Source organism: Rhizobium sp. NZLR11, assembly GCF_019685115.1.
In the GTDB taxonomy this organism is placed as follows: domain Bacteria; phylum Pseudomonadota; class Alphaproteobacteria; order Rhizobiales; family Rhizobiaceae; genus Rhizobium.
Map to the genome: position 1 here is coordinate 1 of NZ_JABDWD010000029.1, position 55,373 is coordinate 55,373.

At 62.1% G+C, this 55,373-nt stretch carries 53 protein-coding genes, 2 pseudogenes and 1 riboswitch (1 of these 56 running past the window's edge); of the genes and pseudogenes, 30 read left to right on the forward strand and 25 right to left on the reverse strand.

The window, feature by feature from the left end; translation table 11 throughout:
* Positions 1-1,006, reverse strand: a 1,006-nt coding sequence (locus HJB83_RS34405; RefSeq protein WP_259671446.1) for a hypothetical protein, incomplete at its 3' end; no start/stop codon positions are given.
* 191 nt (positions 1,007-1,197) lie between these two features.
* On the opposite strand from HJB83_RS34405, the gene HJB83_RS30750 reads away from it, so the two are divergent.
* A complete protein-coding gene (locus tag HJB83_RS30750; RefSeq protein WP_207581014.1) occupies positions 1,198-1,773 on the forward strand; it encodes a transglutaminase-like cysteine peptidase in 576 nt (191 codons plus the stop codon).
* Positions 1,774-2,103: 330 nt separating this feature from the next.
* A complete protein-coding gene (locus HJB83_RS30755) occupies positions 2,104-2,502 on the forward strand; it encodes an ester cyclase (RefSeq protein WP_207581013.1) in 399 nt (132 codons plus the stop codon).
* A gap of 11 nt (positions 2,503-2,513) precedes the next feature.
* On the opposite strand, the pseudogene HJB83_RS34630 reads toward HJB83_RS30755, so the two are convergent.
* Positions 2,514-2,878, reverse strand: a pseudogene (locus tag HJB83_RS34630) (hypothetical protein).
* A gap of 332 nt (positions 2,879-3,210) precedes the next feature.
* Here HJB83_RS34630 and HJB83_RS30760 point away from each other — a divergent pair.
* Positions 3,211-3,612, forward strand: coding sequence for a hypothetical protein (locus HJB83_RS30760; RefSeq protein WP_207581012.1), 402 nt, complete (start codon positions 3,211-3,213; stop codon positions 3,610-3,612).
* A gap of 148 nt (positions 3,613-3,760) precedes the next feature.
* Here the strand turns inward: HJB83_RS30760 and HJB83_RS30765 are convergent, their stop codons facing one another.
* Together HJB83_RS30765 and HJB83_RS30770 are read right to left on the reverse strand one after the other, a co-directional pair.
* The gene (locus HJB83_RS30765; protein WP_207581011.1) at positions 3,761-4,291 is read right to left on the reverse strand and encodes a gamma carbonic anhydrase family protein; all 531 of its coding nucleotides are present in this window, start codon (positions 4,289-4,291) and stop codon (positions 3,761-3,763) included.
* Positions 4,292-4,301: 10 nt separating this feature from the next.
* Complete coding sequence (locus HJB83_RS30770; protein WP_207581010.1) at positions 4,302-4,997, reverse strand: fumarylacetoacetate hydrolase family protein; 696 nt, start codon at positions 4,995-4,997, stop codon at positions 4,302-4,304.
* 284 nt (positions 4,998-5,281) lie between these two features.
* Between HJB83_RS30770 and HJB83_RS30775 the strand changes: the two genes are divergently transcribed.
* Positions 5,282-6,034, forward strand: coding sequence for a nucleotidyltransferase domain-containing protein (locus HJB83_RS30775; RefSeq protein WP_207581009.1), 753 nt, complete (start codon positions 5,282-5,284; stop codon positions 6,032-6,034).
* Between the two features lie 177 nt (positions 6,035-6,211).
* Positions 6,212-7,024, forward strand: a complete 813-nt coding sequence (locus tag HJB83_RS30780; protein ID WP_207584341.1) for a class I SAM-dependent methyltransferase — start codon at positions 6,212-6,214, stop codon at positions 7,022-7,024.
* 130 nt (positions 7,025-7,154) lie between these two features.
* On the opposite strand, the gene HJB83_RS30785 is transcribed toward HJB83_RS30780, so the two are convergent.
* Positions 7,155-8,135: an SDR family oxidoreductase gene (locus tag HJB83_RS30785; RefSeq protein WP_221133161.1), complete on the reverse strand. Its 981-nt coding sequence runs from the start codon at positions 8,133-8,135 to the stop codon at positions 7,155-7,157.
* Between the two features lie 310 nt (positions 8,136-8,445).
* Between HJB83_RS30785 and HJB83_RS30790 the strand changes: the two genes are divergently transcribed.
* Positions 8,446-8,982 carry a GNAT family N-acetyltransferase gene (locus HJB83_RS30790; protein ID WP_207581007.1) on the forward strand — a complete coding sequence of 179 codons (537 nt, stop codon included), beginning with the start codon at positions 8,446-8,448 and terminating at the stop codon, positions 8,980-8,982.
* Between the two features lie 67 nt (positions 8,983-9,049).
* Here HJB83_RS30790 and HJB83_RS30795 read toward each other — a convergent pair whose 3' ends face one another.
* Positions 9,050-10,021 (reverse strand): quinone oxidoreductase, encoded by a 972-nt coding sequence (locus HJB83_RS30795; RefSeq protein ID WP_221116727.1) that lies wholly within the window; start codon positions 10,019-10,021, stop codon positions 9,050-9,052.
* A gap of 68 nt (positions 10,022-10,089) precedes the next feature.
* On the opposite strand from HJB83_RS30795, the gene HJB83_RS30800 reads away from it, so the two are divergent.
* Positions 10,090-10,956 (forward strand): LysR family transcriptional regulator, encoded by an 867-nt coding sequence (locus HJB83_RS30800; RefSeq protein ID WP_221133160.1) that lies wholly within the window; start codon positions 10,090-10,092, stop codon positions 10,954-10,956.
* Positions 10,957-11,064: 108 nt separating this feature from the next.
* On the opposite strand, the gene HJB83_RS30805 is transcribed toward HJB83_RS30800, so the two are convergent.
* Complete coding sequence (locus tag HJB83_RS30805) at positions 11,065-13,047, reverse strand: CHASE2 domain-containing protein (protein ID WP_221133159.1); 1,983 nt, start codon at positions 13,045-13,047, stop codon at positions 11,065-11,067.
* The gene (locus tag HJB83_RS30810) at positions 13,047-16,805 is read right to left on the reverse strand and encodes a FecR domain-containing protein (protein WP_207584340.1); all 3,759 of its coding nucleotides are present in this window, start codon (positions 16,803-16,805) and stop codon (positions 13,047-13,049) included. The genes HJB83_RS30805 and HJB83_RS30810 overlap by 1 nt, the downstream gene beginning before the upstream one ends.
* A gap of 128 nt (positions 16,806-16,933) precedes the next feature.
* On the opposite strand from HJB83_RS30810, the gene HJB83_RS30815 reads away from it, so the two are divergent.
* Positions 16,934-17,473: a Pycsar system effector family protein gene (locus HJB83_RS30815; protein ID WP_207581003.1), complete on the forward strand. Its 540-nt coding sequence runs from the start codon at positions 16,934-16,936 to the stop codon at positions 17,471-17,473.
* Between the two features lie 97 nt (positions 17,474-17,570).
* On the opposite strand, the gene HJB83_RS30820 is transcribed toward HJB83_RS30815, so the two are convergent.
* Together HJB83_RS30820 and HJB83_RS30825 are read right to left on the reverse strand one after the other, a co-directional pair.
* Positions 17,571-18,059: a RidA family protein gene (locus HJB83_RS30820; RefSeq protein ID WP_207581002.1), complete on the reverse strand. Its 489-nt coding sequence runs from the start codon at positions 18,057-18,059 to the stop codon at positions 17,571-17,573.
* Entirely contained in the window at positions 18,053-18,778 is a 726-nt protein-coding gene (locus HJB83_RS30825) for an SDR family NAD(P)-dependent oxidoreductase (RefSeq protein ID WP_207581001.1), read from the reverse strand. Before HJB83_RS30825 ends, HJB83_RS30820 begins: the two co-directional genes overlap by 7 nt.
* 186 nt (positions 18,779-18,964) lie before the next feature.
* Between HJB83_RS30825 and HJB83_RS30830 the strand changes: the two genes are divergently transcribed.
* On the forward strand, positions 18,965-19,867 hold the full coding sequence (locus HJB83_RS30830; protein ID WP_221116730.1) for a LysR family transcriptional regulator: 903 nt from the start codon (positions 18,965-18,967) through the stop codon (positions 19,865-19,867).
* A 101-nt stretch (positions 19,868-19,968) separates the two neighbouring features.
* Positions 19,969-20,745, forward strand: a complete 777-nt coding sequence (locus tag HJB83_RS30835; protein ID WP_207580999.1) for a DUF1194 domain-containing protein — start codon at positions 19,969-19,971, stop codon at positions 20,743-20,745.
* A gap of 157 nt (positions 20,746-20,902) precedes the next feature.
* Here HJB83_RS30835 and HJB83_RS30840 read toward each other — a convergent pair whose 3' ends face one another.
* On the reverse strand, positions 20,903-21,592 hold the full coding sequence (locus HJB83_RS30840) for a VOC family protein (protein ID WP_221133158.1): 690 nt from the start codon (positions 21,590-21,592) through the stop codon (positions 20,903-20,905).
* A gap of 160 nt (positions 21,593-21,752) precedes the next feature.
* Positions 21,753-22,187: a 6,7-dimethyl-8-ribityllumazine synthase gene (locus HJB83_RS30845; RefSeq protein WP_007630468.1), complete on the reverse strand. Its 435-nt coding sequence runs from the start codon at positions 22,185-22,187 to the stop codon at positions 21,753-21,755.
* A gap of 76 nt (positions 22,188-22,263) precedes the next feature.
* Positions 22,264-22,406, reverse strand: a riboswitch (FMN riboswitch).
* A gap of 415 nt (positions 22,407-22,821) precedes the next feature.
* On the opposite strand from HJB83_RS30845, the gene HJB83_RS30850 reads away from it, so the two are divergent.
* Positions 22,822-23,268, forward strand: coding sequence for an SRPBCC domain-containing protein (locus HJB83_RS30850; RefSeq protein ID WP_207580997.1), 447 nt, complete (start codon positions 22,822-22,824; stop codon positions 23,266-23,268).
* A gap of 184 nt (positions 23,269-23,452) precedes the next feature.
* Positions 23,453-23,761 carry a GCG_CRPN prefix-to-repeats domain-containing protein gene (locus HJB83_RS30855; protein WP_221133157.1) on the forward strand — a complete coding sequence of 103 codons (309 nt, stop codon included), beginning with the start codon at positions 23,453-23,455 and terminating at the stop codon, positions 23,759-23,761.
* A gap of 82 nt (positions 23,762-23,843) precedes the next feature.
* On the opposite strand, the gene HJB83_RS30860 is transcribed toward HJB83_RS30855, so the two are convergent.
* The gene (locus HJB83_RS30860; RefSeq protein ID WP_207580995.1) at positions 23,844-24,068 is read right to left on the reverse strand and encodes a hypothetical protein; all 225 of its coding nucleotides are present in this window, start codon (positions 24,066-24,068) and stop codon (positions 23,844-23,846) included.
* 194 nt (positions 24,069-24,262) lie between these two features.
* Here HJB83_RS30860 and HJB83_RS30865 point away from each other — a divergent pair, with 194 nt between their 5' ends.
* The 3 genes from HJB83_RS30865 to HJB83_RS30875 all read left to right on the forward strand — a co-directional run bounded on the left by HJB83_RS30865 (position 24,263) and on the right by HJB83_RS30875 (position 27,361).
* Positions 24,263-25,381, forward strand: a complete 1,119-nt coding sequence (locus HJB83_RS30865) for an adenylate/guanylate cyclase domain-containing protein (protein WP_207580994.1) — start codon at positions 24,263-24,265, stop codon at positions 25,379-25,381.
* Positions 25,382-25,454: 73 nt separating this feature from the next.
* Positions 25,455-26,099, forward strand: coding sequence for a helix-turn-helix transcriptional regulator (locus HJB83_RS30870; protein ID WP_207580993.1), 645 nt, complete (start codon positions 25,455-25,457; stop codon positions 26,097-26,099).
* Complete coding sequence (locus HJB83_RS30875) at positions 26,096-27,361, forward strand: MFS transporter (RefSeq protein ID WP_207580992.1); 1,266 nt, start codon at positions 26,096-26,098, stop codon at positions 27,359-27,361. The genes HJB83_RS30870 and HJB83_RS30875 overlap by 4 nt, the downstream gene beginning before the upstream one ends.
* Here HJB83_RS30875 and HJB83_RS30880 read toward each other — a convergent pair.
* Together HJB83_RS30880 and HJB83_RS30885 are read right to left on the reverse strand one after the other, a co-directional pair.
* Positions 27,350-28,267, reverse strand: a complete 918-nt coding sequence (locus HJB83_RS30880; RefSeq protein WP_207580991.1) for a LysR family transcriptional regulator — start codon at positions 28,265-28,267, stop codon at positions 27,350-27,352. The two genes, HJB83_RS30875 and HJB83_RS30880, sit on opposite strands and share 12 nt — an antisense overlap.
* Positions 28,268-28,473: 206 nt before the next feature.
* Positions 28,474-29,397 (reverse strand): phytanoyl-CoA dioxygenase family protein, encoded by a 924-nt coding sequence (locus HJB83_RS30885; RefSeq protein WP_207580990.1) that lies wholly within the window; start codon positions 29,395-29,397, stop codon positions 28,474-28,476.
* Positions 29,398-29,494: 97 nt separating this feature from the next.
* Here HJB83_RS30885 and HJB83_RS30890 point away from each other — a divergent pair, with 97 nt between their 5' ends.
* Entirely contained in the window at positions 29,495-30,319 is an 825-nt protein-coding gene (locus tag HJB83_RS30890) for an AraC family transcriptional regulator (RefSeq protein WP_221133156.1), read from the forward strand.
* A gap of 25 nt (positions 30,320-30,344) precedes the next feature.
* Here HJB83_RS30890 and HJB83_RS30895 read toward each other — a convergent pair whose 3' ends face one another.
* A complete protein-coding gene (locus HJB83_RS30895) occupies positions 30,345-31,367 on the reverse strand; it encodes an LLM class flavin-dependent oxidoreductase (RefSeq protein ID WP_207584339.1) in 1,023 nt (340 codons plus the stop codon).
* 444 nt (positions 31,368-31,811) lie between these two features.
* On the opposite strand from HJB83_RS30895, the gene HJB83_RS30900 reads away from it, so the two are divergent.
* Positions 31,812-32,453: a metallophosphoesterase family protein gene (locus tag HJB83_RS30900; RefSeq protein ID WP_221133155.1), complete on the forward strand. Its 642-nt coding sequence runs from the start codon at positions 31,812-31,814 to the stop codon at positions 32,451-32,453.
* 147 nt (positions 32,454-32,600) lie between these two features.
* Here the strand turns inward: HJB83_RS30900 and HJB83_RS30905 are convergent, their stop codons facing one another.
* Entirely contained in the window at positions 32,601-32,987 is a 387-nt protein-coding gene (locus tag HJB83_RS30905; protein ID WP_221116737.1) for a hypothetical protein, read from the reverse strand.
* A 5-nt stretch (positions 32,988-32,992) separates the two neighbouring features.
* Positions 32,993-33,802, reverse strand: coding sequence for a thioredoxin family protein (locus HJB83_RS30910; protein ID WP_207580986.1), 810 nt, complete (start codon positions 33,800-33,802; stop codon positions 32,993-32,995).
* A 119-nt stretch (positions 33,803-33,921) separates the two neighbouring features.
* Here HJB83_RS30910 and HJB83_RS30915 point away from each other — a divergent pair, with 119 nt between their 5' ends.
* From HJB83_RS30915 to HJB83_RS30925, 3 genes are all read left to right on the forward strand, one after another.
* Positions 33,922-35,142 (forward strand): helix-turn-helix domain-containing protein, encoded by a 1,221-nt coding sequence (locus tag HJB83_RS30915; protein WP_207580985.1) that lies wholly within the window; start codon positions 33,922-33,924, stop codon positions 35,140-35,142.
* A 94-nt stretch (positions 35,143-35,236) separates the two neighbouring features.
* Positions 35,237-35,869: a PQQ-binding-like beta-propeller repeat protein gene (locus HJB83_RS30920; RefSeq protein WP_207580984.1), complete on the forward strand. Its 633-nt coding sequence runs from the start codon at positions 35,237-35,239 to the stop codon at positions 35,867-35,869.
* Between the two features lie 310 nt (positions 35,870-36,179).
* On the forward strand, positions 36,180-37,094 hold the full coding sequence (locus HJB83_RS30925; RefSeq protein WP_207584338.1) for a phosphotriesterase: 915 nt from the start codon (positions 36,180-36,182) through the stop codon (positions 37,092-37,094).
* A gap of 200 nt (positions 37,095-37,294) precedes the next feature.
* On the opposite strand, the gene HJB83_RS30930 is transcribed toward HJB83_RS30925, so the two are convergent.
* Complete coding sequence (locus HJB83_RS30930) at positions 37,295-37,828, reverse strand: GNAT family N-acetyltransferase (protein ID WP_207580983.1); 534 nt, start codon at positions 37,826-37,828, stop codon at positions 37,295-37,297.
* Positions 37,829-37,912: 84 nt separating this feature from the next.
* Between HJB83_RS30930 and HJB83_RS30935 the strand changes: the two genes are divergently transcribed.
* Entirely contained in the window at positions 37,913-39,655 is a 1,743-nt protein-coding gene (locus tag HJB83_RS30935) for an ATP-binding protein (RefSeq protein ID WP_221133154.1), read from the forward strand.
* Between the two features lie 10 nt (positions 39,656-39,665).
* Complete coding sequence (locus tag HJB83_RS30940; RefSeq protein ID WP_164011395.1) at positions 39,666-40,067, forward strand: PleD family two-component system response regulator; 402 nt, start codon at positions 39,666-39,668, stop codon at positions 40,065-40,067.
* 294 nt (positions 40,068-40,361) lie between these two features.
* Here the strand turns inward: HJB83_RS30940 and HJB83_RS30945 are convergent, their stop codons facing one another.
* On the reverse strand, positions 40,362-41,744 hold the full coding sequence (locus HJB83_RS30945; protein ID WP_207580981.1) for a PLP-dependent aminotransferase family protein: 1,383 nt from the start codon (positions 41,742-41,744) through the stop codon (positions 40,362-40,364).
* A gap of 122 nt (positions 41,745-41,866) precedes the next feature.
* On the opposite strand from HJB83_RS30945, the gene HJB83_RS30950 reads away from it, so the two are divergent.
* The gene (locus HJB83_RS30950) at positions 41,867-42,730 is read left to right on the forward strand and encodes a DMT family transporter (protein ID WP_207584337.1); all 864 of its coding nucleotides are present in this window, start codon (positions 41,867-41,869) and stop codon (positions 42,728-42,730) included.
* A 24-nt stretch (positions 42,731-42,754) separates the two neighbouring features.
* Here the strand turns inward: HJB83_RS30950 and HJB83_RS30955 are convergent, their stop codons facing one another.
* The gene (locus tag HJB83_RS30955; protein ID WP_207580980.1) at positions 42,755-43,369 is read right to left on the reverse strand and encodes a 3'-5' exonuclease; all 615 of its coding nucleotides are present in this window, start codon (positions 43,367-43,369) and stop codon (positions 42,755-42,757) included.
* 227 nt (positions 43,370-43,596) lie between these two features.
* Here HJB83_RS30955 and HJB83_RS30960 point away from each other — a divergent pair, with 227 nt between their 5' ends.
* Positions 43,597-44,064, forward strand: coding sequence for a DUF4168 domain-containing protein (locus HJB83_RS30960; RefSeq protein WP_207580979.1), 468 nt, complete (start codon positions 43,597-43,599; stop codon positions 44,062-44,064).
* Positions 44,065-44,146: 82 nt separating this feature from the next.
* Here HJB83_RS30960 and HJB83_RS30965 read toward each other — a convergent pair whose 3' ends face one another.
* A complete protein-coding gene (locus HJB83_RS30965; RefSeq protein ID WP_207580978.1) occupies positions 44,147-44,533 on the reverse strand; it encodes a cupin domain-containing protein in 387 nt (128 codons plus the stop codon).
* A gap of 383 nt (positions 44,534-44,916) precedes the next feature.
* Entirely contained in the window at positions 44,917-46,128 is a 1,212-nt protein-coding gene (locus HJB83_RS30970; protein ID WP_207580977.1) for an ROK family protein, read from the reverse strand.
* Between the two features lie 195 nt (positions 46,129-46,323).
* On the opposite strand from HJB83_RS30970, the gene HJB83_RS30975 reads away from it, so the two are divergent.
* The 5 genes from HJB83_RS30975 (at position 46,324) to HJB83_RS30995 (ending at position 52,812) form a co-directional block, all read left to right on the forward strand.
* Positions 46,324-47,598, forward strand: coding sequence for an ABC transporter substrate-binding protein (locus tag HJB83_RS30975; protein WP_207580976.1), 1,275 nt, complete (start codon positions 46,324-46,326; stop codon positions 47,596-47,598).
* 148 nt (positions 47,599-47,746) lie between these two features.
* The gene (locus HJB83_RS30980) at positions 47,747-48,631 is read left to right on the forward strand and encodes a carbohydrate ABC transporter permease (protein WP_207580975.1); all 885 of its coding nucleotides are present in this window, start codon (positions 47,747-47,749) and stop codon (positions 48,629-48,631) included.
* Positions 48,631-49,482: a carbohydrate ABC transporter permease gene (locus HJB83_RS30985; protein WP_207580974.1), complete on the forward strand. Its 852-nt coding sequence runs from the start codon at positions 48,631-48,633 to the stop codon at positions 49,480-49,482. The genes HJB83_RS30980 and HJB83_RS30985 overlap by 1 nt, the downstream gene beginning before the upstream one ends.
* A 38-nt stretch (positions 49,483-49,520) precedes the next feature.
* Entirely contained in the window at positions 49,521-50,666 is a 1,146-nt protein-coding gene (locus HJB83_RS30990) for an ABC transporter ATP-binding protein (RefSeq protein WP_221116742.1), read from the forward strand.
* A gap of 13 nt (positions 50,667-50,679) precedes the next feature.
* Entirely contained in the window at positions 50,680-52,812 is a 2,133-nt protein-coding gene (locus HJB83_RS30995; RefSeq protein WP_221133153.1) for a beta-galactosidase, read from the forward strand.
* 406 nt (positions 52,813-53,218) lie between these two features.
* Here the strand turns inward: HJB83_RS30995 and HJB83_RS31000 are convergent, their stop codons facing one another.
* Positions 53,219-53,704 carry a hypothetical protein gene (locus tag HJB83_RS31000; RefSeq protein ID WP_221116794.1) on the reverse strand — a complete coding sequence of 162 codons (486 nt, stop codon included), beginning with the start codon at positions 53,702-53,704 and terminating at the stop codon, positions 53,219-53,221.
* Between the two features lie 144 nt (positions 53,705-53,848).
* Here HJB83_RS31000 and HJB83_RS31005 point away from each other — a divergent pair.
* Positions 53,849-54,099, forward strand: a pseudogene (locus HJB83_RS31005) (ATP-binding protein); the annotation flags it as partial.
* A 105-nt stretch (positions 54,100-54,204) separates the two neighbouring features.
* Here HJB83_RS31005 and ilvD read toward each other — a convergent pair.
* Positions 54,205-55,373: the 3' portion of a dihydroxy-acid dehydratase gene (gene ilvD, locus HJB83_RS31010; RefSeq protein ID WP_221133152.1), read on the reverse strand. The gene runs 505 nt beyond the window's last position; only the last 1,169 of its 1,674 coding nucleotides appear in the window; the start codon falls outside the window, past its right edge; the stop codon is at positions 54,205-54,207.

A 55,373-nucleotide genomic window follows, 5' to 3' on the forward strand; every position in this document is an offset into this window, starting at 1 on the left:
CGCCATTGTCGCCCTTGTCGGAGCCGCCATTGTCGCTCTTGCCGGAGCCGCCATTGTCGCCCTTGCCGGAGCCGCCGTTGTCGCTCTTGCCGGAGCCGCCATTGTCGCCCTTGCCGGAGCCGCCATTGTCGCTCTTGCCGGAGCCGCCATTGTCGCTCTTGCCGGAGCCGCCATTGTCGCTCTTGCCGGAGCCGCCATTGTCGCTCTTGCCGGAGCCGCCATTGTCGCCCTTGCCGGAGCCGCCATTGTCGCTCTTGCCGGAGCCGCCATTGTCGCTCTTGCCGGAGCCGCCGTTGTCGCTCTTGCCGGAGCCGCCATTGTCGCCCTTGCCGGAGCCGCCATTGTCGCTCTTGCCGGAGCCGCCATTGTCGCCCTTGCCGGCGCCGCCATTGTCGCTCTTGCCGGAGCCGCCATCGTCGCTCTTGCCGGAGCCGCCATTGTCACTCTTGCCGGAGCCGCCGTTGTCGCTCTTGCCCGAACCGTCTTTGTCGCCCTTGCCGTGACCGTGATCCTTGCCCTTGTCGCCGTCGTGATGATCGCGGTCCTTGTCGCCGTGATGATCGCGGTCCTTGTCGCCGTGATGATCGCGGTCCTTGTCGCCGTGGTGATCGCGGTCCTTGTCGCCGTGGTGATCGCGGTCCTTGTCGCCGTGATGATCGTGGTCTTTGCCGCCGTGGTGATCGTGGTCCTTGCCATCGCCGGTGTCATCTCCGCCGCCGGTATCGTTTCCGCCACCGTCAGCAACCTGGTTGCCGCTGTTTTCGGCAGTCGACCCGGTGCTCGATGTTTTCTTGCCGCTGCCGGTGCCCTGGCTGCTGGGGTCGCTATCTCTCGGGCTGAACTTGCTGCCGGCCGGAATTGATTTGGTCGGCATGCACAGCCTGTATTCGAGTGTGCCGCGAACTGCGCTGTTGCAGTTAACCACTGCCGGGGCTGCGGTTGCCAAGCTGCTGCTTGCCAGAAGCGAAGCTAAGGCAATGCCCAATTTCGATGCTCTGCTGATCATTTCAACCGTCTCCCAAGGTTAACCGAATGTTAATGGAGAGAGTTCGTATACTAACGATCAACTAACGTGAAGAATAAACAATAGTTAATCTGTGTCAGTTATATAATAAGGTTAAATTCGTAAGTATAAAATTTTAATAAATTTTTATACCGACTCTGTTATCGTGACGATACAAATAAGGGGAATCCGCTATGGCGCGTCTCTTTTCTCTTGCTGCTATCTCATTCATTCTCCTGGCTTTTCAGGCTGTTGCCGGGTCATCGCTACCTGTGACGAGAAGCATCGGCGCACCTGTGGGATTCGGCGCAGCCTGCGCCAAGTACAAATGGCTGTGCGGCAGGATGGCGGCGCAACAGCTGAACGACGCGGCAGGCATGGCGCTTCTTCAAAAGGTCAATCGTGCTGTAAATGGACGCATCATTCCCGCAGAAGATCGCCCCTCATCCGGATCCAAGGATGTTTGGTCTCTACCGGTCGCCGGCCGTGGCGACTGTGAGGACTACGCCCTCCAGAAGATGAAGGACCTGATCGAGGCTGGGTTTCCCTCGAACCGGTTGGCGCTTTCCGTGGTCATCGGACCGCATGATCAAAACCATGTCGTTCTCATTGCCCGGACGGACGGCGGCGATTTTGTGCTGGATAATCTGACCAGCGCCGTGAAGCCCTGGCGCATAACCGGCTATACGTTTCTGGCCACGCAGGATTTCCAATCGCGAACGGGCTGGCGCGTGACGCTTGCTGGTCCTCGCGCCGGTGAGTTCTCCTGAACCAGACGCGTCGTCATTCAATCGCATCGCCAAGGTGCCTGACACCGGCAGCCCCGGCTCGGCCGCGAATGGTCCCGTCTCGCAGACTGGGAAGTCTCCTGCAAGAGACCAGGCCTGCCGTTCCTCGGGCGAAGAGGGCGCGGCAATATTGGCTCCTTCAAACTCGCGAGTGAGCCGAAGCGGCAAAACACAAGGGAGCTCAGGTAACTCGATGAGAGCCGTTCAGCGCTGGCGTCAGAGGGCGCCGCGCTTCGAAAGGGCTCGCCGCTGACAAGCACCGGTTCCGGCACTATCTTCACCGCCGAGCTGTTGCCAAGCCTGGAACGAACCATGACGAAAACCAAACTTGTGGATCTCTATCGCGACTACATTGCCTGCCTCAACAGGCAGGACTGGCCGAACCTCGGGCAGTTCGTCGCCCGCGACGCGATTCACAACGAGCGACAGATCGGGTTGTCGGGTTACATCGCCATGCTGGAGCGCGATTTCGATGATATTCCGGACCTTTGTTTCAATGTGCTAATGCTAGTCGTTGACCCGCCTTACCTAGCGTGCCGGCTGAGCTTCGACTGCACGCCCAAGGGAGAATTCCTCGGCATCGATGTGAACGGCAGGCGAGTGACCTTCGCCGAGAACGTCATCTACGAATTTCGCGACGGAAAGATCGTCGAGGTCTGGTCGGTGGTCGACAAGGTGGCCATCGAAGCTCAGCTTCAGGGCGAGCGGTAATTGCGCGGACATCAGACGATGACGACGCGCTCTCCGAACGGGGTGTCGTCGTCGAAATTGCGGGTGCCGATCCGCTCGCTTTCGCCTCGCCTGACAAGACCGGTTGCTCCGCTTGATGCCCAGCTTCTTCCCCTTCTTCCGATGCCGCGTGCGCAAACCGCTTCTGTGAGTTCTCCTCGTCGTGGACGATCAGATTCGCGTGCGGGATGAAATCGCTTTCGGTTTCCTTCTTGAGTGCCATCTGATCGGCGGTGATCTGCGACTGGCGGGCGGCGACCCAGGCATTGTCGGGTTCGGAGCCGATCGATGTGCTGGTGCCGACCTTAGTGGGTTCGGACGGGGCGGTGGCGGAGATGGGGTTGATCGCGTCGACCATGAAATTCTCCTGCTGGTGGCAATTTGGCGAAACAGCGGTCGTTTTCTGGGAGGAAAAAACGGAACGGTCTTCGGACCAGTCAGGGAGACATATCGAGCCCAGGCAGAAAAACACAAGGGGACAGTGACGTCGCCGCCACCTCGAACAATGCCGAAATCGAGTGCAGGTACGGCAAATTCGACGAGGAATTGTGTACCCGACACACGGCCCAACGAATGATTTATGTAAGAATCGGAAACACTTTGTGACTAAGTGTCTCCAAAAGCAGCGTTTTTTGACTTGTCGCGTAAGCAGAGATGAAGGATATTCTGAAAACGTTGAGGGAAGCCTTCATGATCAGAATGATTGAAAACCCTGCCGAACTGGCTGGCGAGGATATCACCGGCAAATATATTCTCCGGAAGCTGAACTATCATTGGTTCGCTTACGGCAAGGCGGCCATTGTGACCGCCTGCAAGGGAACAATCCTGCATCTCGAGCGAGAAGAGACGGTTTATTCCGAGCGTTGGGGCCGTCGCGCCTATACCGGAACCGGCAAGCGTTACCCAGGCGGCATCTGTCCCATTTCGGCAATCGCCTGCGTTTGCGATACGCCCGATGACGTCAATGCCGTCATTCAACTGGATGTCGAAGCGCAGGACGAATTCTATCAGCTGATCGCCAAGGCGGAAGCCAGGGTTCAGGCGCTTGCCTCTTCCTCACGAAACAGCCAGTTTCTCGAAGCTGCCGAATAAGGCGGTTTTTCAACGAAATCAGCCTCGGGCCGTCATTGCGGCAATGGCGGAACTTCTCTGACATCCAGAATGCGGGATGCAGAGGCGTCGCGCAATCAGCCGCTTTCGCCGAAACTCAAGCACGTGTTCCCCGATTCTGCCGGCCCGATCACCCGATCTGCTTGAGATCGCGGGCGAAGCGTTGCCAGTTGGCGATGTAGTTTTCCGCCGAGCGGCGGATGGCTTCGATTGCCGCCTCGTCGAGCACACGCACGACGCGGGCGGGTGCTCCGACGATGAGGGAATTATCGGGGAATTGCTTGCCTTCGGTCACCAGCGCATTGGCGCCAACAAGGCAGTTGTCGCCAATCTTCGCGCCATTCAGAATGGTGGCGCCCATGCCGATCAGCACGTTGTCTCCGAGCGTGCAGCCGTGGAGGATGGCGTGGTGGCCGATGGTGCAGCCTTTGCCTGTTGTCATCGGGAAGCCCATGTCGGTATGGGCCATCACACCTTCCTGGATGTTGGTGCCTTCGCCGATGGTGATCTTCTCGTTGTCGCCGCGCAGCACGGCGCCGAACCAGACGCCGACATTCTCGCCGAGCTCGATCTCGCCGATAATATTGGCATCCGGTGCGATCCAATAGAGGCCGGCAGCGGCAAGTTTCGGCGTTGATCCGCCGAGCGCATAGACGGGCATGGCTCGCTCCTCAGACGATCTCGACCGATAGGGTGGCGACGCCGTCGATGCCGCAACTGATGCGATCGCCCCTGGCGACCGCACCGACGCCGGCAGGCGTGCCGGTCATGATGATATCGCCCGGCGCCAGCGTGAAGAGCTTCGACAGTTCGGCGATGATCTCCGGCACCTTCCAGATCATCTGGTTGAGATCGCCGTCCTGGACACGCTTGCCGTTCTGTTCCAGCCAGATATTTGCCTGCGAGGGGTGGCCGAGGCGGCTTGCCGGAACGATCGACGAGACGGGGGCGGAATGTTCGAAGGCCTTTCCGACCTCCCAGGGACGGCCGAGCTTCTTGGCCTCGCCCTGCAGATCGCGGCGGGTGAAATCGACGCCGACGGCATAGCCGTAAATGCAGTCGAGCGCGTCTGCGGCCTTAATGTTGGCGCCGCCGGATTTCAGCGCAAGCACACATTCGACCTCGTAATGCACGTCCTTCGAGAGTGGCGGATAGGGGAAGGCATTGCCCGCCGGCAGCAGGTTATCGGCATTCTTCTGGAAGAAGAAGGGCGGCTCGCGGGTGGGATCATGACCCATCTCGATCGCATGGTCGGCATAGTTGCGCCCGACGCAATAGACGCGGCGCACCGGAAAACGCTCGGCGCTGCCCTCGACCGGCAGCAAAACCGGTTGCGGAAGCGGGATGACGGTTGCGGGATCGGACATGAGCGGGCTCTTTCTGTTTTCGAGTCTTGCCGCATCTTAGACGGAAAACATCGCGCCGGGGAAGCGTCCCGGGCGTCCCGCTTCGGTGCATTGACGCTGTCAAGGTCGCAGGTTAACGTTGGCCATGAGCAGGATTTTTGCAGTTTCAACACAGTCTACGACCATCGCGCCGCGGTGGGTGTTAGACGCGTGAACTGAATTCCGTTCATTGCCGCTAAGACCAACCCGCCGGAGACGAGCGGGTTTTTTGTTGCCGCCCGTGTCCCGCATTCGAGGATGAAATCATGGACGATATCCAGAAGCATATTCTTGCGGAGCGGGCGCTGGCCGTTGCCCGTCGTTGCGTCACCAGCCGCTTTGCCGGGGCGGCTTTCGCCTACGTGGCTGGTTCGCTCATGCGTGGCGATGGGACTGCGTTTTCGGATATTGATCTCGTGGTCGTGTTCCCATCGCTGGAAAGAGCCTCGCGGGAGTCGTTCACTGAGGACGGTTTCCCGGTCGAGGCCTTCGTCCACGACGAACAGACGCTGGCGCATTATCTTCATGCCGATGCGGAGAGCGGCTGCCCCGTCATGGTCACCATGGTGGCGACCGGTAGCATCGTGGGCCTGGATTTCGACAGCGCACGCATCGTTCAGGCCAGGGCCGCAAGCATGCTCGCAGCAGGGCCAAAACCTCTTGCCGGCGCAAGCTACGACATGCTGCGCTATCACGTCACCGATCTTGCCGACGATCTGCGCGGGTCGCGCCCGCCCGAAGAGATTGCGGCCATCGCTGCGCAGCTCTATCAGAAACTCGCCGACCTCATCCTCCTCGGGCGTGGCGCGTGGGCCGGCCGCGGAAAGTGGGCGCCGCGTCTCATAAGAGCGCTCGATGCACAATTGGCAATCGAATTCGACGCGGCGTTCAGGCTGGCGGCAGAGGGCGACGCTACGCGATTTCTGGCTTTGGCCGACCGCGAGCTTGCCTTGCATGGCGGCCGCTATTTCGAGGGGTTCAGGCAGGACGCGCCGATGGAAGCGCGCCGCCTGGAATAATAAGGCTGCAGGGTTTCCAGCACCGAATTGAAGAATCCGCGGCGTTGTCATCTCCGACCGGAGAGTTGGTCAACCGACATTGCCGCAGACGCTGCTGAACGTCGCTCGGGCGAAAACAGGCCCTCAACACGTCATTCCATGCTAATCTTTGAGCCATCGGAAGGGATAGTGATGGCAATGCTGGAAACGGATAAGGTGTTCGCAGGCTCGGTTCCGGAAAACTACGACCGCTATATGGTTCCGTTGATTTTCGAACCTTACGCTGCGGATCTTGCGGGGCGGGCGGCATCCTTCTCGCCGAGCGCCGTGTTGGAAACCGCCGCGGGCACCGGGGTCGTTACCCGCGTATTGGCGCCAAGATTGTCGTCAGGCGCAAGCTATGTTGTCAGCGACCTCAACCAGCCGATGCTCGACTATGCCGCTTCCCGGCAAACGCCCGACAGCCGCATCCAATGGCGCCAGGCGGATGCTCTGGCGCTACCGTTTGAGGATGCGGCCTTCGATCTCGTCTGTTGTCAGTTCGGGGCGATGTTCTTTCCCGACCGGCCGGCTGCCTACCGCGAAGCAAGGCGGGTCCTGAAATCAGGAGGACGTTTTTTGCTGAGCGTATGGGATCGCATCGAAGAGAATGTGTTTGCGAATGATGTGACGAATGCTCTCGCCAGGATTTTTCCGAACGCTCCGCCGCGCTTCCTGGCACGCACGCCGCATGGCTACCACGACAAGGACCTGATCCGGTCGGAGTTGGAGGGCGCAGGTTTCTCCCATGTGGTGATCGAAACGAGGGCCGAACAAAGCCGCGCATCCTCGCCCCGCATTCCGGCCGTTGCCTATTGTCAGGGCACGCTTCTTCGCAATGAGATCGAAGCCAGAGAGGCAGGAAAACTGGAGGCTGCGACCGACTACGCTGCATCCGCGATTGCAGACAGGCATGGCGGCGGCGAGGTTGCTGCCAAAATTCAGGCGCATGTCATCGTGGCCGTGGCCTAGAACAGGATGATTTTAGGCCCGCTCGGCCTAATCTGAATCCTGTTCTTAAGAGTTAGAGCATGATGTCATGAGAAAACCGCACACACTTTTCAACATCATGCCAGAGCTGGCGAACACCCGAAGTACATGCCTAGCCGAGAGCGCCTTGGGCAGCGCAGATCCTGTCGATCAGAGCATCAAGTTCACCCCTTGGCGGACGGCTTTTGGCCAGGCGCTGCTTGAGGTACATGATCGGCTCGGCCAGAATTTCTTCCAGGCTCTCGGCGCAGGTGAAATCGCCGGCCACGCGCTTGACCTTCGAATTGTCGAAGATTGCCGTCCAGGCCTTGTCGCCGAGCAGTGGGCCTACCCACTCCGGATTGTATTTGATCAGGGTGTCCGTCGGAATGTGGACGATCTTCGCCTCGACGCCCAGCAATCTTGCGATGGTCTTTTGGATGTCGTCCCAGATATGTGCGCGATCGGAGGTGATATGGAAAATCTCATTTAGCGCTGCCTCCTTGGCGAAAAGTCCGACGAAAGGCATTGCGAAATCGACCGCGCGGGTCAGTGTCCACGGCGTGTGGCCGTCGCCCGCCACGATGGTGGGTTCGCCATCCAGCATGCGTCTCGCCATGACGTCGCTGTCGCCCATCATGATCGGCAGGCCGGTGCGAACGGTGTGGCTGGGACGGACGATCGTCCAGGCGAGTTTGATGGACTTCTTGAGCAACTCCTCGCCGGCAATCTTGGCCTGGCTGTAGGGCCAGTAAGGATTGATCGCCGGGGTCTCCTCGGTAATCACATAGTGACGCGGCGGCTTTTCATAGACCGAGGCCGAAGAGATGAAAATGTACTGACCGCAATTGTCCGCAAACAGTTCGATGTCGCGCGCGACCTGATCGGGCGTGAAGGCGATGAACTGGCACACGACATCATAGTTGGCCTTGGCGAGATCGGCATAGTCGCGCGATCCCAGTTCGCCGACGATCGAGGTCACCCCCGCAGGCAACGGGTTGCTTCTCAAGCCACGATTGAAGACGCTGACATGATGGCCTTGGGCAACGGCCCGCTCAACGCATGGATAGGAGATTTGGCCGGTGCCGCCAATGAAAAGAACTTTCAAAGCCATGAGAGTGACCTCGGGGTCTGCGCGGGATCGATGATGGCTCTTCATAGCGCGAAAGAACTTGATCGTCTCCCAGAAATCTCGCCATCTGAGAATGGCAACGCCCAAGAGAGCCTCGTCCCGACATGCTCCGAAGGACTCGAACGGCGAGCGGCATGTGTTCGGGCTGTTGATGGGTGCAAGGAGCGGCGTTGCGGCGTGTCCTTCGAGGCTCCGGCCTTTGGCCTGCGCGCCTCAGGATGAGGGCGTTGGCGGATGCCGCGCCTAGATGAGGGGCGCCGAGGATATCCCGTCCTCGATGAAGAGGTAGACAATGTCCGATAAAGAACTCAATGGCGCCGCGTCGCCGGCAATGAGGCGTACAGCGCGATTGAGGCTCAGGGCTCCTGCATCAACGGATATTCTTTTCCTGACCGAGCTTTTCTCCCGACCGGAGCTGGTCGCACACCGACCCGTGCCGCGGCCCGACTCGCCCGATGAAAGTGCTGCGCGGCTTGCCCGTGATATCGGGCATTGGAAAGATCATGGGTTCGGGCGTTGGGCGGTCGAAGCGAACGGCGCGCTGATCGGTTTCGGCGGCGTGACCGTTTCGAAGGAATTCGGCGGCCTCAATCTTTCGTATCATCTGCACCCCGAAAGCTGGGGGCAGGGATATGCCACGGAGCTGGTCCGGGAAACACTGACCTTTACCTTCGACGATCTGCATGCGGAGCGGGTGATCGGGTTGGTCCGCCCCATCAATGTCGCTTCAAAGCGCATTCTCGAGAAATACGGCTTCCATTTCGACCGCGAAGTGATGCTGCATGGCGCACCGACCAACATGTACACCCTCGGCGAACTCCGGACTTGAGGCCGCCGTAGAGGTTCGGGATGGCCGGTTTGCGCAGGCCCAAAACAGTCGCGCATTTTTGCTCGCTCTAAGGTACCAGCAAGATACTGCCGGCGGAGCGCCCCGACTCCATTTCTTCATGAGCCGTCGCAACATTTCTCAAGCTGTATTCGGCGCCGATCTGAGAGACGATCCCTGTTTCCATCGCCCGGACCGCCGCTTGAGCGGCCTCACGATATCTATCGATGTCAGTGCACCAAGCCATGATGCTCGGGTGAGAGAGCGCCTTGCCTGGCCGGAGTTCCTCGAGGGGAACGGGTGGAACCGGGCCGGCGGCCTGGCCGATGCTGACAGCCATGCCGAACGGTCGGACCGAGCGGATGCTTTTAACAAGCATGTCACCGCCAATTCCGTCAAAGGCGACGTCGACACCGTTTCCGCCCGTCAGCCGCTTGACCTCTGTGACAATATCCGCTCCCCGTCCGACCACGAGATGATCGGCTCCGTAGGATTCGGCGAGCGCCGCCTTTTCAGCGCTACTGACCGTGCCGATCACCGTGGCATTGAGCGACTTTGCCCAACGAACAAGCATGCTGCCCAGTCCACCGGCGGCCGCATGAATGAGAACACAACTCCCGTCATGCACATTGTAGGTCTTCGTCAACAGCATGTAAGCGGTCATGCCTTTGAGCAGCGAACTTGCCGCCGTTTTAGCCGAAATCGCCTTGGGAAGCTTAATCGCACGGTCGGCAGCGATGTTCCTCGTCGAGCAGTAGGCTCCGACCGGCGGTCCCGCATATGCGATATGATCGCCCTCTTTGAAGTTCTCGACGCCGGGGCCGACAGCTTCGACGACGCCTGCGGCCTCCGCGCCGATCACTGCGGGATATGAGGGCAGCGAGTAGATGCCCTTGCGGTGATAGACGTCGAGAAAATTGGTCCCGATAGCGTGATGGCGGATTTGGATCTCGCGGTTGCCGGGAGGATGGACACGTTGATCCTGGACCTGGAACTGAGCGACGTCGCCCGGCGAGTTCAGCAGTACAATCTGATCTGTCATCGTTTGTCTCCTTGATGCAGTCAAACTACCCGGTGGCGAGATGCGTGAAAATTCCCTATTGTCTCCCAATGATTGGGAAAGAATTCACACAAATCGATTGGGACGACCTGCGGCATTTCTTGGCGCTCGCACGGTCCGGAACGTTTCTCGGCGCGGCGAAGCAGCTCGGCGTTGAACATGCGACAATAAGCCGGCGTGTTGCATCGCTGGAAGCCAGACTGGGACGCAAGCTCATCGACCGTCGCGGACGGCGCGTCGTTCTAACCGCCGATGGGGAACAGGTTGCCAAGCATGGAATGCTTATCGCCACGCAAACTGCCGCAATCGAGCAGCTTGGTCGCAGCAGCTCGACTGAACTGCGTGGCCACGTAAGGATCAGCGCTCCTCCAGCGCTTTCGAGCGTCCTTCTGGCGCAGCCAATCGTGGCCATCCGGCGAGACCATCCAGCCGTCCAGATCACGCTTGTCGGAGAGAAACGGCTCGCTTCGTTGAACCGACGGGAGGCAGATATCGCTGTGCGGTTGTCGCGGCCAGAAGATGGCGACTATTCCATCATCAAGCTTGGCGAGATCACCTTCGACCTCTACGGCTCAAAGTCATACCTCGAAACCGTTGCGCCATCCGAATGGACCTTCATCGGCTATGACGAAACAATGAACGCCTCGCCGCAGCAGGCTCGTCTCATTGAGCTGGCCGCTGGCCGGCCGATAGCGGTGAGGTCATCGGTACTGGAATTTCAGGCCGCAGCGGCGAGGCTTGGTGGCGGTGTCGTCATGCTCCCGGATTTCGCCGTCGCGGAATCCGGCGATCTCCAGCGCATCACGGGGGAACATGCTCTTGGAAGGGACGTGTGGTTGGTCGTGCATTCGGAGATCAAGGACGTCCCCTCCGTGCGTGTGGTCGTGGATGCGCTCAAGCGCGCCTTCGGGAAGTGATCGGCTGCCAAATGGAGCGTCACATGCGCGAGCTACGAAGCTATTGAGGGCGCGCTTCATTTCACGGGTTCCATGCGCAGAACCTGGTTTTAGCGCTGCCCCGGATGATCACTCACCGCCGTCGCCAACCAGCGCATCCCGGACGATCGCGTAATAGGGGGCTAGCTCGGGCATGTCAGCAGCCAGCCTCTCGAAGACGTGGTCGGATGGCGCGAGCGTGCCGGCATATTTTGCATCGATGAACGCCCGATGGGCGGCGAGGGACAGCGGATCGGCCTTGTGCAGGACGGTGAAGACCGGCGACGTCACGGTGCGGCCCTTGACGATGATCCGGTCGAGCTCGACGACGGAGTAGGTGTCGGCGACCAGTCTTGCGGTATCCTCGCCGAGCAGCAGCGCTACGCCATAATTCTTCGAGGCGCCTTCGAGGCGGGAGGCGAGGTTGACGCTGTCGCCGAGGCAGGAATAGTCGAAGCGGCGGGTCGAGCCCATATTGCCGACGATGCATTCGCCGGTATTGATGCCGACGCCCATCTTCAGGACGTGCGGTTTACCGCCATGCGCTGCCGCTTCCCGCTCCAGCTGGTTGTTCAGCCTCGAAATCGCTGTCTGCATGGCAAGCGAGGCGCGCACGGCATGGAGGGCATGGTCGGGATCGTCGAGCGGCGCGTTCCAGAAGGCCATGATGCAATCGCCCATATATTTGTCGATCGTCCCGCCATGATCCATCACCACGTCGGAGAGCGGCGTCAACAGCCGGTTGATCAGACCGGTCAGCTGCTCCGGATCGTCCTTCAGCGTCTCGGCGATGGTGGTGAAGCCACGTACATCCGAGAACAGCACCGAGAGCGTGCGCCGCTCGCCGCCGAGCTTCAGTTGCGAGGGATCGTTCGACAGGCGCTTGACGAGATCGGGGGAGATGTATTGGGCGAAGGCGCGGATGATCTGCCGCTTGTTGCGGCGCTCCTCGGCATAATCGAAGGCGGCCTGGCCGAAGACGACCGAGATATAGGCGACCGTCGGGCCGAGCGGCGAGACGAAGACATGGGCAAGCCGGATGCCGGCAAAGCTTACGGCGGCGAAGGCGAGGAGGCCCACCGCACTGGTGACGATCGTCAGCCATCCCGTCGAGCGCCAGACGGTCGTGGCGGCAAGCAGCACCGATATCAGGATGCAGGCGGCAACCGCGGGCAGGCGGGCTTCGGCGATCGACAGGCCAGCACGGATATTGTCGTAGATGGTCGCCTGAATCTCGACACCGGAGACGAGTTTGCCGGTGTGAACCGTATAGGGCGTCGCAAAGGCATCGACACCGCCCTTGTCGATCGCGGGCGCATTCTGCAGGCTGAGGCCGACGAGAACGACTCGGCCCTTGAAATAATTCCGCGGCAGCAAATTCTCAGGGTCGAGCGCCTGGTAGTAGGAGACCGTGGGATAGCTGCGGGCCGGGCCGAAGGACTGGATGAGCCGGCCGGCCGACAGAATCTCCGCCGGCGTTCCCGACGTCTTCGCCAGCATGGCGGCAAAGCCGTCCTCATAGCCCGGAATGCGGCGGAAGATGCCGTCGCCGCTGAGATCGATCGAGGCGATGCCGGTCACAGCACCCGCTTGCGTCAGCTGCGGCAGCGGCGTGGCGCGGATCAGTTGCGAGGCCTGCGGCGTCTCGATAAGCGTTTCGTCGCCGGCAAGCACGGTGTCGGGACCGACGGCCTCGGTGATTGCCGCGTCATTGCCGGGGTTCGAGGGTTCGGCCATGATGATGTCGAGGCCGATGACACGGGCGCCGGCGGCGCGCAGCTGTCTCACGAGTTCGGCATGCAGGCTGCGCGGCCAAGGCCATTGGGCGTTGATATCGGCAAGCGACGGTTCGTCGATCGCAACGATGACAGGTCCACCTTGAGGCGGGCGTGGATCGTCGACGGTCGAGAGGTAATCGTAGCTTCTGAGCTCCAGCAGCGACCAGGCGGGCAGGCGTGACAACAGCGAGATGGCGATCAGCACCGACAGCGACAGTATCAGCAGCCTGAGACGGCGGCTCCCGGTCTGACTGCCGGTGGGCCTGGCCTGCCGAGGCTTATCCTGCTCCCGCATCAGAAGCGGACTTTGAGGGTGCCCTTGAAGGCGCGGCCCCAGCCGGGCACGCCGGGCGTGATCTCGAACTCCTCGTCGAGCAGGTTATAAGCGGCAGCTTCGAGTGCGATGCGCTTGTCCAGCGGTTCCCAGATCAGGTGGGCGTCGAGGCTCCAGTAATCGTCGAGCGTGGTGCCGAGATCATCGCCGTCGCGTTCGCCGACATAATTGGCGGCCACCGTCGCCTTGACCTTGGCCTCGTTGACCCAGGTCAGCGCGATCTGGCCGGAATTCTTCGGGATAAACGGCAGAGAGCCGCCGTAGTTCGGCTCCAGCGGGTCCTTGTTCTCCGATTCCATGTAGGCATAGGTGGCCGAGAGGCCGAAACCGGCGCCGAGCGCGACGTTGGCCGTGACGGCGGCGCGGTCGATGCTGCCGCGCGACAGCGGCAGGCTGTCTGCCGCAGGCAGCGCGATCAGCGGCAGGTCGATCGAGAAATCATGCAATTCCTGGTGCTGATATTCGACCGAGGTGAAGAGCCGGTCGGTCCACTCGGCATCCCATTGCAGCGCCACCGTATCGGTATAACCCTCGACGCCGATCGAATATTGGTTGGCCTGCAAACCGAGGATGCCGATCGGGGCAAGAGTGGGAACGCCGGTGTCGAGGCTCTGGCGCATGAAGGCAGCGCGCAGCCAATGGTTCTCGGCCGGTGCCCAGGCGAGGCCGAAGCGTGGCTCCAGCCGGCTGACATCGACGCTGCCGCCGCTCATCTGCGTGCCGAAGAGAGCATACTCGCCTTTGAGTTCGGGGGTGATCTCGTGCAGCACGTCGATGTAGGCGCGGGCGATGTTGACGCGGTTATTGAATGTGTCCGGGCCGTCGGTGGTCCCGGGGATGATCGGGAAGAGCGGAAAGAGTTCATGAAGGCGAGAGGAGGTGGTCGCGCTGGCATCGATCCAGCCGCCTTCGATGCCGTACCGCCAAGTCAGCGGTCCGCTGCCGATGGAATGGCTGAGCGCGGCGACATAGGCTTTTGAGGACAGCTCCTCCGTCCCGTCCAAGAATGGAATGATGTCGGGGTCAGGCAGACCGAGAACCGGTGCATCGTCTACCTGAAGAGAGGTGGACGTCTGCGATTTGCTTTCCGAATAGAGAAAGGCGCCGTTCAATATGTTTTCGTAGCCGAAGGTATGGCTCCAGCCGAGGCCGGCATTGGTCGTTTCGGTGATATTGCGCCGATAATTGTATTCCGAAGAGACTTCGGTGCGAACCCCGAAGCCCAGGAGGTTGAGGAAGTCCGTCAGTGACGAGCCTGCCGTCAGTGCGTTCAGCGTTCCATCGTTCTTGGCATGGTTGACATAGGCCACCACACGATCGTCCGGCGTCACCGTTGCCGTCAGATAACCATTGCCGCCGACGAGCTTGTTGTTGGTCTGGAAGCCGCCAAAGTTGCGATAGTCGCCGTCCAGCACCAGTTCTTCCCAGGTCAGGTTGCCGAAGAAGCTGAGCGGGATCGTCTCGTTCGAGAAGCCCTGGATTTCGGCCTCGCCGATGCGCCTTGTATGGCCGTCGACACTATTGATGCCGCCGCCGAGCGAGCCTTCGATGAAAGGCGTGCGCAGCAGCGTTGCCGAACGAGAGCGGCCGGAGAGCATGTGCGGATCAAGCAGCAAGCCCTGGATAAAGGATGAATAGCTAGACGCGTTGCCACGGTTCTGGATGACATTGTCATCGCTGAAGCTCGTTGCATTGACGTAAGGGAAGATGCTGCCCTTGATCGACTGGTCGATATAGCCGCTGCCTTCGAAGGGGCTGAAGACCGCATCCCCGTAATAGCGGCCCCAGGCATCCAGGCCCTGGAGGCGAAAAGCGTTGTTCAGCGTCGAGCCGGCATCCTCATTGGCGCCGAGCGCGCTGTAATCACCGCCACGGGCGCGCGAGCGGCGGAGAAATTCCTGCGCGTTGCGGATCGCGCCGTCGGCGTCGTAATCGTCGATATCGATGGCGGTGCGGAAGGAGGAGATGACCGGATCGTTCTTGTCGAGCCTGTCGGCATTGTCGACTGCCTGCTCGGAAGGGATGCGGTCGCCCTTTTCGTAGTGGGCGGCGGCGAGCATCAGCTGCGATTGCGAATGGGCTGGATTGGCGGTGCTGGCGGCCAGCAGGTCCTCCAGCGCCTTGTCGCGCTCGCCGGTTTGCAGGTAATAGCGGCCGCGGGCGAGGAGAGCGATGTCGAAGGAGGGATCGGCGGCGAGCGCCGCATCGATTTCGCGCTTGGCATCCTTCATCCTGGATTGGTCGAGATAGAGGATGGCAAGATTGCCGTGCGGGACCGGATCCTGCGGATCGAGGGCGATCGCCTTTAGGAACGCAGCCTCGGCCTCGTCATTGGCGTCGCGGGCGCTTTGCAGCAGGCCCATCGAGTTCAACGATCCCGAGGCCCCCGGCGCAAGCTCGATGGCGCGGTTCAGATCGGCCAGGGCGCCATCGATATCGCTTTCGTAACTCGCCTTGTAGGCGGCGCGTGCGGCAAGGGCGATCGGATGATTGGGATCGAGCGAGAGGGCGCGGTTGACCGCCTCCAGCATCTGGGCGCGGTCGTCGATCAGCTGCGCCAGCTGGGCGCGGATCGCAGGCAGGGTTGGGTCATCAGGAAAACGCTTTTCCGCATCCTTGATCAGGTCGACGGAGGCGCGGGGATTTTTGAGGAAGCCTGTCGTGTAGGCCTGCATGATCGCGCCATAGGGGCCGACCGCTGATGACGGCGGCTTTTCGACATGGGCTGGATCGGAAAGCGAACGGGCAAAATAGCCGCCATACTGCGCCATGTTCCGGCGGGCCGGATCAAGATGCGGCAGTGCCGCCGCAAACAGCCTTGCGGCTTCGTCATAGCGTTTTTCGGAGCCGGCGATCGTGGCATCGATCAGGTCGACGCGCGCCTTCTGGAGGGTGGTCAGCTTGCGCCGGCGAACCTCCTGAAGCGTCTTTGCGGCGACCGGCCGGCCGTCGAAGGCGCTCTGCACTTCGGCAAGCTCCAGCCAGTTCTCGGTGGTGCGACGTTCCGGCGGCAAAGCCAGCAGCCGGCGGCGCTCATCGGCCATGCGGCCTGCCGGCAACGGAGAGGTCGGCATCAGGCCGAAGCCATCGCGCAGGTTCAGGTAGAACAGCATCTGCTCGCGATCATCGGGTGTGACTATGACCAGCTTGCGCGGCGCCTGGCCGATCGTGGCGACCGCCCCTTCGCCTTCGTTCACCTCGACGCTGCCCTGCGGGTTGCTCAGCGCCACACGGCCTTCGAGCACGATCATCGAGGTTTTGCTGCCCTCGACGGTCATCGTCCAGTCGGTGCCGCGGATGGCGGCTGCGGCCGCTGGTGTCTCGACCGTCAGACCTTGGCCGCCACGCTCGGCGCGCGCCCAGATCGTTCCCGATTGCAGCTCCAGTGTCGTGTCGCCGCTTGCGGCCATTTTCTTGACCTGCAGCGATGAATTGCGGCCGAGGCGAACCTGGGTGTGGTCGGAAAAGACGATGGCGAGCTGGCCGTTGGCATTGGTGCGCAGCACGTCGCCGGTCAGGAGATCCTGATTGATATCGACGACACGCCAATTCGATACGTCGATGAAACGGACCTCTTCGCCGGTCTTGCGGGCGATGACGGACCCGGCGACCGGTGTTGCACGCTGGACCGGATCGGCCATTGCCGGCGGTGCGAGACCGGGACCAGCAAGCGCCAGCGCCATGCCCGCACGACAGATGTTCTTGGAATAACCCCGCATAACCCCAGACCCCATACCCGCTTCCCCTTTGTCCGTGTAGAGGGGAAAAGTCAAGCGCGTTGCACACGTGTTCTTGCTTTCGCCGTCAAGTGTAATATCAGGGAAACACTTGGGGATGGAGTATTCACGTGAGCGAATTCGAAACTGCAACTGAGGTTATGCTAAGCCAGCCGTCGAGCGCGGATATCGGCGTCGAGTATTTCGACCATATCAAGAAAATCAATGATATATTTTACGATCAGGTCAAGATATCCGATCAAAAGGCTGCCTATATCTTTACGTTCATGCTGGCCTTCCTGGTGAGCTCCAGCGAGGTGAGGGCGGTTTTCAGCCTGGGGCGTTATGTCAGCGGCACACCAGGGAGCATGCTGTTCTCCGGCTTGCTTGCCGCAGCTTCGGTCTTTTCCATCCTGTCGGCGATCCTCGTTGTGCTGCCGCGCCGTTTGGATAGCTCGACCTCGCTGTTCTGGGGCGCCTGGCAGAACCATCGAGATCTGTTCTTTGACGCGGCACTGCGGCGCGACGAGCGTTATCTCTTCGACCAATATCTCGAAAACGCCAACATCCTCTCCGCCATCGCTCGCAGCAAATACCGCTGCGTCACTTTTGCGTTTCGCGGTTTGATGGTGAGCGTCATCGCTTACGTCCTGCTATTGGTGGCGATGTGAGGATGGGGTTGTTAACAAAACTCATTTGCGCCGAGCGCACGCCAAGCCAAGAATGCAGGGGCGGTGAGACGGGCGCGCCGAAGCGCGCCCGTCCTCTTCAATCCTCGACCTCAAGAACGAGCTCCAGCTCGATCGGTACGCCGAGCGGCAGGCTGGCGACGCCGAGGACGATGCGCCCTGAGAGTTTTTCCTCGCCGAAGACCTGGAGCAGCATTTCCGACGATCCGTCCGCGACCTTCGGGTGATCGCGGAAATCGCCTTCGGTGGCGATATAGACGCCGAGCTTGACGATCCTGACGACCCTGTCCAGCGAGCCGAGATAGTCCTTGGCGGCCGCCAGCGCACTCAGTGTCGCCGTCTCGGCCGCCTTCCTGCCGTCCTCTGATGTCAGCGCGCCGCCGACACGGCCGATATAGCGCGGCTGGCGGTTGACAACCGGCAGCATGCCGCTGAAGAAGACCAGGTTGCCGCTCCTGACCGCCTCCACATAGGCCCCCAGGGGTGTTGGTGGCGAGGGAAGCGTGATGCCGAGTTCCTGCAGCCGGCGTTCTGCGCCGGCTGCGTGCGCTTGCGGGTGGTTTACCATTTGCCCAGATGTGCGCCGCCGTCGACGTGCAGCACCTCCCCGGTCACGCGTGGAGCTTCGGTCAGGAAGACAACCGCATCGACGACTTCCGCGACGTTGGAAATGCCAGCCATCGGCGACAGCGTGCTCAGGAAGTCCTTCGGATTGTCCTTGTGCAATGGCGTATCGACGACCCCGGGAGCCACGGTGTTGACGCGGATTCCCTCGCTTGCATATTCCATCGCCAGGTTCTTGGAGATCGCGTCGATGCCGCCTTTGGTCATCATGGCGACCGAGGCCGAGAAGCCGGCGATCGGATGGTCGATCAGCGGTGTGGTGATGCTGACGATGCTGCCGCCCGATTTCTGGGCCAGCATCTGCCGGACAACCAACTGGGTCAGGTGGATGAAGCCTTCGAGATTGGTCGAGGACAGCTTCCGGAAGTCGGTCATGGTGTAATCGACGAAGGGTTTGCTGAAGAAAATGCCGGCATTGTTGACGAGGGCGTCGATCGAGCCGAACCGGTCGATCGCGGTCCTTGTCACTCGCGCCGCGGTTTCGGCATCGCCGATGTCACCGTCGACGAGCGCCAGTCTGTCCGACGCCTGCAAGGCATCCGAGGCGCTGACCTGACGTGAGGTGGCGACGACATTATAGCCGCGCTCGATGAAGGCGTTGACGAGCCCGGCTCCGATACCCTGGGAGGCGCCCGTGACGATGACAGTCTTTGCGGTAGTCATGTTGAACTCCATAGTCTGGTCGGGCAACGCAGGCCTTACGAAGGCGGGTCGCTCGAGACGGGGCTGCTGCGAATGCGCCTCCATCGGGTTATGATCGTTTTCGCAAGGTGAATATGATGAAAACTCCATTCCCCGATTAGATGGAAATATCTGGATTCTCTTTTGCATCCATGCAAAAATCCTGGCATGGCAGACCTGAACGACATCGCGGTTTTCGTGAAGGTGGCGCAGTATGGCAGCTTCAGCCGCGCGGCCCATTCCCTCGGCATGCCGGTCTCGACCGTCAGCCGGAAGGTGACGTCGCTGGAGGAGCAGCTTGGTGTGACGCTGCTGCAGCGCACGACCCGCAAGCTTAGCCTGACGGCGCAGGGCCGGGCCTATTTCGATCAGTGCAGTGAGCCGCTCGCCCATCTTATCGACGCCGAGCAGGCACTCACGGAAACGCAGAAAAAGCCGGAAGGCCTGCTGAAGATCTCCGTGCCCGTCATTTTCGGGCAGGAGGTCTTCTACGAATTCGTATCGTCCTTCCTGAAGACCTATCCCGATATCCAGGTCGATCTCTTCGTCACCAACCTGTTCCTCGATCTGATCGCCGAGAATATCGATCTCGGCATCCGCTTCGGCGAACTCAAGGATTCCTCAATCATCGCGCAGCGGCTCGGAAAGAGCGTGCGTTATCTGGTCGCCGCGCCGGACTATCTGAAGGGCAGGGCGCCTCCCTCAGAGCCCCAGGACCTGAATGAGCATCAGTGCGTGTTGCTGAACGGCCGCAACGGCGAAGCGGAGTGGCATCTGGTCAGCGGCGGCAAGTCGGTCCGCCAGCAGGTGTCGGGGCCGGTCTCGAGCCGGGATTTCGACGCGGTGAGCGCCTTTACCAATCGCGGCCACGGCATCGGCCTTCTGCCTTCGACCTATTGCGACGATGAGATCAGGAGAGGTGCGCTCATCCGCCTGCTGCCGGACTGGTCGTCCGAGGAGATATTCGTGCATGCCGTCTATCCCACCCGCCGCTTCTTGCCCGCCAGATTGCAGGTCTTCCTCGACGCGCTGAAAGCATGGAAAAGCCCTTTGTGGCTGCCGCTGCATTGAGCCGGCCATCACCGAAAATTGAAACTACCGGCGTGGCCGGGCGTCCTGCATCGGCCAAGCTGTGCTAAGGTTGCGCGCTTGGATGGCGCGGGGATCTGCCGATGCTGACGACAGTTGCGGTGCTTATGGGTCTTTCCGGCCTCGTCCCGGCAGCGCAGGCGGGGGGAAACGAGGTTGACGTGACCCTGGTCCTTGCCGTCGACACCTCGCGCTCGATGGATTTCGAGGAGATCGGCATCCAGCGCGAGGGTTATGTCGAAGCGCTCAAGCACAAGGAATTCATCGATGCGGTGAAGGGCGGTCTGACCGGCCGCATCGCCATCAGCTATTTCGAATGGGCGGGCTATGTCGTCCAGGATTCGGTGATCGACTGGCAGGTCATCGAGACGGAAGCGGACGCGATCGCTTTTGCCGAAAAGCTCGAAGCCCGGCCGATTGCCACGCAGCGGCGTACATCGATCTCCACCGCGATCGCCCAAGGCGCCAGCATGATCGTTTCCAGTCCGTTTCCGTCCAGACGACAGGTGATCGATGTGTCGGGCGATGGCCCGAACAATTCCGGAAATCCAGTCATATCCGCCCGCGACAAGGCGGTGGAAGCAGGCATGATCATCAATGGCCTTGCCATTATGCTGCGGCCCTCCGATGCGCCGAACGGGCTCGACACATATTATGCGGATTGCGTGATCGGCGGCCCCGGCGCCTTCGTGCTGCCGGTCCGCAACATCGAGGATTTCGCCGTTGCCGTGCGCCGCAAGCTGGTGCTGGAGATCAGCGGGTTTTCCCCGCCGGCAACGGTGCAGAGAATCACCGGCGCCGAGACCGGGGTCGACTGCCTGGTTGGCGAGAAACAGTGGCGGGATTTTTTCGAGCGGTGACGGCGGGCGCGTGCGCCGACGCCGAATGAATGCACGGAGCAGCGTTGGAGGTGTCCTTCGAGGCTACTGGCCTTCCTCCTGCGCACCTCAGGGAGGTGCGCAGGAGGAAGGCATGCCTCAACAAGGGCTGTTTGAGTTCGCCGGAAAAGACCGCTGCCTATAGCGGCAGCTCTCGGCCAGACTGTTCACTGACCATGTAGTCGGCGTACCAGTCCGGCCAGCCCTCGTCGTGCTTGCCGCCGTTTCGCTTTTCGTGTTCGCCGTGGGCGGTCGCCGCGCGGCGCAGCGCTGATGCAAGGTCGCTCGAGGTCGCAAAGGCTGTCTCGTCGGCGTCGATGCGTCCCGCCAATCGCGTGGTGACCTCCTGGAATAGCCAGCCATTGCCATCGGGATCCTTGAACGAGGCGAAGGAGCGATAGCTGCGGTTTTCGGGATCTCGGCCGGCGATGCGCAGCCGTCCGAAGAGATAGGGCTCGTCCTTGCCGGCATAGACGCCGGCAGCGTCGTGGAACACGTCGCTGACCTCGACGCCGCGAGCGATAAGATCGCGGCGGGCGGCCTCGATGTCGGAGACGATAAGGTAGAGCCCCTGGGCGGAGCCAGGTGGCGCGGCGGTGACGTTCTCGCCGAAGATGATCGCGCAGCCGGAGCCGGGCGGGGTAAACTGGAGCACCCGGAAATCGGCATCATTGGCGAAGTCGGCGTCGAGCCGCCAGCCCAGGCTGTCGTAGAAACGTTTGGCGCGATCGACGTCGGAAACGGGGATGACGACCACCTCGAGCTTGGTGTCGACGGGCCGTGTTCGCGAATTTTCGATAGGGGTTTCACTGCGCATTGCATTGCTCATCTTCAGCTCCTTAAGGTTTGGGACGCATTAAGAATGGCGATACATGTCGGGGGTGAGTGGATCACAGCGCGGCGAGGGCGTCGAATCAATTATTCTGTCGGAATTGACCTGATGAAGACGGCGGGATCGGTCCCGCCGCCCCGGTTCGGGGGGAGCCGCCTTACGCGGCAAGAGCGGCGCGTGTCTTCCCGATTGTGAGCGCGGCCTTTGCGGCCTCCCGCCCTTTCTCGACGAAATGCGCGCGGTAGATCTGCTTATGGTGCTCGGTTTCCTGATACTGATGCGGCGTCAGCGAAACCGAAAGCACCGGCACGCCGGTATCCATGCCGGCGCGCATCAGCCCGTCGACCACCGCCTGAGCGACGAATTCGTGGCGGTAAATTCCGCCGTCGACGACGAAAGCCGCGGCAATGACGGCGCCATAACGTCCGCTTGCGGCCAGATCGCGGGAAAGCAGCGGCATCTCGAATGCGCCGGGAACATCGAACACATCGACCTGTTCGGGCGGCACGAGCTGATAGAAGCCGTCAAGGGCGCGGTCGACGATGTCGGCGTGCCAGCTGGCTTTGATAAAGGCGTAGCGGGTGGGTGTCATGGTAATCTCCTTTGGCGAACAGACACATCACCCAAGGCGATCACGAACGTCCCCGACAGCCGCAAGGGCTGGGAACGTGCGTTCTCTTTCATCCGGACTATGACCGTCGGCTCAGGCATCTCACCTGATCTGCTGACCCTTCCGAGGAAGGCGCTCGCGGGCTCGCAATCGAAACTGCATACCGCCGGTAGGGACTTTCACCCCGCCCTGAGAACGGCCGGGACAATAGGGGGAAGACGAAGGGCTGGCAATAGGGCGAAATGCTTGCATCGCGGAGGCGGGGATGGGGTGAGGCGATCGCCACCTAGCTGGCTGCACCCCCCAGAGAGCCTTGTCCTGAGGTGCGCCGCAGAGGCCCCGAAGGACGCGGCGGGTGCGCGGATGCTAGATGAAGGCAGGGAGCAGCGTTGCGGCGAGTGCTTCGAGGCTCCGCCCCACGGGCTACGCGCCTCAGCATGAGGGACGTTGGAGGATGCCGCGCCGGTGCCGGGCGACGGGGGCGGCGTGGCCCGACCACCCTTGCTGATCGGGTACTTCCGCCTACATGCTCACGCGAGGACACCCACGTCAAAACAGCATGACCCGCTGATCCCGCCCGCGGCGAGGCAGGCCATGACAACTATCGGAGAGCGTGATGCCAGAATCTTTCGTCGTTCACCGCGAGGCGCATATTGCGGCGCCGCCGGCCGCAGTGTTTGCGCTGATGACCGACCCGCAGAAGATCCTGCGCTGGATGGGGACGGAGGCAGAGGTCGAGCCGCAGCCGGGCGGGCTCTATCTTGTCAACGTCACCGGTGCCCGCTTTGCGCGCGGCTCGTTTCGCGAGGTGGTGCCGGTTCATCGCCTTGCCTACAGCTTCGGCTGGGACGGCAGCGAGGTGGTGCCGCCGGGGTCGAGCCTCGTCGAGATCGACCTGATCGAGCAGGGGGGCGGAACACTGCTGCGACTGACGCATAGCGGCCTACCGAGCGCCGATCAATGCGCCGGGCATGCGGAAGGCTGGGCGCATTACCTTGGGCGGCTGACCGAGGTCGCCGCCGGGCGTGACCCGGGTCCCGACGCATTTTACGGCAGGACATGAACGGTTTTTGCGGGCCGGTGGATGGCCCTGAAGCGCCTGCCCTTGCGGGAAAACCAGCTGGCCGGCGCTGCGATGAGCGGTCCGAAATCGCTTCTTTTTCTCCCGCAAACATGAACGTGAAGTTCATCTCCAGTTCAATTTGGCGGCCCTAGGGTGGGAACGGCTGGATGAATTGGAGTTTTCGATGAAGGCACTTTCTATCGCGGCTGCCTTGCTCGCTGGCAGCCTCTCGGTCGGCACAGCTGAGGCGATGCCGATGGGGACAATCAATGTCCAGAGCAATGTCACGAAGGTCGACTATGCGTGCGGCCGCGGCTGGCATCTGACCCGCTGGGGCGAATGCCGGCCAAACTGGCGACGCCCGCCGCCGGTGGCCTTTTACGGCGGTCCGCCCCGCTGGGGCTGGGAGCGGCGTCACCGGGATTGGGATGGTCCGCGCTGGCGCGATGATTGGCGCGGCGATCACCACCGCCGTTGGCGGGATGACGACTGAAGCCTTCCCAGGGGCAAATTGACGAAGGCCGGTGCGATATTTCGCCCGGCCTTTTCTCTTGAATGTTACGACTGTGATCAGGTCAGATTTTGCTGACCAGCCAGTACTTGCCCTCGATCAGTTCTTCGAGTTCGATCGGATCCTTGACGCCGAATTCATACCATTCGACAAGTTCCTTCGCCTTGCGGCTGCTCTCCTGTGCTGTCAGCTCGACCTGATGCCTGTCGCACCACCGCCGAAGGATCGACGTCAGCAGCGTCATGTCATTCCCATCCAGCGGATCTTTCGGCCAGAAAATCGTGCCCATCGTACCCCTCAATCACACGATGACGAACCGCCGCATAATGGAAGCAAAACGGCGCAAGTTTAAAGCGTTATTTTTTGCTTTTCGCCGTGATGGAAGAATCTCGACAGGAATTGTCTGCGTGGAATGGCTGAAGGAGTCGATGGGGCTTCAGAAGGCATCCTTGCGGACGTCCCGGGGCGATGTCATGTTGAAGCATGGATCTGCCATCTCCCCTTGCCTGGTTGGTTGATGAGGCCGGTGCCTCGCCTGGTCCCGAACGGTTTCTGGCCGAGCTCGGGCGCCGGCTTTTGGCTGACGGCCTGCCGCTTTCGGGCGGCGCGCTGACGCTTTCCGTGCCGCACCCAATCATCGCTCGGCGCACCTGGCTGTGGCGGGCCGAGACCGGGGCCGTCATTGAGGCGCTGGCCTTTGCTGCAGCTCCGCAGAGTGAGGCCGGGCGCGACTGGCTGGGTGGGCTCGGGCCGGTGTGGGAGAGCCGGATCGGGCCTGCACAGGATAATCAGGCATCGGACGGGCCGCTGCTTGGCTGGGCGGGAGTTGCCAACGGGGCAGGGGGCGGCGCATTCGGTGCGGCCGAGGCCAGTCTGCTGCGCGAAGTCGCGCGTTTTGCCGCAGCGCCGCTCGCCGCTTTGGCGGCGCGGGAGGCGCGGGCCGCGCTGCTCGAAGCCTATCTCGGCCGGCGCAGTGCTGCCCGGGTGCAGGCCGGCGCGCTTGCCCGCGGCACCGGTGAGACCATCCGCGCTGCCCTTCTCTGTGCCGATCTGCGTGATTTCACCGCGCTTTCGGAAGTGACGGAGCCGCAGGCGATGATTGCCGCGCTCGACGCTTATTTTGATCGCGTCGCCGGCGCAGTGCACGCCTTCGGCGGCGAGGTGCTGAAATTCATAGGCGACGGCGTGCTGGCGATCTTTCCGGTCACCGCGACGTCGGGCGAAGCAGACATCGCCCGGGGGGATCGCGAGGCCTGCGAGGCCGCCCTGCGGGCGGTCGCCGCCAGCCGTGCCGGCATGAGCCATCTCGACCAGGTGCGCCAGGCCCAGGGGCTGGCGCCGTTGCCGTTCGGCGCGGCGCTGCATTTCGGCGAGATTCTATGGGGCAATATCGGTGCGGCCGACCGGCTGGACTTTACTGCCATCGGCCCCGCGGTCAATCTGGTCAGCCGCCTGGAAGGGCTCTGCAAGCCGCTCGGCAGAAACGTGCTGATTTCGGGAGCGGTGGCGGCGAATACGACGACGGCCTTGATGCCGCTCGGAGAGCATAGCTTGCGCGGCATTACCGACCCTTGCGCAGTCTTCACCCTGGCAGAAGCTTAAGTCACGGACAGGGCGCTTGCAGTTATGCAAAGAAAATTTTGCAAAGATATCTTTGCAATGGTAAGCTTCTGGCATGAAGGATCCCCATCGCCAGACCGTCGCCCATTCAAAGCCGCCGCGCACCGTCAGCCGGGTCGTACCTGATCCCGTCGCGTTGAAGGCGCTGGCGCATCCCGTCCGGTTGCGCATGCTCGGCATGCTCAGGGTCGATGGACCCGCCACGGCGACGCAGCTGGCGGTGCAACTGGGATTGAACAGCGGTGCGACCAGTTATCATCTGCGCCAGCTTGCCCAATACGGCTTCATCGAGGAAGCGCCGCATGTTTCACGGCGCGACCGCTGGTGGCGGGCCAGTCACGAGCTCACCTCGGTGCCGGCAAGCGAGGCCGAGGGTGAAGCGCTGGATCTCGATCACGCCTTCAACCAGGCGGTCCTCTCCTTGCAGGTCGGCCAGATGCAGCAGGCGCTGGAGGAATATGCCGAACTGCCGGGGGAATGGCGCAAGGCGAGTGCTGCCAACGACATGATCATCCCGATGACGGCAAAACAGGCCGAGGCGCTGACCAAGCAGCTGACCGACATCATCCTCGAAGCGATGCGGGTAGCTCCGCCCTTGGGTGAGCCGGCACCCGGGGATATGGTTCCCTTCTCCATCATGCTGCATGCCTTTCCCTATCCAGGCCGGCTTCCGCATCGCGAAAAGGATGGCGAACCGTGAGAAGGGGCGGGCCTTTCCTAGCGCTTGCCGCAGCCGAGGCGCTTTCGCTTTCCGGCACGCGGCTATCGACCATTGCTATTCCCTGGCTGGTGCTGAGCACGACGGGTAGCCCTGTCCTGACCGGGCTGACGGCGATGATGGAGATGCTGCCCTATGTCGTCGCCAAGGCGCTCGGCGGGCCGCTGATCGACCGCGTCGGCGCCAAGCGCATCGCCATCGTCTGCGATACCGCTTCGGTGGCCGCGGTGGGACTGGTGCCGCTGCTCGATTTTTTCGGCCTGCTCGGCATGCCGGTGCTTCTGCCCGTGGTCTTTGCCATGGGCGTGCTGCGTGGGCCTTCCGACGCCGCCAAGCAGGCAATGGTTCCCGACATCGCCGCGCTCGCGAATGTGCCGCTCGAACGGGTGACCGGCGTCGCCAATGCGATCGAGCGGCTGGCCTCGACGGCGGGGGCGGCCGGCGCGGGCGCGTTGATCGGGCTGATCGGCCCGGGCCAGGCGCTCCTCGTCAATGCCGCCACCTTTGCCGCCGCCGCTCTGATCGTCGCAGTCGGCATCCCCGGGATGCGGCGCGCGCCCGAGCTATCCGGCGCACCCGACGTCCGACCGGCCGAAAGGGCTTCCTATCTCGACGATCTCCGCGAAGGCTGGCGCTTTTTGCGTGGCGATGCGGTGCTCGTCAGCATTGTCGCCATGGTGGCGATCACCAATCTGCTGGACCAAGCCTATCATGCGGTGCTGCTGCCTGTCTGGACACGCGATTCCGGCCATGGTCCGGAACTGCTGGGGGCGATGTTTGCGGCCTTCACCGGCGCTTCGATCGCCGGCGCGGCGATTGCGGCGGCGATCGGCGAACGGATGCCGCGCCTGATGGTCTATACCGTGGCGTTCCTCTTGACCGGATTTCCGCGCTTTTTCATCCTTGCGCTGGATGCGCCGCTCATCCTCATCTTCGTCACCTTGGCAATCGCCGGATTTGCCTCGGGATTCCTCAACCCGATCCTGTCGGCGGTGGTTTTCGAGCGCATCCCCAAGCCGCTGATCGGCCGCGTGACCGCGATGAATGCCGCCCTCTGTTTTGCGCTCATTCCCTTCGGCGGCCTCGTCGGCGGCGCGCTGATCAGCACGATCGGCCTTGCCGCGGCACTATTGCTCACCGGCCTTGCCTATCTCGCCGCAACTCTCTTTCCCCTTGCGCTGAAAAGTTTCCGTGGCTTCGACAAGGCTATTACCGATGCCGGTGCTTCCGTATCAAGGCGATGAGCGCGGTCTCTCGTGCCCCAACGCCTCGACCATCAGATCGACAAAACGATGGATGCGCGGTTCCAGCAGGTGCTTGTCGGGATAGAGCATGACGATCTTGGCGTCATCGGTTTCGAGGTCGGGGAGGACGTGCCGGAGACGGCCAGCGGCGAGATCGTCGGCGACGAGGAAATCGGGCAGGAGAGCGATACCCAGCCCCGCCAAGGCGGCGTCGCGGACCGCCTCTGCGCTGTCGAGCCTCAGGCGGCTGCGCCCCCGCGCCTTGATCCACGAGCCGCCTTTGCCGCGAAAACGCCAGCCTTGTCTTTGATTGCGGCTGGCGAAAATCAGGCAGTCATGGGCTGCGAGATCGTCGATATCGCGCGGCTCGCCGCGTTCGGCAAGATAGGACGACGAGGCGCAGAGCCGCGTCCTGTAGGTGGCGATCACGCGCGAGACCAGCCGGGAGTCCGATGCCGTCGCGCCGATCCGGATTGCCAGATCGAAGCCTTCCTCGACGATGTCGGCAAGACGATCGGTTTGGCTCATCTCCACCTGGATGTCGGGCCAGGCCCGAAGATATTCTTCCAACAGGGGCAGCACGACGCGCCGTCCGAAGGCATCAGGCACGGTGAGCCTGAGAACGCCGCGCGGCGTACCGCTCTTGCCTGCCACGCTCGCTTCTGCCTCGTCTACCGATGCGAGGATTTGCAAGCCACGGTCGTAAAACACTCGCCCTTCGTCGGTCAGGTTCAATGTTCTCGTCGTGCGGTTGAGCAGACGTGCGCCGAGCCGGTCCTCCAGGCGGATGACGGCCTTTCCCGCCGCCGAACGGGACAGGCCCAAGGCCTCGCCGCCGGCGATAAAGCTTCCGGCATCGACGACGGCCATGAAGATCAGGATATCGTTCAGGTTCGTACGCGGCATCAGGCAACTCGAGCGGTTCGCTACAGCCATAAGTCGGTCAGTCAGCGACCGATTCAAGGCTCGGACCATCAACGTCCAACGCGGCTGTAAGGTCCCGACGCTCCGCTTCTATGTCGGAGTGCGTTCGGTCTGATATTTCGAGATGGAGCTGACGCTGGTGCTAAGCCCGCGGCGGAGTTCGGCCGATTGGGACGCGGGAAGCCTGGCTACAGCATATCGCCGAGACTCCAATGGTTGTTCCATCGGGCGTCGATCTCGTCGTCGACATTTTGATATCTGATGTCGGTGGAGAGGCGCAGCCGTCGGCTGCTGTCCTGGTTGGTGGTCGAGGCGTGGATCATATGGGGCGAGTGGAGCACAACGTCACCAGCCTCATAATCGGCAGCGAGCCAGCGGGTGTCGAAGCGCTCCGCCATATCAGGGAGATCCTTCGACACCCAGCCGCCTTCCGTCATGTGGCTGTTATAGGCACTGATCCGCTCTTGCGGAGAAAGATCGTCGCTTGCGGCCTGGAACTCGGCCTCCATCTTGACGCCAAGCGCATGCGAGCCTTCGAGGTAGACCAGGCCGCCCATCTCGGTGGGAATGTCGCCGATCGGGATCCAGGCCGTCACCAGGCGGCGGGTGCCGCCGCGGAGGTAGACGAGATCGTAGTGAGCGGGTGTGGCCGTCGGCGATCCCGGCTGGGTGAAACGCATGATCTTGCGCTTGTGCAGATAGGAAATGCCCTGCAGGAAATCATCCATGAAGCGGATGAGCGGCGGTTGCGTGCAGAAGCCTTCATAGGCGGCGGAGCGGACGAGCGACATCAGGCGCCGATCCGCCAGGCTCCAGTCGCAGCCGGTGGCCGATGCGAGCCCCAGCGTAAAATCGCTGCCGGGCTCGACCAGTCCTGTCGCAGCGAGGCGTTCGAAGACCCAGCCACGGAAGTCGATGATATCGGCCCGTGGCAGAAGACCTTTCAGCCAGACATAGCCATCGTCCTGGTAGCGGCGGCGGATGGCGTCGACGCCGATGGCCGGATCGGTCGGCGTGAGCCAGCCCATCCGCTCCGCAGCCAAGGTCTTGCCGTGGGCGGTAAGGGGAAAATCCGGCGTTCGGGTCTGCGCGGCTCTGGCGGCAATCGACATTTCAGCCTTCCTCAGCTTAAGTTGATTTGCCACCAATTAGCTGATCTGCAGGGATAATCGACATAGAGAAAATTGGCAGCTGGACTTTTCGCTCATCATGAGAGACGCCGAGGCCATCTATAGAACGCCGCTCGGCGCGGCCGGCGGCCTGGCGGTCATCGGAAGCGGCAGGCAGCACGCCCGCCATGCGGTGAGCGACCGCAAACTTCCGAGTTTCGCCGTCGTGCTGGTGGAGCGCGGGCCAGGCTGGCTGGAAACCGCAGCCAGCGGCCGGCTGAGGCTGACCGGGCCTGCTCTGTTCTGGCTGTTTCCCAACCGCACGCATTCTTACGCTCCCGACGAAGGCGGCTGGGACGAGCGCTGGGCGCTTTTCGAGGGATCCTTCACGCGAGACTTCGTCAGGCTGAGGATGATTGCCGAGCGGCACCCCGTCGTCGCCTTGCATCATCTCGATGAGCTGACGCGGCTCTTCGGCAAGCTTCATGCCGATCTGCTTGACGATACCAACTTTGGGCAGGCGTCGGCGGCATTGATGCTGCATCACATCGTCATCGCAGCCGCCAGACAGGCGAGCGGAGGGGCCAATCGACACCAGGGAAGGCCTGATATGGCCGACATCGTCGAAACGCTATGGCAGCGGGCGATGCAACCGCTCGATCTCGCTGCCTTCGCCGCCGAGCACGGCATGTCGCCGGCGACGCTGCGCAGGCGGTTCACGCTTGAAACCGGACTGCCTCCCAAAGCATTCCAGCTTCGGGTGCGCATGGACCATGCCAAACAGCTGTTGGCAACCACCGACCAAAAGATCGAAACGGTGGCCGCCATGGTCGGCCTGGACGACCCATTTTATTTTTCACGGGTCTTCCACGAGCGCGAGGGCTGCAGTCCTCGCGAATTCCGCGCTAGATATAGGCGGGTGTGAGCGCCCGGCAGCATCGGTCGGAGCGTCAGCGCCAGCCAAGCGCCGGGGCGACGTGGGTCAGGATCGCCTCGATGACATGGGCGTTGTAGGCAACGCCGAGCTGGTTGGGGACGGTGAGCAGCAGTGTGTCGGCCTCGGCGATCGCCTGATCCTCGGCGAGCTGCTTAACCAGGGCATCGGGTTCGGCGGCATAGCTTCGGCCGAAGATCGCCCGGGTCTTCTCGTCGAGGAAACCGATCTTGTCGTCCTCGTCATTGCCGTAGCCGAAATAGGCGCGATCGCGGTCGTCGACGAGTGCGAAGATGCTGCGGCTGACCGAGACGCGCGGCTGGCGCGTGTGGCCGGCTGCCTTCCAGGCCTCGCGGTAGGCGCGGATCTGGTCGGCCTGCTGGACGTGGAACGGCTCTCCCGTCTCGTCGTCCTTCAGCGTCGAGCTCTGCAGGTTCATGCCGAGCTTGGCCGCCCAGACGGCGGTAGCGTTGGAGCTTGCGCCCCACCAGATCCGCTCGCGCAGCCCCTCCGAATGCGGCTCGAGGCGCAGGAGGCCTGGCGGATTCGGAAACATCGGCCGCGGGTTGGGCTTGGCAAAACCTTCGCCGCGCAACACCTCGAGGAATACTTCGGCGTGATGGCGGGCCATGTCAGCCTCGCTCTGGCCTTCGGGCGGGGCATAGCCGAAATGGCGCCAGCCATCGATCACCTGCTCGGGTGAGCCGCGGCTGATGCCAAGCTGCAGCCGGCCGCCGGCGATGAGGTCGGCGGCACTGGCATCCTCGGCCATATAAAGCGGGTTCTCGTAGCGCATGTCGATGACCGCGGTGCCGATCTCGATCCGGCTGGTTTTTGCGCCGACGGCTGATAGTAGCGGGAAGGGTGCGGCCAGCTGGCGGGCGAAATGATGCACCCGAAAATACGCCCCGTCGGCACCGAGCTCCTCGGCCGCGACGGCAAGGTCGATCGACTGGAGCAGCGCATCGCCGGCCGAGCGCGTCTGCGATTGAGGCGAGGGCGTCCAGTGCCCGAACGAGAGGAAACCGATCTTCTTCATGCCGATGCCGCACCTTGAACCGTTGTGTAGGGGTCGATCGGTCATCGCACAGTTCCGGCCCGGAAGACAATCGGAACTGGTCGGGTGGGGCGCATCGATGTTGTCGGAACCGGTCTTTCGGCGGGAGGGCCGCCAAACGCCGGTTGCCGCAAACTCTCTGCCGTCCTGAGGTACACCGATCAGTTCTCGTCCTTCGAGGCCCTCACGGGGCACCTCGAGATGAGATCGGAGAGAGCCAACAGCCGCGCCCGCCGATCTCCTCAAGCGGAAGGAGAACCAATCGCGGTAAATGCCGGATATGGAGTCGGTTTTCGCGATGGCGGCGGGGTTTGCGTTTGTTATGATGCCGCGGACGGCGAAGGTGCGTGAGCCTCGGTGCCAACCCTTGCGCGCCTTCTCGGCCTTGACCGCGGGCCGTCACATTGCCGCCGAGAGGCTTGGAACATGCGCTACAGGTTTGCCATAGGCGATATTCACGGCTGCATCGATCCGCTCGACAGCATGATCGATCGCATCACAACTTACGCTTCCGAGGGGACTGTGGTTTTCCTTGGCGACTATATCGATCGTGGGCCTGACAGCAGACGTGTCCTCGACCGGCTCATTGCCGGTCCGTCCGACCCGTGGCGCTGGATCTGCCTGAAGGGCAATCATGAGGACATGATGGTCGCTGCCTATGCCGATAGCGATAACAGAGCCGTATGGCTTGGCAATGGCGGATTTGAAACCGAGATTTCGTTTGGCGGCAGGGTTTTGCCCCAGCATCTGCAATGGGCGGCCGGTCGTCCGCTCATGCATTTCGATCGGCACCGCATCTTCGTCCACGCCGGTGTCGATCCCGCATTTCCACTGGAGCAGCAGAGCGAGCACGATCTTCTATGGATCCGGTTTCCTCCCGGCCGGTCTGAAGAGTATTGGGGCAAGCATTTGGTCCACGGCCATACACCGTCGCTATCCAATCCGGTGACGACAGGAAACCGCACCAATATCGACAGCGGCTGCGTCTTCGGCGGCAAGCTTTCCTGTGCGGTGTTTGATGATGACGTTGCCGGCGGGCCGATTGACTTCATCGAGGTGAAGGCATGAACTTAGCCGCGTCGATAAAGGTGTAAAGCCGCAGACGGCTGAGCGGGAGCAGTGCGCAGCGAGGTATCTATCGCCTCGCTATGACCCGTCAGCAAAAAAAATGGCGAGAACGCCACCCCGGAGGAAAGATTGATGGCGTTGGCACCATCACTGGCGGCCTATACCTCGCCTGCCGGCAGCAAGCCGCAGCCAGGGCGCCAAATGGAAGCCGCTCATCAGCAGGTACATCGGCACCATTCCGCCGATCGGCAGGAAATCCGGCGTGGTCGTGCAGATCATGTCGGCGCTGCTAGCCGTGGCCGTCAGCAGCGCCATGAGCGCAAATGTCGGGGCGGCGGCGAGCGACAGCCAATCAGCGGCGGCGAGGGTGCTCCAGGTGGATTTGCCCGGTTTACCGACGGACCCGTCTGCAGCGGCGGCCAGCGAGAGCCATTCGGCGGCGTTGAGGGCGGCGTTGCCGCCCGGGGCAGCCATGCTGGCGCCCGAGGCGGCGTATTCGCCGCCCCTTTTCGAGGTGTGGAGGGGAAGCGGCATTGGAGTCACTCCTTGCCATATCGGTCGTGGTGGCGCCACCAGACGCCGGTTTCGTTGCGTCCCTTGGGAGCGCGGTCGAGCCATTGGTACATGCCCCAGAGCCCGTCGAGCCCGCGGGAATAGCTGGAATAGCTGTGGTAGACGGCGCCATCGGCAAGCTCGAAGGCGCTGACGCCCGGCCGGTCGCGGGTGTAGGTGGCGACATCGGTTTCGGTCATGGCGGCGATCTGCGCCACCGGTCCCTCGCTGCCGCGCAACTGCCATTCCTGCACGGTCTTGCCGGCCAATGGTTCGAAGGCGAGTGGTTCGGGGGCGGGCTGCTCGCGGCGGTAATTATATTCTATGTCGCCCTGGCGCTGCTGCTCGGGGGTGAACCAGACGCTGAAATCGCCGTTGAAGTCGCTGCCGAAGGAGGAGGCCCAGGGAAAGCTCCAGCCCATGCGCTGCTTGAATGCCTGAAGCTTTGCGATCGGCGCCCGCGAGATCGCCGTGAAGGCGACGTCGTGGTTTTCGAGATGAACGAAGAAGCCGTTGAATCCGTCGGCGATCGAGGAGCAGGACGGGCATCCGGCGGTGTAATCCGGCCCGAACATGAAGTGATAGACGAGGAGCTGCGAGCGGCCGCCGAAGAGGTCCTTCAGCGAAACGTTGCCCGCCTCGGTGTCGAAGCGGTATTCGTTGTCGATCCTGACACGCGGCAATTGCTGGCGCTTCATCGCCAGCGCGTCGCTCTGCCGCGTCAGCACCTTTTCCTCTTCGAGCAGATCGAGCCGCGCTTCCAGCCACTCCTGCCGTGTTCCGAGCTGTATCGTCATTGGGTCTTCTCCTTTGCCTGTCTATCGTCGTAGCATCCGGCGCAGGGTTGCCAGCCGGTCTCACGCAGATTACGGCCGGGCAGGGGAATAACGGGAGTGACAAGTGTGACGGGATTTGAATGGACTCGCTGATCACAGCCGCGGCGCGGGCGCTGGCATCGGGCGATGCACTCGGCGCGCTGAAGCGGGTGGCGTTGCGCGACGATGCGCCGGCACTGGCGCTGCGCGGCATCGCGATGGCACAGCTTGGCGATCTCGTTCGCGCCAAGGCGCTGTTGAAGAGTGCGGCGCGCGCCTTCGGCCCACGGGAGGCAGTGGCGCGAGCGCGCTGCGTGGTCGCCGAGGCCGAGATCGCGCTCGTCTCGCGCGATCTCACCTGGCCGCCGAAGGCGCTGGAAGCGGCGCGCAAGGTGCTGGATGCGCACGGCGACAGGGTCAATGCCGCCCATGCAGGCAATGTGGCCATTCGCAGGCTGGTGCTGATCGGCGGCCTCGACGAGGCCGAGCGCTCGCTCGCAGCACTCGATCCGACGCCGCTGCCGCCGGCTCTGCGGGCTGCCCACGAGCTGGTGGCGGCTGGCATTGCCGTCCGCCGCTTGCAGACGAGGGCGGCGCGTTCGGCGCTTGACCGGGCAAGGCTTGCAGCGCGCGCGGCCGATATCCCGGCTTTGACGGCGGAGGTCGAAGCCGCCGCCCTGGTGCTCGATACTCCGGCGGCGCGGCTGCTGTCGCGCGGGCAAGAACGTCCGCTGCTGCTTGCTGCGGTGGAAGAGCTGCTTTCCTCCGGCATGCTCGTCGTCGATGCCTGCCGCCATGTGGTGTGGAACGCTGGGACGGCGGTCTCGCTGGCGACGCGGCCCGTGCTGTTTGCGCTCGCCCGCGCACTTGCCGAAGCCTGGCCGGCGGATGTGGCACGGGGTACGCTCATCGCCCGTGCCTTCCGTGGCAAACACGCCGATGAATCGCATCGCGCCCGGCTGAGGGTCGAGATCGGCCGGCTGCGCGCCGAGCTGCGCGGACTGGCGGAGGTTTCGGCGACGAAGCGCGGCTTTGTGCTTTCGCTGCCCGGCGCCCGGGAGATTGCCGTGCTGGCCCCCCTCGTCGAAGGGTCTCATGGGGCGGTGCTCGCCTTTCTGGCCGACGGCGAGGCTTGGTCGAGCTCGGCCTTGGCGATCGCGCTCGGAGCGAGCCCCCGCACCGTGCAGCGGGCGCTGGATTCCCTGGCTGGGGAAGGCAAGGTGCAATCACTGGGGCGCGGGCGGGCACGGCGCTGGATGAGCCCGCCGCTATCGGGTTTCCCGACGATCTTGTTACTCCCCGGGCCGCTGCCGAGCGATTAGGATCGCCCGAGACATAAGCAAGCCCGAGTTTTAGGGAGGCCCGAGTTACAGGAAGGCCCGAGTTACAGGAAAGCTTGAGTTATAGGGAAAAGAGATGAAAAAATCAGCTGCGAATATCCTGCGTGAATATGGACCGTTTCCCGGCGCCGAGCGCGTCAATGGCGTCACCTTCGACGGCGCGCATGTCTGGTTTGCCTCGGGCGACCGCCTGAACGCGCTCGATCCCGCAAGCGGCGAGGTGGTGCGCTCGATCGAGGTCGCGTCCCATGCCGGAACGGCCTTCGATGGCGAGTTTCTCTATCAGATCGCCGAGGATGTCATTCACAAGATCGACCCGAAGACCGGCCGCATCCTCTCCACCATCCCGGCGCCCGGCAATGGCGGCGATTCCGGGCTTGCCTGGGCCGAAGGCACGCTCTGGGTCGGCCAGCACCGAGGCCGCAGAATCCATCAGATCGACCCGGAGACGGGCAAGATCCTGCGCACCATCGAATCCAACCGAGTCGTGACAGGCGTTACCTGGGTCGACGGCCAGCTCTGGCACGGCACCTGGGAGGGCGACGACAGCGACGTCCGGCGCATCGACCCCGAAACGGGGGAGGTGCTGGAACGTCTCGACATGCCCGAAGGCGTCGGTGTCTCCGGCCTCGAATCCGATGGCGGCGACTGCTTTTTCTGCGGCGGTGGCGGCAGCGGCAAGGTTCGCACGGTGCGCCGGCCGGGGTGAGAGCCACGCGCCACCGTGGTAGGGCCCGGTCGCGCGAAGTGGGAGCGATCGATCCAATAGATCGATTTGCGGGGACGCAAAGGCAAGGACGGGACGAGACGTCGTTGACGCTGCGCCGAAGACGCCGATGCGGCATATCCTCTCCCCGGCGGCCGTTTGCTCACCAGCAATCAGTGCGAAGCCGGAAATTGACACGAGCGCACTTGCAGAATTTCGATCGAGTGGGCGATTGATTTCGTCACTTAACGATCTACCTTCGCGGTTTCGGGCGAGGGCTTTGCCCGAAGCCGTTATGACCGCGGGAAAGACTTTGAAGCATCTGCACACAACGCTCGGGCCTAGGAGCAAATCTCAACTGGGGATGATCCTCCCGCATGAGCACGTCTTCGTTGACCTCAGGACACCCGACCAGCCCGGTTATGCCGAAGCAGAGACCGACGCCGTCGTTCGGCTGATGGCCCCGGAAATCGAGCGGATCAAGAAGCTCGGGGTGACGGCACTCGTCGAATGCTCGACGGGCGGCGTCGGACGTCGTGCGGATATCGATCTTGCCGTGTCGCTTGCTACGGATTTTCCGATTGTGGTTCCCACCGGCAATTACCGCGAGCCGTGGATCCCCGAATGGGTCCGCTATGCTTCCGAGAAGGAGCTTGAGGCGTGGATGCTTCGCGAGCTGACGGAGCAGATCGGCGAGACTGGGTTCCAGGCGGGCTGGATCAAGCTCAGCGCCGGCGATGACGGCATGACGGCGCTCGAGACGAAAATCCTGCGGGCAGCCGCGCGCGCGGCAGCGCAGACAGACGCCGTCATCGGCAGTCATACGATCAGAGGACGGGTCGTCATGGATCAGCTCGATGTCATCGAGGCGGAGGGCTACAGGGCCGACAGGTTCATCTCGATCCATACGCAGGAAGAAAAGGACTTCGCCTACAACGTCGCCGTCGCCGAGCGCGGCGCTTGGATCGAGTATGACCATGTCGGCAGGGCCGGGGACAAGGAGGTGGCGGAACTGGTGATGAAGGCGCTGGAGGCGGGCTGCGGCGACCGCCTGTTGTTGAGCCATGACCGGGGCTGGTTCGATCCGGCGCTGCCGATGGGCGGGACACCCAAGCCGTACACCCATCTTTCCACGGTCCTGCTGCCCGAGCTAAAACGGCGGGGCGTGGACGACGGGACCCTGATGCGCCTGACCCACGAGAACCCGTTCGAGGCTTTCGCCCGATAGGGGCAGGGGGCGGGCGAAAGAAACCTACCGGCGTAACCGTTTTCCGAGAAGCGCGATGATCACGTGAGCGGGGCGCCGATATCAACGGCCTGCTCAAAATCCGCAACTTGTCCGCATCGATGAGATCGGCCGGCGTCACGATGCCCTTGGCGGTGATTTCCTCTCCGAGGCTCGCAATCTCAGTACGACGATACGCCGACTTATACCGCTGGATCCTCATCGAACAAAAGCGCCATGCCGATCGCATCGATGAACCGGCCGTCGATACGCGCGGCGCGCCGAATTATGCCCTCGCGCACGAACCCTAGTTTTTCATAGAGTGCGATCGCCCGGAGATTGTCTTGGTAAACATCGAGTTCGACCCTGATAAACCCGACCTCCTGCGCGGCCCTTAATGTCGTCTCGATGAGCTTTCGTCCGAGACCCTGGCCGCGATAGGCCGGAAGAATCCCCATGCCAAGCTTTCCGCGATGGGCGTGCGACGGGAAGAAATGCCGGTTGATGTCGCACCAGCCGACGACCTCGTCTTGAGCGATAGCAACGAATTGCGGATTGGCTTTTGCAATCATGCCCATCACGAAGGCGCGCGTTTCCGGTAGCGGCGTCGCTTCCAGCATGGACAGGTATTTTTTCTCCCGCGCGACCACATCGAGCGTGCGATGAAAGCTGTCGATTTGGGCAGCAGAGATCGGTTCGATCCTGACGTCTGACGTATCCGGCGCGGCGGCGTCCATGCGCTTCTCCTTCGACGATCGCGAATGCATTCGGCGGCATGCCGCGGACTTTAGGGGAGCGTATAATTCACGGTCCGTCAACCTTTGCGTGTCAATTTCTCGGCAGCAGGCGCCATCAAAAGGTTGCAGATATTGAAGGTCAGGCTAACATCCCACATTACATTCGTCTTGGTGACACTCACCTGCGCGGCGGCTGTGTTGCTGTGCGGATTTGCCTGGCTCGCCGCCGTGAAGGTCGATGATCTCTCGCTGCGCCGGCAGGCCGACTTTGTCGACCAAGGACTGGAAGAGCAGATCGCGGCGCTTCCCCGAGAACAGGAAAGCATTGCCAAATGGGACGATGCCTTCCTTTATGCCAAGCAGCGGAACCATGAATGGCTGCTCGACAATATCGGCCGGTGGACGAGCCAGTATTTCGGGCACGACAGGACTTATATCTTCGACGATACCAATCGCCTGATGTTTGCGTTCCGCGACGGCGCGGATGCCATGCCGCCACGGCTCGGCAGCGACGACGGCCAAGAAATGACAGCACTCGCCGGGGAGATGCGCGCGGTTCTTGCCGAGCAGGCTGCAAAGCCCGGCACCAAACCGCTTGGTCAACTGGCGACGGTTCGTACGATCATGATCGGCAGCCGGCCGGCAATCGCCAGCGCGCGTCCCATTCTGCCGAGCTCGGCCAGGATGCAGGTCGAAGCGGGCCAGGAGTTCATCGCCGTCTCGGTCAAGTTCATCGATGAAAAAGCCGCCGAAAGCATCGCCCATTATGCGCGCCTCGAAGGATTGCATTTCGCGTCGAAAAGTGAGGACGGGCGCGCTGAGGTGCCGGTCTCGTCACGAGACGGCGGCACGATCGGTTATCTCGTATGGTCTCCTATCCTGCCCGGATTCATGCTGCTTCAACAGATCGCACCGGCTGGGCTTGGCTGCCTGGCGCTGCTGATCGCTGTCGTGTTCTGGCTCGGGCGCGGTCTTCATCGCACGTCGCTGACCTTGCTGGACAGCCAGGCTGAGATCACCCATCACCACTACCATCTGGAAGAAATGGTGGCCGATCGAACGGCAGAGATCGAAAGGCAGAGAGAGGAACTGGACCGGCTGCTGGTGCACGAACGCCAGGTCAATGCGCTCCAGCGCCAGTTCGTTGCCATGGCGTCGCACGAGTTTCGCACGCCACTCGCGATCATCGATGCCGCCGCCCAGCGGCTCTGCCGCTCGACCACCAATGTCAGTGGCGGTTACGTTCACGAAAAGGCGGGCGTGATCCGCAGCGCGGTGGTGCGCATGGTCGATCTGATGGAGAGCATCCTCGCCAGCGGCCGGCTCGAAACCGGACAGATCACACTGAAGCGGAGCGAAGGCGATCTGAAAGCGCTGCTCGTCGCCTGCTGCGACAGACAGCGCCACCTCAGCCGCTCGCATGTGCTCCATCTCGATGTCGAGTCGATGCCCGATCTGTTGACGTTCGACCGCAGCGCGATGGAACAGGTCTTCACCAACTTGATTTCGAACGCCGTCAAATATTCGCCCAACGCGCCGAACATTTATGTTCGTGCCCGGGTTGAGGAAAAGACGGTAGAGATCGCTATTGCCGACAGCGGCATCGGCATGGATTCGGATGATCTGCCGAAGCTGTTCCAACCCTATTATCGCGCTCGCAGTGCTACGGGCATTGCCGGAACCGGCATCGGCCTGAACGTCGTCAAGCAGGTCGTCGAATTGCATGGCGGTACCGTTGAGGTGACGAGCGAGCTCGGCAAGGGCACAACATTTATCATTCTTCTGCCAATAGAGTTTCTATTGTCGGATCAGCACGTCGCAGCTTAGGGAAAAGCTTATGGTTACAGTCCTGTGCATAGAAGATGAAGTCGAGATCCGGAACCTCCTCGTCGAGGAACTGAGCGAAGCCGGGTACAAGACGCTCGAGGCCTCGAACGGCGCCGAAGGGCTGGAAATGATCCTGTCGAAATGGCCCGATATCGTCATCAGCGATATTTCGATGCCGGTCATGGACGGACACCAGCTTCTGGCGGAAATTCAGATCAATCACCCCGAGCTCTCCAACATCCCCTTCATCCTGCTGACGGCGCTGACCGACCGGGAAAACACGCTTGCCGGTCTGCGCGGCGGAGCGGCGGACTATCTGACAAAGCCGCTCGACTTCGACCTGCTGCTCGCCAAGCTTGAAGGTTGCGTGACGCGGCTGGAAAATGACAAGGCGGTCAATCGGTCGTTTTGAGGAGTGGTTTGGGCGATGATGAAGAGTGTGCCGTGCGGCCCCTGGCCCGGCATCAACTGGCGCCTAACCTCTCCCCGTCATTCCTGTGCTTGTCACAGGAATCCAGCCACGGCGCGTCTGCGCCGTGAATGACTCCATGCAGCCTTCAAGAAAGTCTTCCGCGCCCAAGCACTTGGGCGCACTGGATTCCTGTGACAAGCACAGGAATGACGGAGGAGAGGTGGGTGCGAGATGACCACGGATGCCGCACGCTGCTGCCCGCAGCATCTCGGCCCAGTCCCCGCCTCACACTCCTTACCTCCCCAACACATCCCCCAGCATCTCGAACACTTTCGCATCTAGGGTCTGCGACACATTGAACCGCATGAAATTCGTCGCCGATTGCGACAGGCTGAAGGCATTTCCGGGAGCCAAAACGATTCTCTTTTCCAATGCGGCCCGCGCCACATCAGCGGCATCGACGCCATCGGGCAGGCGGCACCAGAGGAACATGCCGGCCTGCGGCTCCAGCCAGGGCACTATCCCCAGGCCCTTCAGCCTGGTCGAGACTTCGCTCATTGCCCGGGAGAGCCGCTGTCTCAGCGTCTCCACGTGTTTGCGATAGCTGCCGTCGCTCAAGACGTTCAGCACCAGCTCCGCCGTCAACCGGCCGCCGCCGAAGGAGGTGGCGATCTTGAGGTCGGTCAGGCCGTCGATCCATTCCGGTTTTGCGGCGACGAAACCGCAGCGGGCCGAGGCCGACAGGGTCTTCGAAAAGCTGCCAATGTGGACGACCCGTTCGAGGCCGTCGAAAGCGGCAAGGCGGGGGGCCGGCGCATGCTCGAAATCGGCAAAGATATCGTCCTCGATGATAGTGAGGTCGAATTGATCGGCGAGTTTCAGAAGCCGATGGGCCGTCACCGGGGAAAGCGTTGCGCCGGTGGGATTGTGGATGCCGGAGTTGGTGATGTAGAGCCGCGGCCGCTTCTCGGCGACGACTTGGGCAAATCGCTCGATATCGGGACCGGACGGCGTGTAGGGCACGCCGACAATCTTTGCCCGGTGGGCGCGCAGAAGCGCGTGGAAATTGAAATAGCAGGGGTCGTCGACCAGCACCGTGTCGCCGGGCTCGAGCAGGAAACGGCAGAGCAGATCGATTGCCTGGGTGCCGGAGTCGGCCAGCATGATCTGGTCGGGGGAGGCTTCGATCCCTCGTTCGCCCATGCGGCGGCAAATCAGCTGTCGCAGCTGCGGCAAGCCGAGCGGCGAGCCGTAATCGGCGAGCGCCGGTCCATCGGCGCGGGCAAGGGTTCTGAGCCCGCGGCGCATGCCTTCCCCCGGCAGCCAGGAGGGCGGCAGCCAGCCGCAGCCGGGCTTCAAGGCGGTTTCATCGGCCTCCAGCGATTGCCGGGATATCCAGAAGGGATCGACGGCGCGGTCGAGCTTCGGCCCGGCCTCGGCAAGCGCAAAGGGGGCTGCCTGGTTGGCGACGTAAAAACCCGAGCCCGGCCTTGCCAGGATCGCGCCTTCGGCGACGAGGCGCTCATAGGCGTCGACGACGGTCGAGGTCGACAGCTTCAATGTCGCTGCCAACCCCCGGACCGAAGGCAGCCTTGCACCGGGTGTGAGGCTGCGCCCCGCGATGCGCTGCCGGATCGTCGCGACGACCATCTCCACGCGCGTGCGTGCTTCGTCCATCTGTACTGCTTCCGCACCATAACAGTTTCGCGAAACCGTATCAGATTGTCACTGTCATGACTATCCGTATTGGCCGATAAGCGTGAAAGCAAAAAGGAGTGCAGCGCATCATGGAGCGCGAGATGGACCGCATGACGTCGGGATGGATCAATGGCTTTATCGGGGTGGTGATCTTCAGCGGATCGCTGCCGGCCACCCGTGTGGCGGTGATGCAGTTCGATCCGGTCTTCTTGACCGTGGCGCGTGCGGCGATCGCTGGCGTTCTGGCGCTTGGCCTGCTGATCGCTTTCAGAGAGAAGCGGCCGAGCCGGCGCGACATCCTCTCGCTTGCCATCGTCGCGCTCGGCGTCGTGGTCGGTTTTCCCCTGCTGACGGCGCTGGCGCTGCAGCACGTCACGTCAGCGCATTCCATCGTCTTCATCGGGCTGCTGCCGCTCTCGACGGCGGTCTTCGGCGTGATCCGCGGCGGCGAACGCCCGAAGCCGGCATTCTGGCTGTTCTCCATTCTCGGTAGCGCGCTGGTGGCGGGTTTCGCATTGATGCAGGGTCTGACCGCGTCGCCGGTCGGCGATCTTTTGATGCTGGCGGCGATCATCGTCTGCGGCCTCGGTTATGCCGAAGGCGGCCGGCTTTCGCGCACGTTCGGCGGATGGCAGGTGATTTCCTGGGCGCTGGTGCTGTCGCTGCCAGTCATGGTCGCGGTTGCGCTGTTCCATCGGCCGGCGAGTTTTGCCGGCATCGAAACGCCGGCGCTCGTCGGCCTTGCCTATGTCTCGCTGTTTTCGATGCTGATCGGCTTCATCTTCTGGTACCGCGGCCTGTCGCAAGGCGGCATCGCCGCCGTCGGCCAGCTGCAGCTGCTCCAGCCTTTCTTCGGCTTGGCGCTCGCCGCCACCCTGCTGCACGAACCCGTGACCTGGGCGATGCTCGCCGTGACGGTCGCCGTCATCCTGTGCGTCGTGGGTGCACGCAGGTTTGCGCGCTAGGGGAGAGTCCCGAAGCGGTCTCAGTCAGGTTTGATCGAAGGCTTCGGGCTGCAATTGCCCGATCCTCATCAGATGTTGCAGCGTGTATGACATCGACAGAGCATCGTCGAGCCCGTCATGCGCCCGTAGCGGAGGATGGTCGACGCCGAAATAGTCGGCCAGTTTGTTGCTAGGCGTCTTTGCCAAGTCCTCGATCGGCATGCCCGCAGCAATGAGAAGCTTGACGGCGTTGTCGAACCGATGGGCGGGGATGGAAGGTGGAATGCCTGCAATATAGCAACTGATGGCCATCATGTTCAGCTCATCCTTGCCCCACGACCAAAACCGGGCGCCGTCCGAGAAGCTGTCGACACCGGAAAGCGCATCCTGCAATGCCACGCCATGAGCATCGATGTCTTCTCCGGAAATGCTCGTCAGATCGGTGAAGTAAGGATCGAGCGGATATCTTTTGCCGAGGCGGTCGATGGGCCTGACATAAGACTTGTATGTATCCAGGATCGGATACTCTCCCTCGAGGCCGAGCTTGACGGCGCCGATCATTGCAACGACGGGGTCGGGATCGTGGGCCGCGCACCAAAATCTGCGTTGCGAGCCTTCGAGGCAGAGAAATTCACAGTCGAATATGATGGCGGTCTTCATTGTCGGCATTCCCTCCAGGCTGGTAGCCGGCACGGAAATTCCCGCACCGGTCTATACGTCGGCGGTCACAAAGCCGCCGCTCAATCGTCAGCAAATGGCCCCGTTACCGCCGCACCGTGCCCTCTTAGAGGTTCCATCGTCGCGACCTCGCCAGCCCTTGAGCGGCTGAGCGATCGACCGAGGCGGTCTTGCTGCCGACAAATCATGCACGTGAAAAAGGAACGAATATGATCACTCGTTACACACCCGTCGCAACGATGACCGCTGCGGTCTTCAGCCTGCTTGCTTTCAGCCCGGCCTCCGCTGCTGAGATGGCCCAGGCACAACAGCAGCCGTCGGCACAAGCGCAGCCGCCGGCACAGGGTCAGGCGCCGATGCAGGGACAACCCGGCGGCAACGGTGCGCCCGCCGCCGTCAGCGATCAGAAAATCGAGGCCTTTGCCGTTGCCTATCTGCAGGTCGACAAGGTCCGGCAGGAATATTCGGCCAAGATCGGCGCGACGAAGGACGAGGCTGGCAAGCAGAAGCTGCAGGCAGAAGCCAAGAAGCAGATGGTCGACACCGTCGAAGCCTCGAACGGCATCTCCGTCGAGGAATACTCCTCGATCCTGACGGCCGCGCAGAGCGACCCGGCTCTGGCCAAGAAAGTGCTGGAAAAGATCGGCACGCCGCCGCCGGGGCAGCAGCAGCAATAGGCTTAAACCGAAACGACGGGGCGGGCGGGCTGAAAGTCCACTTCGCAAGCACTTCCCGCGCCCGCCCCAATTCTGATGCGGCCTACTTGGCGGGCACGACCAGCGCCTCGCCCTTGCGCACGATGTAGGTCGCCAGCTCCGAAGCCTCGCCGTTGCCGACGTTCTTTGCCGAGTGCACCACGCCCGACGGAATGAACAGGGACTGGCCGGCCTTGAGCGTCACCGGCTGCCTGCCTTCGAGCTGATATTCCAGCGTTCCCTCGAGAACAAAGGCGATCTCTTCGCCAGGATGCGAATGCTTTGGCGCGAGAACGCCGGGAGCGAAATCGACGCGCACCTGAACGCCCTCATGGCCGGGCACGTCGATATCGTTTTTGATCAGATCGGTGCGTTGCAGCGGCTGTTCCGCATGCGCTGCCGTGGCGGCGCCCAGAGCGAGGGCGAGCGCCATAGCCTGGATCATTTTCATCGTGTCATCCTTCCTAAATTGACCTTTCCGGCTCGTTGGCCGCAAGGGCATTTCAGTCGATAATTGAACCGGGGATGTGTCGGGAAATCGGCATTTTTGTAAGCGAGTGTATCTAGGCAGCGGCGGCTCCGGGCTGTTCGGGTGGCGGGATTTTATCTTCTGTCCTGCCGTGCAAGCCCCCCTCTGGCCTGCCGGCCATCTCCCCCACAGGTGGGGAGATTGGCAAGTGGCTAAACCTTCCCGCCCGTCTACCGTTCGGCATGCTGTGACGCTTGTTGTTTTGGGAAGCCCTTGCGCCAGGCGATCTCCCCACCTGTGGGGGAGATGCCCGGCAGGGCAGAGGGGGGCTTGTAAGGTAGGACAATCCGGCCGATTCCCGTACCTCAAGCCGCCGACGTTGAGCCTCTAACCCCAGCCAGCGTCGCAATATCCGTCACACCACCCGATGACTCGAAGTCGAAGATCTTCTGGGTCACCAGCGCAGCCGCACCCCGGGCCCAGGAATTGTCCTCCCAGTCGGGCAGCAGCGGCGGCGCGGTCCTGAAGGTGCGGGCGGCCAGCGCCTCGCGCAGCGGCGTCAGGAAAGGGTCGCCGAGGGAGACGGCTTCGCCGCCGGCGACGATGACCTCGGGATCGGTGATGTTGACGAGATTGGCAAGGGCAGTGCCGATGCCGCGGCCGGAATCTCCGACAAGGGCGAGGGCGGTGGCGTCGCCTGATGCGAGCGCCTTGCGGAGATCGGGAAGACCGAGTTCGTCGCGGCCGATTGCCTCCCGCCAGCGCCGGAGCATCGAGATTTCGGAGTGATAGGCCATCAGACAGCCGCGCTTGCCGCATTCGCAGAGCCGGCCGTTCTCCTCGAAAAGCGTGTGGCCGAACTTGCCGGCAGCACCATTGGCGCCGCGATAGAGCTTGCCGTCGATGACAAGTGCACAGCTGATGCCGACGCCGACGGCCAGCACCGCCATGTTGCGGTGCTGGCGGCCGAGGCCGAAGAGCTGCTGGGCAATGGCATAGGCGTTGGTGTCGTCCTCCAGCCAGACCGGCACGTGGACGCGGGCCGCGACCAGCGCGGCGAGGGGGACGTTGTTCCAGCTGAAGCGGTGGCTGCGCACGCAGGCTGTCTGCTCGTGATTGATGACACCGGGCATGGAGATGCCGATGCCGGCGAGCCGGGCGTCGGGCCGGCCGGCGAGCTTCACCAGTTCGGGCACGGTGGCCGCCAAGAGGTCGGCGACCTGATCAGGGTCGTGGCCGTTAAGGCTGACCCGCATGGCGGCGACCGGGTTGGTGGCAAGGTCGGTTGCCACGCACTCGACCGAATCCACCATGAGTTTGAAGCCGACGGCAAGCGCGTGTTCGTAGTTGATATCCACCGGGATCGGCCGGCGGCCCGTGAGGCCGGGCACGGTCTTGCCCTCGATGACGATGCCTTCCTCCAGAAGGTCGGTGACGACGAAGGTGACGGCGGCCGGACTTAAGCCGATGACGGTGGCGATATCGGCGCGGCTTCTCGGCCCCTCGCGCCTGAGAAGGTTAAGAATGAGGCGTCGGTTCATGGCTCTCGCCGTGGTCTGGTCGCCTTTTAACTTCACGATGCATTCCTTAATTTTGTAAATTAATTATTGCGGGCCGAAAAGATCTATGCATAAGTTCGGCCGCGGATCAACTCAGCCAAGCGGATTATCGCTGGAATTGCGGGTCGATCGCATGTGTTGAAGGCCTGGTCGGTCGTTTCATGGAGGAGGCGGCGGTCGGGAGATATCGATCGATCAACTGGGAGGAATTCAATGACATTTTTGAAGCAATTTCCGTCGACCACCCGCAGACGCTTCCTGAAGGGCGCGGGCCTGGTTTCCGCCGCGGCTGTTACCGGCAGCTTCCCGATCCCGGCGATCGCGCAGGCGCAGGAGGTGACGATGATCTCCGCCGAAAACAATGGTGCGGCGCTCGACGCGCTGAAGGCGATCGCCGCGGGCTTCAGCAAGGAAGCCGGGGTCAACGTCGTCATCAACAACATGGACCACGAGGCCCACAAGACGGCCATCCGCAACTATCTGGTGGCCGGTGCCCCTGACGTCTGCTCCTGGTTTTCGGGAAACCGCATGCGCGCCTTCGTCAAGCGCGGCCTGTTCGACGATATTTCCGATCTCTTCGAGAAGGAAAAGTACAAGGACGTGCTCGGTGCGACCGCAGGGGCCGTCACCGAAGACGGCAAGCAATATGGCCTTCCCACAGGCGGCACGCTCTGGGGCATGTTCTACCGCAAGGATGTGTTTGCCGAGCATGGCCTGACGGTGCCGACGACGGCGGAAGAGTTCATGGCCTATGGCGAAAAGTGCAAGGCGGCCGGCATCACACCGGTGGCGATGGGCACCAAGGAATTGTGGCCGGCGGCCGGCTGGTTCGACCAGATGAACCTGCGCATCAACGGACTCGACAAACACATGGCGCTGATGAACGGCGAGATGAGCTATCTCGACCCGTCGCTGACCCCAGTTTTCGACCAGTGGGAAGCGATGATTTCCAAGGAGTTCTTCACGGCGAACCATACCTCCTTCGGCTGGCAGGAGGCGGCGGCGCTCCTGGCGCAGAAGAAGGCCGGCATGATGAATTTGGGCGCCTTCCTGCGCTCGGCCTTCACTGCCGAGGACCTGCCGCAGCTCGCCTATGCGACCTTCCCGGTGCTCGACCCCAAGGTCGGCCACTTCGAGGAATTCTCGGTCAATTCGATCCACATTCCCGCCAAGGCCAAGAACAAGCAGGGCGCGCGCGAATTCCTCGCCTATTTCTACAAGCCCGAGAACCTGGCTGCCTATCTGGAGCCGGGCGGCAACGTGCCGCCGCGTCATGACCTGCCGCCGAGCAAGGACCCGCTGGTCAATGTCGCCGTCGAGGTCATGAAAACGGTGCAGGGCACGTCGCAATATTACGACCGCGACAGCGACCCCGATATGGCCCAGGCAGGCCTCGTCGGTTTCCAGGAGTTCATGGCCAAGCCCGACCGACGCAAGGCGATCCTCACGCGGCTCGAGGGGACGCGTAAGCGGATCTATAAGATTTAGAGTTCTCCTCCCGGAGACGCTGGGAGTGGGCCTGTGCCCGCTCCCGAGGGGCGGCGGTATACGCACCGCCGCTCCAAAATGTGGAGGTGTCCTCCACACCTTCCGGAGCAGGCATAGGCCAACTCCTGTCATAATTGAGGCTCCAGAGATGTTAATGCTATGGCGCCGCCAGCGTTGGTGGCTTACCCCGACTTTGCTCATCGCGCCGGCGATCGTGCTGTTTTCTACCGTCATCCTGCTATCGGCCGTCCGCAGCGTCTGGATCAGTCTGCACGACTGGGATGGGTTCGGCCCGATGGTCTGGATCGGCTTCGGCAATTACGTCGAGCTCTATAACGATCCGCAATTTTACGTGTCGCTTAAGAACAATCTGATCTGGCTCGTCATGTTCATGGCCGCGCCGCCGATCGGGCTAGCCATCGCGCTCCTGGTCAACCAGAAAATCCGCGGCATGCGCTTTCTGAAGTCGCTGTTCTTCATTCCGCTGGTGCTGGCCTCGGTCACCGTCGGCGTCGTGTTCACCTGGGTCTATACGCCGGAATTCGGGCTGCTGGCGCTGATCTTCAAGGCGTTCGGGGCGACGGCGCCAGCGGTGCTCTCTGATGAGCATTTCGTCACCTTCGCCATCGTCATCGCCGCCCTCTGGCCGCAGGTCACCTTCTGCATGGTGCTTTATCTCGCCGGCCTCAACAATCTCAGTGAAGAGCTGATCGGTGCGGGGCGCGTCGACGGGGCGAGGGGCTGGAACATGCTGTGGCACATCGTGCTGCCGCAACTGACCCAGGTGACCTTCATCGCCATCGCCGTCACGGTGGTCGGGGCGCTCCGCTCCTTCGACATGGTGTCGGTGATGACATCAGGCGGGCCGTTCGGCTCTTCCTCGGTTCTCGCCTACCAGATGTTCGAGCAGTCGATCTTCTCCTACCGCTTCGGTTACGGCGCGGCGATCGCCTCGGTGCTGTTCGTGATCATGGCCGTGTTCATCGTCTGGTACCTCACCCGCATCATCCGTACCGAAGAGAGGGGAGGCTGATGTATCCTCGTCCCATTCCCGAGGCCGCCGTCTGGCAGCGCCGCCTCTATGTGCTTACCGTCATCATCGTGCTGCTGCTCTGGCTCTGCCCGCTGTTTGCGATCATCCTCACCTCGTTCCGCTCGACCGAGGATGTCATGGGCGGCAATCTGTGGGGATGGCCGACCGGCATCGGCGTGATCGACAATTACACTGCGGTCTTCACCCAGACGCCGATGGCCCGTTATTTCCTCAACAGCCTGATCATCACCATTCCCTCGGTGATCGGCGTGCTGGCGCTCTCGACGCTCGCCGGCTACGTGCTGTCGCGTTACCGCTTTCGCGGCAACATGCTGATCTTCGCGCTGTTTGTCGGCGGCAATTTCCTGCCGCACCAGATCATGATGATCCCGGTGCGCGACCTGATGGTGCGGCTCGACCTGATCGATACGACGGCGGCGCTGATCATCTTCCACGTCGCCTTCCAGACCGGTTTTGCGACACTGTTCATGCGCAATTTCATCGCCGCACTGCCCGATGAACTGTTCCAGGCGGCCCGCGCCGAAGGCGCCTCTCCCTTCCAGACGCTCATCCATGTGGCGATCCCGCTGGTGCGGCCGGCGCTGGCCGCACTCGCCATCCTGATCTTCACCTTCATCTGGAACGACTATTTCTGGGCCGTGGTGCTGACCGTCAGCGATAGCGTCAAGCCGGTGACGGCAGGCCTTGCCAATCTGCGCGGCGAATGGGTCTCGGCCTGGAACCTGATTTCCGCAGGCACCATCGTCGTCGCCGTGCCGCCGGTGGTGATGTTCTTCCTGATGCAACGGCATTTCATCGCCGGCCTGACCATGGGGGCGGTGAAGGGATGAGTGCCGCATTTTTCGTTTCAACAAGAGAGGGCCAGGACATGACCAGTCTCGAACTTCGGCAGATCAACAAGAATTACGGCGCCTATCATGCGCTACGCGGCATCGACCTTTCGGTCGCGCAAGGCGAGTTCATCGTCATGGTCGGTCCATCAGGCTGCGGCAAATCCACGCTTTTGAAATCGATCGCCGGCCTGGAGGAGATTTCCTCCGGCCAGATCCTGATCAACGGCCGCGATGTCAGCAAGCAGGAACCGGGCGATCGCGGCATCGCCATGGTCTTCCAGTCCTATGCGCTCTATCCGCACATGACAGTGGCGGAGAACATGGGCTTCGGCCTGCGCATGGCCAAGCGCCCGAAGGCCGAGATCGAGGCGGCCGTGGCGCGCGCAGCCAAGATCCTCCGGATCACCGATCAGCTCGACAAGCGGCCGAAGCAGCTGTCCGGCGGCCAGCGGCAGCGCGTGGCGATCGGCCGGGCGATCACCCGCTCGCCCGAGGTCTTCCTGTTCGACGAGCCGCTGTCGAACCTCGATGCGGCGCTTAGAACCCAGATGCGCGTCGAGCTCAGCAGCCTGCATGCCGAGCTTGGCGCCACCATGGTCTATGTCACCCATGACCAGGTGGAGGCGATGACCATGGCAAGCCGGATCGTCGTCCTCAACCGGGGGGTGATCGAGCAGGTCGGCTCGCCATTGGAGCTTTACCGCAATCCCGACAATCTTTTCGTCGCCGGCTTCCTCGGCGCGCCACGGATGAATTTCCTCGGCGTCACCGTCGACGACGTGTCCGGCCGCAACGTGACGGTTTCGGCGCCCGGTCTCGTGCCGGTGACAGTGGAACTGGCGCAGGCGACGGCGCTGTCGAAAGGCACCAGCCTGACCCTCGGCGTTCGTCCGGAGACGATATCGATGGTCGCCGATGCCAGTCAGGGTGGGGCGATCGAAGGCCAGGTCCGGCTGGTCGAGCATCTCGGCCGCGAGACCATCCTCTATGTCGACGCCGGCAATATGCGGACCATCGCTTCGGAAAGCGGCACCGGCAACATCACGGTGCAGCTGAGTTACGTCGCGCCCTTTGCCGCCGAGCAGAAGGTGGCGCTGAAGCTCGACGCCAGCGAGCTCTATCTCTTTTCATCCGAAGGCGGCCGCACGATCAGCGCCCGCAAGACCATTCTCGACAGATAGGAAAGACCATCCCGTGTCCGACAAGACCCTCTCCGTATGGAACACCGTCAAGACCGACCGCTTCCTCGTCGGCGCCCCGCATTATCCCGAGCATGTCGATGAAAGCTATTGGGAGCGCGACGCCGAGCGTATGGCGAAGGCCGGCTTCAACACCGTCAGAATGGCCGAATTCGCCTGGCATATTCTCGAGCCGAAGCTCGGCGCCTTCGACTTCGATCTCTTCGACCGCGCCATCGCCATGCTCGGCCGCTACGGCATCGATACGATCCTATGCACCCCGACGGCGACGCCGCCGCGCTGGCTGACCGTGGCCCATCCCGAGGTCCTCCGGGTCGACGGCAAGGGCCGCCCGATGAGCCACGGTTCGCGCCAGCACTGCGACACGGCAAGCCCTGTCTTGCGTGAACACAGCCGGCGCATCACCAAGGCGATGGCCGAGCACTATCGCGACAATCCGCATGTCGTCGGATGGCAGACCGACAATGAGCTGAACACCAGCATGCCGGAGAGCTTTTCCGAGGCGACGCTCACCGAATTCCAGGCTTACCTTGCCGACACATACGGCGAGATCGGCAAGCTCAACCGCGCCTGGGGCGGCGATTTTTGGGCGACGGCCTATGATGGTTTCGACCAGGTGGTGCTGCCGATCGAATTCGGCCCGACCTTTCCAAGCCCCGGCCATCTGCAGGATTACCACCGCTTCCTCGCCTTCTCGACGGCGCGCTTCCAGCACGACCAGGTCGAGATCCTGCGCGCGGTGAAATCCGCCTGGTTCATCTTCCACAATCTCGGCGGCCTGCGGGATATCGATTTCCGCGGCCAGTTCAGCAAGGATCTCGATTTCGTCGGCTATGATATCTATCCGATGCTCTATGACGAGTTCCAGCGGCTCGGCAACCACGCCAAGGTGCAGGCGCTGCACCTCGATATCTGCCGCGGCTTCTCCGGCAACTACTTCGTGCCCGAGCAGCAATCGGGCTTCGGCAGCCAGCCGGGCTTCTGCACGCTGACGCCGGAACCGGGCGAGCTACGCCGCATGGCGCTGTCTTCGGTCGCTCACGGCGCCGACGGCTTGATGTTCTTCCGCTGGCGTCCGGCCCATTTCGGCGCCGAGATCTACTGGATGGGCATCATCGACCATGACGATGTCGCCCGCCACCGCTATGAGGAAGCCAAGCGCTTCGCCACCGAGATGATTGCGCTGCAGCCGAAGATCCTCGGCACCTATGTGCGCATGGATGTCGGCATCGCCGGTTCGGATTTCGACAACCAGGAAGCTCACAAGACCTATCCGATCGGCCTGCCGAGCCCGCAGGACGATGCGATCCTGCTGCACCAGCATTGCTATGATCGCGGTATCGCCTGCGGCTTCATCCATCCCGAGGACGATCTTTCCAGGTTGAAGCTCTTCTATGTCCCCCATTGGGTGATGTGGAAGGACGAATGGACGGCGAAGCTCGAAGCCTTCGCGGCGGCGGGCGGCACCGTCGTCATCGGCGCCCGCACCGGCACCCGCAATGAAGACAACCACGTCATCCGCGAGACCGCCCCCGGCACCACCCTTTCGAAGCTGACTGGCGTGTGCGTCGAAGATTTCGGCCGTCTGACCGCGCCGGGCGCCAACGGCCTGTTCGACGTGATGGAGCGCTCGGGCGGGCTCGTCATCCCGCCGAACAAGCCGGCCGAATCCCATCGCCGCGAACGCCGCTTCAAGATCGGCAACCGCGAAATCACCGCCGGCCACTTCTATGAAAACCTCGCCGTCGACGGCGATGTCGAAGTGATCGCCGCCTGGTCCAACCGCTATGCCGAAGGCCAGGCGATGGCAACCTCCCGCAAGGTCGGCAAGGGGCAGGTGGTCTATCTCGGCACCTATCTCACGCCTGAACTGACCGAGGCGCTCACTGAACGCCTCTTTCCCCAGGCCGGGATCGAACCGCTGGTCGGCGGTCTGCCCGAAGGCGTGGAGGTGACGATGCGGATGAATGAGGAACGGCGGCTGCTCTTCGTGCAAAACTATACCGACCAGCCGGCGTCTATCGACGGCGTGCCGGCCGGGCGGGACCTGCTGGATGGGGAGAAGCCGGTGACGGGTAGGCTGGATCTTGGAGGCTATGGCTGTGCGATTGTTGAGCTGGAGGGGTGAGGCCGTGGCGCACCGCCCGTCCTTCGAGGCCCCTGCGGGGCGCCTCAGGATGAGGCTCTATGGGGCGCTGGCGCGAGACGGTGTCGTAACAGTAGACGTAGCAAAACCACGGCATTCCACCACCTGTAATTGGGCGCGGCACTCTCCAACCTCCCTCATCGGACAGAGGTTTCGCAGCATGCGTTGCCCCGGCGTCCGTAAGCGATAGGCTTCGGGTAGTGGCGTCCATTATCCGACTGGTGTGCTCGCCGGATGGTGTGCCGGAGCCGCATGGGCAAGTGTGTGCTGGTAGGTCGGTCGAAGTTATCTGAATGGCGGCGCGGATAGAGGCAGGTGAAGCGGGAGGAATTGTCTACGGTATTTTGTCGTCGACGGTTTTTCACCCGGCATGTTGATAGGGGTAGCCTCATTGCTGCAAAGCGCACAACCGCGACAATTGCGATTGCGCCCAGTCGCGAGCGGTTTGTTGAGTATTTTCGAGACCAGACAGAAGGCCACCGATTTCTCCGCTGATTTGGATATCGGAATCCAAAATCCGACATGCGGCGGTATCAAGGGACACGGTAGCCAAAACGTCACTATCAAGCTGTGGCAACTGAATGAGGTCCTCAGAACCGGACTCACACGTCAACACTGCCCTTGCCGAAAGAGTACTGACACCACTCGGAAAAGTACAAATCTTCACCGAAACGAGCTGAAATCTGGCGGTTTGATTAGGGCCAATAGGAATCTGTTCGCACAATTGTAGCGTGGCAATTGATCGGGCGATCGCAGGCCACTCAGGGCGATCGAGTGGCGATCGGCATTCTGCGAACGCTGGCGCGTGAAACAAAACGGCGACGGCGAACGGAATACAAAGAGCCTTGATACCGTTCCCAAGCGATTTGCTCATTGTCGGTCCTTTGCGCAACGGCCTCAGGGTGCCCTGTTGTAAATCGTTATTAGGGTGGAATCGCGGCACCCCCGATGACGTCGTCTGGACCTTAATATCCTGGCCGACGGGAGGCGGTGGGGAGCCCTCTTGGTCACATTCCATTATCACATGAATGCCGCCCGCTTCCCGGCTTACAAAGACCTCTCCGGCGTCGACTTCACTACCAGCGAGATAAATGAAGCAACGGTGCGAGTTCATGGATGCGGCGCAGAATGTTGTGCTTATCGGCAGGCCCGGAACAGGCAAAACCCATGTTGCGACTGCCCTTGGCGTTCAGGCGAAAGGTCCGCTTCTTCTCCACGATCGAATTGGTCATCGCGCTTGAGCAGGAGAAGGTAAAGGGCAAGGCGGGGCCTTCGTCTCGGCCAAACCGGGATTGTAGTGGGAGCTTTCCCCTGGTGGGATCGTCCGATTGCGCATGCTTTGCGGCCGACAGCGGAAGCTTTTGGTCCCTGATGCTACCCTGTCACAGCTCCTTCATTGGCCGGTCTGGCAAGAGCGGCAAATTTAGCCAGCACGCCTGCGGTATATCGGGGTTTCGGTTGTTTCCATTCAGCACGCCGCCGCGAAATTTCTTCGTCTTGCAGATCGAGTTGCAGCAGCTTGCGATGCGCATCGATGGTAATTGGATCACCTTCGCGAACCAGCGCAATCGTGCCTCCGACAAAAGCTTCCGGGGTGACGTGGCCGACGACCATGCCCCAGGTCCCGCCCGAGAATCGTCCGTCCGTGATCAGCCCCACGCTATCGCCAAGGCCCCGGCCGATGATCGCGGCTGTCGGGGCGAGCATTTCCGGCATGCCAGGACCACCCTTTGGCCCGAGGTAGCGGAGGACGAGTATATCGCCCGGCTTGATCTTGTCTGACAGAATGGCATCCATCGCCGATTGCTCGTCTTCGAATACGCGTGCCGGACCAGTGATCACCAGATTCTTCAGGCCAGTAATCTTGGCGACCGCCCCACCTTCCGCGAGATTGCCTTTGAGGATCGCGAGATGGCCTTCGCTATAGAGCGGCGCATCCAGGGTCCGTATGACATTCTGGTCTGCCCTTGGTTGATCCGGCACGGTCTCCAGTTCTTCAGCGATCGTGCGACCAGTGATGGTCAGGCAGTCCCCATGCAGGAGCCCGGCATTGAGCAACAGTTTCAGCACCTGGGGAATGCCGCCCGCCTGATGCAGGTCTACCGCCATATATTTTCCGGACGGCTTGAGATCGCAGATAACTGGAACCTTGCGGCGGATGCGCTCGAAATCGTCCAGAGACCATTCGACCTCGGCCGCGTGGGCGATCGCCAGGTAGTGCAGAACGGCATTGGTGGAGCCGCCGGTTGCCATGATCAGGGCCACGGCATTCTCGATGGCACTGCGCGTGACGATGTTACGAGGCGTGATACCTTTCTTCACGGCCTCGACCAGCACTCTGGCCGACGAAGCTGCACTCTCGATCTTCTCGTGGTCCGGATTGGCCATGTTCGATGAATAGAGCAACGACATGCCCAGCGCCTCGAAAGACGAACTCATGGTATTGGCCGTAAACATACCCCCGCATGAACCTGTGGAGGGACAGGCATTGCGTTCAATCCCGTCAAAATCTTCCTGGCTCATTTTTCCGGCCATGAACGCAC

What these genes read in the sequence shown, in the direction of transcription:
- HJB83_RS30825 (WP_207581001.1), bottom strand. Translation starts at nt 18,778, where the DNA reads ATGACTACCGCAAAGACTGTCATCGTCACGGGCGCCTCCCAGGGTATC.
- HJB83_RS30860 (WP_207580995.1), bottom strand. Translation starts at nt 24,068, where the DNA reads ATGGGCACGATTTTCTGGCCGAAAGATCCGCTGGATGGGAATGACATG.
- HJB83_RS30955 (WP_207580980.1), bottom strand. Translation starts at nt 43,369, where the DNA reads ATGAAGACCGCCATCATATTCGACTGTGAATTTCTCTGCCTCGAAGGC.
- HJB83_RS30905 (WP_221116737.1), bottom strand. Translation starts at nt 32,987, where the DNA reads ATGCCGCTTCCCCTCCACACCTCGAAAAGGGGCGGCGAATACGCCGCC.
- HJB83_RS30845 (WP_007630468.1), bottom strand. Translation starts at nt 22,187, where the DNA reads ATGACACCCACCCGCTACGCCTTTATCAAAGCCAGCTGGCACGCCGAC.
- HJB83_RS30885 (WP_207580990.1), bottom strand. Translation starts at nt 29,397, where the DNA reads ATGTCGATTGCCGCCAGAGCCGCGCAGACCCGAACGCCGGATTTTCCC.
- HJB83_RS30750 (WP_207581014.1), top strand. Translation starts at nt 1,198, where the DNA reads ATGGCGCGTCTCTTTTCTCTTGCTGCTATCTCATTCATTCTCCTGGCT.
- HJB83_RS30900 (WP_221133155.1), top strand. Translation starts at nt 31,812, where the DNA reads ATGCGCTACAGGTTTGCCATAGGCGATATTCACGGCTGCATCGATCCG.
- HJB83_RS31000 (WP_221116794.1), bottom strand. Translation starts at nt 53,704, where the DNA reads ATGAGCAAATCGCTTGGGAACGGTATCAAGGCTCTTTGTATTCCGTTC.
- HJB83_RS30975 (WP_207580976.1), top strand. Translation starts at nt 46,324, where the DNA reads ATGACATTTTTGAAGCAATTTCCGTCGACCACCCGCAGACGCTTCCTG.
- HJB83_RS30775 (WP_207581009.1), top strand. Translation starts at nt 5,282, where the DNA reads ATGGACGATATCCAGAAGCATATTCTTGCGGAGCGGGCGCTGGCCGTT.
- HJB83_RS30870 (WP_207580993.1), top strand. Translation starts at nt 25,455, where the DNA reads ATGAAGGATCCCCATCGCCAGACCGTCGCCCATTCAAAGCCGCCGCGC.
- HJB83_RS30755 (WP_207581013.1), top strand. Translation starts at nt 2,104, where the DNA reads ATGACGAAAACCAAACTTGTGGATCTCTATCGCGACTACATTGCCTGC.
- HJB83_RS30785 (WP_221133161.1), bottom strand. Translation starts at nt 8,135, where the DNA reads ATGGCTTTGAAAGTTCTTTTCATTGGCGGCACCGGCCAAATCTCCTAT.
- HJB83_RS30865 (WP_207580994.1), top strand. Translation starts at nt 24,263, where the DNA reads ATGGATCTGCCATCTCCCCTTGCCTGGTTGGTTGATGAGGCCGGTGCC.
- HJB83_RS30985 (WP_207580974.1), top strand. Translation starts at nt 48,631, where the DNA reads ATGTATCCTCGTCCCATTCCCGAGGCCGCCGTCTGGCAGCGCCGCCTC.
- HJB83_RS30950 (WP_207584337.1), top strand. Translation starts at nt 41,867, where the DNA reads ATGGACCGCATGACGTCGGGATGGATCAATGGCTTTATCGGGGTGGTG.
- HJB83_RS30790 (WP_207581007.1), top strand. Translation starts at nt 8,446, where the DNA reads ATGTCCGATAAAGAACTCAATGGCGCCGCGTCGCCGGCAATGAGGCGT.
- HJB83_RS30765 (WP_207581011.1), bottom strand. Translation starts at nt 4,291, where the DNA reads ATGCCCGTCTATGCGCTCGGCGGATCAACGCCGAAACTTGCCGCTGCC.
- HJB83_RS30840 (WP_221133158.1), bottom strand. Translation starts at nt 21,592, where the DNA reads ATGAGCAATGCAATGCGCAGTGAAACCCCTATCGAAAATTCGCGAACA.
- HJB83_RS30940 (WP_164011395.1), top strand. Translation starts at nt 39,666, where the DNA reads ATGGTTACAGTCCTGTGCATAGAAGATGAAGTCGAGATCCGGAACCTC.
- HJB83_RS30805 (WP_221133159.1), bottom strand. Translation starts at nt 13,047, where the DNA reads ATGCGGGAGCAGGATAAGCCTCGGCAGGCCAGGCCCACCGGCAGTCAG.
- HJB83_RS30945 (WP_207580981.1), bottom strand. Translation starts at nt 41,744, where the DNA reads ATGGACGAAGCACGCACGCGCGTGGAGATGGTCGTCGCGACGATCCGG.
- HJB83_RS30850 (WP_207580997.1), top strand. Translation starts at nt 22,822, where the DNA reads ATGCCAGAATCTTTCGTCGTTCACCGCGAGGCGCATATTGCGGCGCCG.
- HJB83_RS30855 (WP_221133157.1), top strand. Translation starts at nt 23,453, where the DNA reads ATGAAGGCACTTTCTATCGCGGCTGCCTTGCTCGCTGGCAGCCTCTCG.
- HJB83_RS30795 (WP_221116727.1), bottom strand. Translation starts at nt 10,021, where the DNA reads ATGACAGATCAGATTGTACTGCTGAACTCGCCGGGCGACGTCGCTCAG.
- HJB83_RS30915 (WP_207580985.1), top strand. Translation starts at nt 33,922, where the DNA reads ATGGACTCGCTGATCACAGCCGCGGCGCGGGCGCTGGCATCGGGCGAT.
- HJB83_RS30835 (WP_207580999.1), top strand. Translation starts at nt 19,969, where the DNA reads ATGCTGACGACAGTTGCGGTGCTTATGGGTCTTTCCGGCCTCGTCCCG.
- HJB83_RS30830 (WP_221116730.1), top strand. Translation starts at nt 18,965, where the DNA reads ATGGCAGACCTGAACGACATCGCGGTTTTCGTGAAGGTGGCGCAGTAT.
- HJB83_RS30770 (WP_207581010.1), bottom strand. Translation starts at nt 4,997, where the DNA reads ATGTCCGATCCCGCAACCGTCATCCCGCTTCCGCAACCGGTTTTGCTG.
- HJB83_RS30780 (WP_207584341.1), top strand. Translation starts at nt 6,212, where the DNA reads ATGCTGGAAACGGATAAGGTGTTCGCAGGCTCGGTTCCGGAAAACTAC.
- HJB83_RS30880 (WP_207580991.1), bottom strand. Translation starts at nt 28,267, where the DNA reads ATGCCGCGTACGAACCTGAACGATATCCTGATCTTCATGGCCGTCGTC.
- HJB83_RS30890 (WP_221133156.1), top strand. Translation starts at nt 29,495, where the DNA reads ATGAGAGACGCCGAGGCCATCTATAGAACGCCGCTCGGCGCGGCCGGC.
- HJB83_RS30810 (WP_207584340.1), bottom strand. Translation starts at nt 16,805, where the DNA reads ATGCGGGGTTATTCCAAGAACATCTGTCGTGCGGGCATGGCGCTGGCG.
- HJB83_RS30910 (WP_207580986.1), bottom strand. Translation starts at nt 33,802, where the DNA reads ATGACGATACAGCTCGGAACACGGCAGGAGTGGCTGGAAGCGCGGCTC.
- HJB83_RS30800 (WP_221133160.1), top strand. Translation starts at nt 10,090, where the DNA reads ATGATTGGGAAAGAATTCACACAAATCGATTGGGACGACCTGCGGCAT.
- HJB83_RS30760 (WP_207581012.1), top strand. Translation starts at nt 3,211, where the DNA reads ATGATCAGAATGATTGAAAACCCTGCCGAACTGGCTGGCGAGGATATC.
- HJB83_RS30965 (WP_207580978.1), bottom strand. Translation starts at nt 44,533, where the DNA reads ATGAAAATGATCCAGGCTATGGCGCTCGCCCTCGCTCTGGGCGCCGCC.
- HJB83_RS30920 (WP_207580984.1), top strand. Translation starts at nt 35,237, where the DNA reads ATGAAAAAATCAGCTGCGAATATCCTGCGTGAATATGGACCGTTTCCC.
- HJB83_RS30820 (WP_207581002.1), bottom strand. Translation starts at nt 18,059, where the DNA reads ATGGTAAACCACCCGCAAGCGCACGCAGCCGGCGCAGAACGCCGGCTG.
- HJB83_RS30895 (WP_207584339.1), bottom strand. Translation starts at nt 31,367, where the DNA reads ATGAAGAAGATCGGTTTCCTCTCGTTCGGGCACTGGACGCCCTCGCCT.
- HJB83_RS30980 (WP_207580975.1), top strand. Translation starts at nt 47,747, where the DNA reads ATGTTAATGCTATGGCGCCGCCAGCGTTGGTGGCTTACCCCGACTTTG.
- HJB83_RS30960 (WP_207580979.1), top strand. Translation starts at nt 43,597, where the DNA reads ATGATCACTCGTTACACACCCGTCGCAACGATGACCGCTGCGGTCTTC.
- HJB83_RS30990 (WP_221116742.1), top strand. Translation starts at nt 49,521, where the DNA reads ATGACCAGTCTCGAACTTCGGCAGATCAACAAGAATTACGGCGCCTAT.
- HJB83_RS30930 (WP_207580983.1), bottom strand. Translation starts at nt 37,828, where the DNA reads ATGGACGCCGCCGCGCCGGATACGTCAGACGTCAGGATCGAACCGATC.